The 57,671-nt window shown below is 54.2% G+C and carries 47 protein-coding genes and 1 pseudogene (1 of these 48 running past the window's edge); 25 read left to right on the top strand and 23 right to left on the bottom strand.

Annotated elements, in window-relative coordinates:
- On the top strand, positions 1-56 hold the 3' portion of the coding sequence (locus GGR27_RS00240; RefSeq protein WP_168035391.1) for an anti-sigma factor. It extends 784 nt beyond the left edge of the window; the window shows 56 of its 840 coding nt (coding positions 785-840); its start codon lies off the left edge, out of view; its stop codon occupies positions 54-56.
- Here GGR27_RS00240 and GGR27_RS00235 read toward each other — a convergent pair.
- Positions 53-529, bottom strand: a complete 477-nt coding sequence (locus GGR27_RS00235) for a DUF2452 domain-containing protein (protein ID WP_168035390.1) — start codon at positions 527-529, stop codon at positions 53-55. The genes GGR27_RS00240 and GGR27_RS00235 overlap by 4 nt on opposite strands.
- Before the next feature lie 145 nt (positions 530-674).
- Between GGR27_RS00235 and arfB the strand changes: the two genes are divergently transcribed.
- From arfB to GGR27_RS00210, 5 genes are all read left to right on the top strand, one after another.
- Positions 675-1,076, top strand: a complete 402-nt coding sequence (gene arfB, locus GGR27_RS00230) for an alternative ribosome rescue aminoacyl-tRNA hydrolase ArfB (protein ID WP_168035389.1) — start codon at positions 675-677, stop codon at positions 1,074-1,076.
- A 194-nt stretch (positions 1,077-1,270) separates the two neighbouring features.
- Positions 1,271-1,870 (top strand): dephospho-CoA kinase, encoded by a 600-nt coding sequence (coaE, locus tag GGR27_RS00225; protein ID WP_168035388.1) that lies wholly within the window; start codon positions 1,271-1,273, stop codon positions 1,868-1,870.
- A gap of 38 nt (positions 1,871-1,908) precedes the next feature.
- Positions 1,909-3,045 (top strand): LOG family protein, encoded by a 1,137-nt coding sequence (locus GGR27_RS00220; protein WP_168035387.1) that lies wholly within the window; start codon positions 1,909-1,911, stop codon positions 3,043-3,045.
- 9 nt (positions 3,046-3,054) lie between these two features.
- Positions 3,055-3,849, top strand: a complete 795-nt coding sequence (locus tag GGR27_RS00215) for a hypothetical protein (protein ID WP_168035386.1) — start codon at positions 3,055-3,057, stop codon at positions 3,847-3,849.
- Positions 3,850-3,975: 126 nt separating this feature from the next.
- Positions 3,976-6,372, top strand: a complete 2,397-nt coding sequence (locus tag GGR27_RS00210) for a choice-of-anchor B family protein (protein ID WP_168035385.1) — start codon at positions 3,976-3,978, stop codon at positions 6,370-6,372.
- A gap of 55 nt (positions 6,373-6,427) precedes the next feature.
- Here the strand turns inward: GGR27_RS00210 and mnmH are convergent, their stop codons facing one another.
- Complete coding sequence (mnmH, locus tag GGR27_RS00205) at positions 6,428-7,459, bottom strand: tRNA 2-selenouridine(34) synthase MnmH (RefSeq protein WP_168035384.1); 1,032 nt, start codon at positions 7,457-7,459, stop codon at positions 6,428-6,430.
- Between the two features lie 403 nt (positions 7,460-7,862).
- Between mnmH and GGR27_RS00200 the strand changes: the two genes are divergently transcribed.
- Positions 7,863-8,864, top strand: coding sequence for an aminodeoxychorismate synthase component I (locus GGR27_RS00200; RefSeq protein WP_168035383.1), 1,002 nt, complete (start codon positions 7,863-7,865; stop codon positions 8,862-8,864).
- A 79-nt stretch (positions 8,865-8,943) separates the two neighbouring features.
- A complete protein-coding gene (locus tag GGR27_RS00195; protein ID WP_168035382.1) occupies positions 8,944-9,552 on the top strand; it encodes an aminotransferase class IV in 609 nt (202 codons plus the stop codon).
- Positions 9,553-9,587: 35 nt separating this feature from the next.
- Here the strand turns inward: GGR27_RS00195 and GGR27_RS00190 are convergent, their stop codons facing one another.
- The gene (locus tag GGR27_RS00190; protein ID WP_168035381.1) at positions 9,588-10,202 is read right to left on the bottom strand and encodes an SRPBCC family protein; all 615 of its coding nucleotides are present in this window, start codon (positions 10,200-10,202) and stop codon (positions 9,588-9,590) included.
- A 172-nt stretch (positions 10,203-10,374) separates the two neighbouring features.
- On the opposite strand from GGR27_RS00190, the gene GGR27_RS00185 reads away from it, so the two are divergent.
- Positions 10,375-11,304 carry an alpha/beta hydrolase gene (locus GGR27_RS00185; RefSeq protein WP_168035380.1) on the top strand — a complete coding sequence of 310 codons (930 nt, stop codon included), beginning with the start codon at positions 10,375-10,377 and terminating at the stop codon, positions 11,302-11,304.
- 20 nt (positions 11,305-11,324) lie between these two features.
- On the opposite strand, the gene GGR27_RS00180 is transcribed toward GGR27_RS00185, so the two are convergent.
- Positions 11,325-12,224 carry an AraC family transcriptional regulator gene (locus tag GGR27_RS00180; RefSeq protein WP_168035379.1) on the bottom strand — a complete coding sequence of 300 codons (900 nt, stop codon included), beginning with the start codon at positions 12,222-12,224 and terminating at the stop codon, positions 11,325-11,327.
- 1,018 nt (positions 12,225-13,242) lie between these two features.
- Between GGR27_RS00180 and GGR27_RS00175 the strand changes: the two genes are divergently transcribed.
- Positions 13,243-14,004 carry a DUF4332 domain-containing protein gene (locus tag GGR27_RS00175; RefSeq protein ID WP_168035378.1) on the top strand — a complete coding sequence of 254 codons (762 nt, stop codon included), beginning with the start codon at positions 13,243-13,245 and terminating at the stop codon, positions 14,002-14,004.
- Positions 14,005-14,305: 301 nt separating this feature from the next.
- Positions 14,306-16,222: a 1,4-alpha-glucan branching protein GlgB gene (gene glgB, locus GGR27_RS00170; protein ID WP_168035377.1), complete on the top strand. Its 1,917-nt coding sequence runs from the start codon at positions 14,306-14,308 to the stop codon at positions 16,220-16,222.
- A 109-nt stretch (positions 16,223-16,331) separates the two neighbouring features.
- Here glgB and GGR27_RS00165 read toward each other — a convergent pair whose 3' ends face one another.
- Positions 16,332-18,239: a putative porin gene (locus GGR27_RS00165; RefSeq protein ID WP_168035376.1), complete on the bottom strand. Its 1,908-nt coding sequence runs from the start codon at positions 18,237-18,239 to the stop codon at positions 16,332-16,334.
- Positions 18,240-18,502: 263 nt separating this feature from the next.
- A complete protein-coding gene (locus tag GGR27_RS00160; protein ID WP_168035375.1) occupies positions 18,503-19,321 on the bottom strand; it encodes an enoyl-ACP reductase FabI in 819 nt (272 codons plus the stop codon).
- Between the two features lie 227 nt (positions 19,322-19,548).
- On the opposite strand from GGR27_RS00160, the gene GGR27_RS00155 reads away from it, so the two are divergent.
- Positions 19,549-19,686, top strand: a complete 138-nt coding sequence (locus GGR27_RS00155; protein WP_168035374.1) for a hypothetical protein — start codon at positions 19,549-19,551, stop codon at positions 19,684-19,686.
- On the opposite strand, the gene GGR27_RS00150 is transcribed toward GGR27_RS00155, so the two are convergent.
- Positions 19,679-20,758 carry a GNAT family N-acetyltransferase gene (locus tag GGR27_RS00150; protein WP_168035373.1) on the bottom strand — a complete coding sequence of 360 codons (1,080 nt, stop codon included), beginning with the start codon at positions 20,756-20,758 and terminating at the stop codon, positions 19,679-19,681. The genes GGR27_RS00155 and GGR27_RS00150 overlap by 8 nt on opposite strands.
- Before the next feature lie 145 nt (positions 20,759-20,903).
- A complete protein-coding gene (locus GGR27_RS00145; protein ID WP_245184348.1) occupies positions 20,904-22,769 on the bottom strand; it encodes a UbiD family decarboxylase in 1,866 nt (621 codons plus the stop codon).
- A gap of 248 nt (positions 22,770-23,017) precedes the next feature.
- Here GGR27_RS00145 and GGR27_RS00140 point away from each other — a divergent pair, with 248 nt between their 5' ends.
- Positions 23,018-24,793, top strand: a complete 1,776-nt coding sequence (locus tag GGR27_RS00140; RefSeq protein WP_168035372.1) for a hypothetical protein — start codon at positions 23,018-23,020, stop codon at positions 24,791-24,793.
- Positions 24,794-24,938: 145 nt separating this feature from the next.
- Entirely contained in the window at positions 24,939-25,709 is a 771-nt protein-coding gene (locus tag GGR27_RS00135) for a sterol desaturase family protein (RefSeq protein ID WP_168035371.1), read from the top strand.
- A gap of 111 nt (positions 25,710-25,820) precedes the next feature.
- Here GGR27_RS00135 and GGR27_RS00130 read toward each other — a convergent pair whose 3' ends face one another.
- Complete coding sequence (locus GGR27_RS00130; protein ID WP_168035370.1) at positions 25,821-27,617, bottom strand: acyl-CoA dehydrogenase; 1,797 nt, start codon at positions 27,615-27,617, stop codon at positions 25,821-25,823.
- A gap of 182 nt (positions 27,618-27,799) precedes the next feature.
- Here GGR27_RS00130 and GGR27_RS00125 point away from each other — a divergent pair, with 182 nt between their 5' ends.
- Both GGR27_RS00125 and GGR27_RS00120 read left to right on the top strand, forming a co-directional pair.
- Positions 27,800-28,588 carry an endonuclease III domain-containing protein gene (locus GGR27_RS00125; protein ID WP_168035369.1) on the top strand — a complete coding sequence of 263 codons (789 nt, stop codon included), beginning with the start codon at positions 27,800-27,802 and terminating at the stop codon, positions 28,586-28,588.
- A gap of 9 nt (positions 28,589-28,597) precedes the next feature.
- Positions 28,598-29,908: a TrkH family potassium uptake protein gene (locus GGR27_RS00120; RefSeq protein ID WP_168035368.1), complete on the top strand. Its 1,311-nt coding sequence runs from the start codon at positions 28,598-28,600 to the stop codon at positions 29,906-29,908.
- 130 nt (positions 29,909-30,038) lie between these two features.
- Here the strand turns inward: GGR27_RS00120 and GGR27_RS00115 are convergent, their stop codons facing one another.
- Entirely contained in the window at positions 30,039-31,757 is a 1,719-nt protein-coding gene (locus GGR27_RS00115) for a DEAD/DEAH box helicase (protein ID WP_168035367.1), read from the bottom strand.
- A 288-nt stretch (positions 31,758-32,045) separates the two neighbouring features.
- A complete protein-coding gene (locus GGR27_RS00110) occupies positions 32,046-32,657 on the bottom strand; it encodes a Uma2 family endonuclease (RefSeq protein ID WP_168035366.1) in 612 nt (203 codons plus the stop codon).
- Between the two features lie 180 nt (positions 32,658-32,837).
- Here GGR27_RS00110 and amaB point away from each other — a divergent pair, with 180 nt between their 5' ends.
- Positions 32,838-34,367 (top strand): L-piperidine-6-carboxylate dehydrogenase, encoded by a 1,530-nt coding sequence (amaB, locus tag GGR27_RS00105; RefSeq protein ID WP_168035365.1) that lies wholly within the window; start codon positions 32,838-32,840, stop codon positions 34,365-34,367.
- Positions 34,368-34,658: 291 nt separating this feature from the next.
- Here amaB and GGR27_RS00100 read toward each other — a convergent pair whose 3' ends face one another.
- From GGR27_RS00100 to GGR27_RS00080, 5 genes are all read right to left on the bottom strand, one after another.
- On the bottom strand, positions 34,659-35,534 hold the full coding sequence (locus GGR27_RS00100; RefSeq protein WP_168035364.1) for a carbon-nitrogen hydrolase: 876 nt from the start codon (positions 35,532-35,534) through the stop codon (positions 34,659-34,661).
- A 48-nt stretch (positions 35,535-35,582) separates the two neighbouring features.
- Positions 35,583-36,716, bottom strand: a complete 1,134-nt coding sequence (locus tag GGR27_RS00095; protein WP_168035363.1) for an NAD(P)/FAD-dependent oxidoreductase — start codon at positions 36,714-36,716, stop codon at positions 35,583-35,585.
- A gap of 115 nt (positions 36,717-36,831) precedes the next feature.
- Positions 36,832-37,314 (bottom strand): Lrp/AsnC family transcriptional regulator, encoded by a 483-nt coding sequence (locus GGR27_RS00090; RefSeq protein WP_168035362.1) that lies wholly within the window; start codon positions 37,312-37,314, stop codon positions 36,832-36,834.
- 97 nt (positions 37,315-37,411) lie between these two features.
- Entirely contained in the window at positions 37,412-38,839 is a 1,428-nt protein-coding gene (locus GGR27_RS00085) for a Glu/Leu/Phe/Val family dehydrogenase (RefSeq protein ID WP_168035361.1), read from the bottom strand.
- Positions 38,826-39,044 carry a CcmD family protein gene (locus GGR27_RS00080; protein WP_168035360.1) on the bottom strand — a complete coding sequence of 73 codons (219 nt, stop codon included), beginning with the start codon at positions 39,042-39,044 and terminating at the stop codon, positions 38,826-38,828. Before GGR27_RS00080 ends, GGR27_RS00085 begins: the two co-directional genes overlap by 14 nt.
- Positions 39,045-39,328: 284 nt before the next feature.
- Here GGR27_RS00080 and GGR27_RS00075 point away from each other — a divergent pair, with 284 nt between their 5' ends.
- Both GGR27_RS00075 and aroC read left to right on the top strand, forming a co-directional pair.
- On the top strand, positions 39,329-39,739 hold the full coding sequence (locus tag GGR27_RS00075; RefSeq protein WP_168035359.1) for a hypothetical protein: 411 nt from the start codon (positions 39,329-39,331) through the stop codon (positions 39,737-39,739).
- 162 nt (positions 39,740-39,901) lie between these two features.
- On the top strand, positions 39,902-40,987 hold the full coding sequence (gene aroC, locus GGR27_RS00070; RefSeq protein ID WP_168035358.1) for a chorismate synthase: 1,086 nt from the start codon (positions 39,902-39,904) through the stop codon (positions 40,985-40,987).
- Positions 40,988-41,164: 177 nt separating this feature from the next.
- On the opposite strand, the gene GGR27_RS00065 is transcribed toward aroC, so the two are convergent.
- Positions 41,165-43,225, bottom strand: a complete 2,061-nt coding sequence (locus GGR27_RS00065; RefSeq protein ID WP_168035357.1) for a M13 family metallopeptidase — start codon at positions 43,223-43,225, stop codon at positions 41,165-41,167.
- Between the two features lie 264 nt (positions 43,226-43,489).
- Between GGR27_RS00065 and GGR27_RS00060 the strand changes: the two genes are divergently transcribed.
- From GGR27_RS00060 to murA, 3 genes are all read left to right on the top strand, one after another.
- The gene (locus GGR27_RS00060; RefSeq protein ID WP_168035356.1) at positions 43,490-44,512 is read left to right on the top strand and encodes an LLM class flavin-dependent oxidoreductase; all 1,023 of its coding nucleotides are present in this window, start codon (positions 43,490-43,492) and stop codon (positions 44,510-44,512) included.
- A 45-nt stretch (positions 44,513-44,557) separates the two neighbouring features.
- The gene (locus GGR27_RS00055) at positions 44,558-45,004 is read left to right on the top strand and encodes a hypothetical protein (RefSeq protein WP_168035355.1); all 447 of its coding nucleotides are present in this window, start codon (positions 44,558-44,560) and stop codon (positions 45,002-45,004) included.
- 258 nt (positions 45,005-45,262) lie between these two features.
- Positions 45,263-46,576, top strand: a complete 1,314-nt coding sequence (gene murA, locus GGR27_RS00050) for a UDP-N-acetylglucosamine 1-carboxyvinyltransferase (protein ID WP_168036352.1) — start codon at positions 45,263-45,265, stop codon at positions 46,574-46,576.
- Positions 46,577-46,743: 167 nt separating this feature from the next.
- Here murA and GGR27_RS00045 read toward each other — a convergent pair whose 3' ends face one another.
- The 3 genes from GGR27_RS00045 to GGR27_RS00035 all read right to left on the bottom strand — a co-directional run bounded on the left by GGR27_RS00045 (position 46,744) and on the right by GGR27_RS00035 (position 51,028).
- Entirely contained in the window at positions 46,744-48,765 is a 2,022-nt protein-coding gene (locus tag GGR27_RS00045) for a TonB-dependent receptor domain-containing protein (RefSeq protein ID WP_168035354.1), read from the bottom strand.
- Positions 48,766-48,897: 132 nt separating this feature from the next.
- On the bottom strand, positions 48,898-49,713 hold the full coding sequence (locus GGR27_RS00040) for a DUF547 domain-containing protein (RefSeq protein ID WP_168035353.1): 816 nt from the start codon (positions 49,711-49,713) through the stop codon (positions 48,898-48,900).
- 112 nt (positions 49,714-49,825) lie between these two features.
- Positions 49,826-51,028 carry a BaiN/RdsA family NAD(P)/FAD-dependent oxidoreductase gene (locus GGR27_RS00035; protein ID WP_168035352.1) on the bottom strand — a complete coding sequence of 401 codons (1,203 nt, stop codon included), beginning with the start codon at positions 51,026-51,028 and terminating at the stop codon, positions 49,826-49,828.
- A gap of 2,059 nt (positions 51,029-53,087) precedes the next feature.
- Between GGR27_RS00035 and GGR27_RS00030 the strand changes: the two genes are divergently transcribed.
- Together GGR27_RS00030 and GGR27_RS00025 are read left to right on the top strand one after the other, a co-directional pair.
- Positions 53,088-53,819 (top strand): transposase, encoded by a 732-nt coding sequence (locus tag GGR27_RS00030; RefSeq protein WP_168035351.1) that lies wholly within the window; start codon positions 53,088-53,090, stop codon positions 53,817-53,819.
- A 71-nt stretch (positions 53,820-53,890) separates the two neighbouring features.
- Positions 53,891-55,123 carry a transposase gene (locus GGR27_RS00025; RefSeq protein ID WP_168035350.1) on the top strand — a complete coding sequence of 411 codons (1,233 nt, stop codon included), beginning with the start codon at positions 53,891-53,893 and terminating at the stop codon, positions 55,121-55,123.
- Here GGR27_RS00025 and GGR27_RS00020 read toward each other — a convergent pair.
- Complete coding sequence (locus tag GGR27_RS00020; RefSeq protein ID WP_320060335.1) at positions 55,095-55,520, bottom strand: GIY-YIG nuclease family protein; 426 nt, start codon at positions 55,518-55,520, stop codon at positions 55,095-55,097. The two genes, GGR27_RS00025 and GGR27_RS00020, sit on opposite strands and share 29 nt — an antisense overlap.
- A gap of 238 nt (positions 55,521-55,758) precedes the next feature.
- Between GGR27_RS00020 and GGR27_RS00015 the strand changes: the two are divergent.
- Positions 55,759-56,835: pseudogene (locus tag GGR27_RS00015) on the top strand (UPF0236 family transposase-like protein); the annotation flags it as partial.
- On the opposite strand, the gene GGR27_RS00010 reads toward GGR27_RS00015, so the two are convergent.
- Positions 56,817-57,179 carry a hypothetical protein gene (locus tag GGR27_RS00010; protein ID WP_168035347.1) on the bottom strand — a complete coding sequence of 121 codons (363 nt, stop codon included), beginning with the start codon at positions 57,177-57,179 and terminating at the stop codon, positions 56,817-56,819. The pseudogene GGR27_RS00015 and the gene GGR27_RS00010 overlap by 19 nt on opposite strands.
- 28 nt (positions 57,180-57,207) lie before the next feature.
- Entirely contained in the window at positions 57,208-57,480 is a 273-nt protein-coding gene (locus GGR27_RS00005; RefSeq protein WP_168035346.1) for a hypothetical protein, read from the bottom strand.
- Positions 57,481-57,671 lie beyond the last annotated feature (191 nt).

Raw genomic sequence — 57,671 nt, 5'->3', positions numbered from 1 at the left:
CGGGGGGCAAGCCGACGCCGGACTTGAGCCAGTTGCAGGTCATCGGCGAAATCTAGGCGGGTTCGCCATCCGCCTTATCGAGCACGTCCCAAGTGTGGTCGCCGAGCAGCTTCACCGTAGCGATGTAGGTATAAGGAGTTTTCAGGCCCCACTCCGCCGGGCTGATCATGCTCAGCACGTTTTCGCCGGATGCCTTGGTGTATAAATAGTAGGTGCGGCTGATGATGGGGTCGATGCCCATTTTCGCTTCGTAGATTCTTTCCGAGATCGACATCCGCTGTTGGATCGCGTTTGCCTGTTTGGCCAGCAGCTCGATTTGCGCCTTGATCTGGTCGAGCTGCATGTCCGTCTGCTCGTACATGGCGGTCATGGCCAGTCCCTTCACCTTCCCGACGTCCAGCGGTTTGATCGTCGCGCCACCCCGTTCGTGCGCGTAGGGCAGCAGGTGGGGATTGATCGCAACTTTGTCGCCGTCGATGGGGTTGACGATGACTTCTTTGGTCGTGGGTTTTTCTTTCTTTTCGGCCATACGGTGGGAACCGCCGGGGGGTGATATGGTTCTTTTAAAATCGTCGTGAATTCTTGGTAATAGGAATGCGCGGTCGCGGGTGCGGGGTTAATCCGAAAAGAGCAACGAGTACTAGCGTCACCCGAAAAGATAAGACTTTACGAATATGGACTGGCAAACAATCAAGCAAGAGGTTACCGTGCGTACCTCCCGATCGTCCGGGGCCGGCGGCCAGCACGTCAATAAGACGGAAACGCGCGTAGAAATACTTTTTGACCTACGGAACACGACCGCCCTCAATAGCCGCGAGAAAAAGAACATCCGTTACCACAACAAGCGGAAGATCGATAAGAACGGGCTGGTATCCATCATCGATCAGAGTGGCCGCAGCCAGCACACCAACAAAACCCGGGCGATGCGCCGGCTGAAGGAGTTGGTCTCCGACGGTAGTAAGCCAATCCCCAAGAAGCACGTCGGAAAGGCCTTTACCGCCAGCCGGGGGAAGCGACTGGATAATAAAAAACGCCGGGCGGAGATTAAGGCGGGGCGGGGGAAGATTCGGTATTAGGGGGAGTTGGTTCTCCGGTAGTCCTTTGATCTCTGGTTGGAAAAAAGAGGAAAGAGTACAGAGGTAAGACGGGTCAAAGCCTCCAACAAAAATTTGTAGCTACCTTCCCGCAAAAATTTTGCTCCTACTTCTCTACCCTGCACCGGCGACGCGCAGCTAGTCCCGTACTTTGTCGGGGCGACCGCGCATACTCTATGTCTAAAAACCTAATTCCACAGTACTGTTTGACCGGCAACATCGGCTCCGGAAAAACTACCGTCGCTCGGGAATTCGAACGGCTCGGCATTCCGGTCTACTACGCGGACGCAGCGGCTAAACGGTTGATGAACAACGATAAAGACCTGAAATCTGCCCTAGTCGCAAGTTTCGGTGAAGCGAGTTATCGGCCTGACGGACAGTTGAATAGACCGTACTTAGCAAAAGTCGCTTTTACTGATGAAAGCGCGCTCGCTAAGCTCAATGGCTTGGTTCACCCCGCCGTCCACCGCGACGCCAGCGCGTGGCAGGACGGGCAAAAAGACGTGCCCTACACACTTTACGAAGCCGCCATCACGCTGGAGTTGGGGCGCCGAGATGACTTCGCCGGCATCATCGTCGTCCACGCCCCGGTTGCGGAACGCCAGCGTCGCGTTCAACTGCGCGACGGCGTGACGGCGGAGCAATTCACGGACCGCGCCAGTAAGCAGTGGCCGGATGATAAAAAACTCGCGGCGGCCGATTATGTCGTACGAAATACCGGCAGCGACTTACTTTTTCCGCAAATCCTACATCTTCACGGCCGCCTGGCGCATTAGCGCAGACTTACTATTTGATCACTCTTTCCAAAGAATACATGTCCAGTAAATTCACCGGCACGCCCTGCCCGCTCTACCGCACCATCGACGACGAATGGTTGCTCACCGGCACCAAAGACCTCTACAACACAACCTTGATTGACGTCGACCTCACCGCGGTCAACGTAGACTGGCAGACGGTTGCCGTCGACGGCACCACCATGTTCATCGGCTGCCGAATGGACCTCGAGCACGAGATCGAGCTCCGCCGCCGCGGCGTCAGTTTTCTCCGTGCCCCCGAGGGCCTACCCTACCGACCGACCCGCCGCCACCTTTATACCTGGCAAGAATTGATGGAGGGTTTCTCCCCGTTGCTCGATCGCAGCACCGACCTCAAAATCTACCAACACTACGAAAACAGTAAGTCCTGCCCCAGCGTCACCGAGGCGCTCTGGCAACGATTACACGATTTCAGCATCGACGAAGGACTACGCAGGTTACTCGACTTCTCCGCCGACGGACTGCCCAGGCGCAGAGTCGTCGGCATCATGGGCGGACACGGCACGGCACGGACTTCCCCCGACTACGAAACCACGCTGCGCACCGCAAAGCTCCTCACCGAGCGGGGCTACTTTATCGCCAGCGGCGGCGGCCCGGGCATCATGGAGGCGGCCAACCTCGGCGCGTACCTGGCGGACAGGACGGAAGAAGACCTGCGGTGGGTGCTCGAAACACTCGCGGTGGCCCCAACCTACCGCGACGCCGGCTTTAACGAAGCGGCGCTGAAAATTCTGTCGCACTTCGAGACTGGCGCGGAAAGCTTGGCCATCCCAACGTGGTTTTACGGCCACGAACCAAGTAATCTGTTCGCCAGCTACATCGCAAAATACTTCAGCAACAGCATCCGGGAAGACACCCTGCTCGCCGTATCTCTTTACGGCATCGTTTACGCCCCGGGCAGTGCCGGCACGACCCAGGAAATCTTCATGGATGCGGCGCAAAATCATTACGTCACCTTCGGCTACGTGAGCCCCATGGTCTTTCTCGGGACGCAGCGCTACACGGTCGAAACCCAGCTCTACACCACCATCCAACAGTTAGCGGAAGGGCGCGACTACGCCGATGCGCTATACCTTACGGATGAACCCGCGGACGTGCTACGGTTTATAGAAGCGCATCCTCCCACCAAGATATAATTCATCACCATGCGTTTATTCGTCGGCTTACTCCTCCTCACCTCGTTTTCTACCTGCGCGACCTTCGACCGCCTGACGGGCCGCGAGGTGGCCCCAAACGCAGCGGAACAAGTGGCGCAAGATTCCACCGTCGTTATCATCGATGGGGCGCAGCGTGCAGCCGACCCTGGCATCGCTTCGCCAACGGACACCGTGAGAATATTGCCAGGAGATGTGGCGCGGACGCAGGTGCAAGATTCTTTGGGGAAGGAGCGGTACACCGCTAAGGGCGGCCAGATTGGCACCTACGAAAACGCCCCCGAGACGCCGCTCGCCTACGGCACGACGGCCACCACGCCAGAACCGTACGGCAGCCCCGACCCCGACAACTACCCCACCACGGGAAAAGGCGTACCTACGGCAAAAGCTAACCACGCCGTGACGCCCAACACAACCATTACCGCCACGCCGGAAACGTACCAGCACGTCACCGCCGCCACCCCGATCAGGGTCAATCCGGACATCATCGCAGCACTAACCGGACTGTGGGTGAACGATGACGACGATGAAGAAGTCGTAGAGTTCACCTCTTCCCACTACACCACTTTTTACGACGGTGAGTTGCTCGTCCAGGAGCCGATGACGCTTCACCAGCGCTGCCCGGGGGACTGCAATGACGGCGTCGAGACGAACATATCCTGTTTCACCGTCACCGGCCCGGCGGGGATCGACTGTTTTGGAATTATTCGCCTGACGGCCACCGAGCTTGAGTTGAGATTACTCGGGGTGAGCGAAGAGACGGTTACTTACCGCAAGCGCCTTTAGGATATTTATTGCGTCAATTCTTTATGCTTGGTCCGTGGCAAGTCCAAGGAACATGCCCTTGTCGCGAGCGTACGGAGCGACACGGGCGTTGTGTTACTACTTCTCATCTCCTATTAATTTCCACTGATGTTCAAATCTTTACTCTCACTACTGCTTATTGGTGGTTCGTCCCTCTTTGCCCAACTCAATACTACCCTGCGTTCCAATCTCGACTACGCGGAAAGCGTAAATGACGTCTGGGGCTACGTGGCGCCCGACGGCACGGAATACGCCATCGTCGGCCTGCAGACCGGGGTGTCGTTCGTAAGCCTGGCTGATCCGGACAACCCGGTTGAAGTCGACCGCATCCTTGGTGATTTCTCTAACTGGCGGGACATGAAAACCTACGGCGAGTACGCGTACAGCGTTGCCGATCAGTCCAACAGCAACGAGGGCATCACGGCTTTCGACCTTTCCCAACTCCCCGATAGCGTCACGTTTAAGCGGAATGCCTACGAAGTCGCCGGTACATCTACTCTTTTCTCCCGAGCACACAATGTGTACGTCGACACCCTCGATGGCGTACTACTCACGGCCGGCGGCGATCGCCGCATTGGGGACGGTGGCATCCTGGCGTTCGACCTTACGGAAACGCCGATGAGCCCCCGCCTTTTTGGCCAGGGGGCAGCCATTTACGCCCACGATGTTTTTGTGCTTAACGACACGATGTATGCCTCCGAGATATACCGGGGTAGGCTTACCCTGTACGACGTGACGGACTATACGAACGTTACCCTGCTCGGTAGCGTCAGGACGCCCTACAGTTTTGCGCACAACGCCTGGGCCAGTGATGACGGCCGGTACGTCTACACAACCGACGAAAAGCCGAACGCCTCCGTAGCCGCTTACGACGTGAGCAACAAAATGGACATTCAAAAACTGGATGAATACCGCCCCGTAAGTTCTCTAAATACCGGTACGATCCCCCACAACGTACACGTCATCGGTGATTTCCTGTCCATCAGCTACTACACCGACGGGCTCCGCGTGGTGGATGCCACCGACCCTACGAACCTCGTGGAGGTTGCCAATTACGATACTTGGTTGGGGGATGACGGAGGCTTTAACGGTGCGTGGGGTGCCTATCCTTTCCTACCCAGTGGGCTCACTCTAATTTCGGACCGTCAGAGCGGGCTCTACGTAGTTGATGTAGACTACAAACGAGCGGCGCGCCTCCGGGGCATCCTGACCGATCGATTCACCGGCGCGCCGGTGAACAACGTTCGTGTGGTGATCGACTCTACCCAGGAAAATATTAGGACCAGTAATCCCCTCGGGCGGTACGCTACCGGGCTGGGCACCGCCGGCACCTACGTCGTAACGTTCACTTCGAGCAATTACGAATCACTGACGGTAGCGGTGAATCTCGAGAATGGAGAAACGTTCACGTTGGATACCACGCTAGTACCGTTGGTCCGCAGCTACGATGCTGGGTTCACGGTCACCACAGCCGATGGTGGCGAACCCTTAGCCAATGCCCAAATTGCCATTGAGGGTACGGAAAACACCTTCTTAATTACCACCGATGAAAGCGGGATGGCTGAAGTAGCCGGTATCTTGGAAAATGAACCCTTTACCGTGTACGTGAGTGAGTGGGGTTATCAAACGCAGGCCATCCAAGCGGCCTCGTCCGCGGACCTTCAAAACGTGACCGTGGATTTAGTCGCCGGATTCATGGACGATTTCGCCACGGACGAAGGCTGGACGGTTACCTCCAACCCCGTCACTGGAGAATGGGAACGTGCCATCCCGAGCGGCACCGCCACCGACACGAGTCAGATTGCCCCCGGTGCGGATGCCGCGGACGACATCGGAGATCGCGCCTGGGTGACGGATAACCGCAATGAAGGCAGACTCAGCGCTTACGACGTAGACGAGGGCGTGGCAACGTTCGCCTCTCCTACCTTCAGACCGCTGGTGGCGAACGCTGACACCATGACCGTGCATTATCAATATTGGTTCGTAAACCTTGATGGCAGAACCGCGGCGGACGACACGCTGACCATCAGTATTAGCAACGGCGTGGATACCGTCGTCGCAAGAGCCTACGGTAACCGGGGCGGGAAGTGGCTAAAGGATAGTTTCACGGTCAACGATTTTGTAACGATTACCGATCAGATGCAACTCATCGTCTCTACGAGTGATTTCAACACGAGCAGCCACCTCGTCGAAGCGGGCTTCGATAATTTCTTCGTGACGGAAACTGCCTCCCGCCCGGTGGCAACGGATAACAATTTTACCGAAGGGGCTACGGTGGAAGTGTACCCGAATCCAGCCCGGGGAGCATTCACGATGGACTATGACCTCGGTATGCACCAAAATGCTAGTCTTCGCATTACCGACGCGAGTGGTCGAGTCGTCAGTTCCCGCACGATAGCTGGCGGCACGGTAACTTTTGGCGATGAATTACCGCGCGGGTTTTACTGGCTTGAGCTACTCTCCGGCACCCAAAGACTGTGGGTTGGCAAGGCGATGAAGGAGTAAGGTCGTCTCCGAAATTTTAACTCCCCCCCGGTCGGACGTGACCGAGGGGGATTTTTTATTCACCATAAGCCACGGAAAGTATTTGCTTCGCCACGGATGCAGCCACCGGCGACCCGGCCACGATGGTTTCGACAATATTCGCATTTCGTCGTTCTCCGTAGTACGCGTAAGCCTTGTCGTAGTACACGAGTGCCACGCGGGCGGCGGTGGCGATGTCACCATTTTCCAGGGCTTCGATGGCCAGATTGAGATTCTGACCCCCGAGCTTTTTGCGGATGCGGCTGAATGCCGCGGCGAGTTCTTCCGTGGGGTAAGCGCCGTACAGATCGACCAGCCGGTCTACTCGCCACTCGATCGGTTGTTGCAATTCGACAACGGGTGCATCCACCAGCCGTTGATAAAATTCTTCGGAAAGAAAAACGCGGCCGATGAGTCGGCTCTCATCCTCCAACCACACGGTAGCGCCCTTCGGTAAACGGTTGAGTTGCGCGAAAACTTGGTTCTCAAATTCTTCGGAACTCGGTTGCGGTAGTTCACCGATGCCACCGAAAGCGGAGCCCTTGTGGTTGGCGATGCCCTCGAGATCGATAATGTTTGCGCCCCGCAGCGCCATGGCTAGTAGCACGGGTGTTTTCCCCGAGCCCGTCGGCCCGCTGAGCACGCGAAACCGATGGGGGCATTCGGCAAAATAGGTACGGATGTACTGGCGTGCGGCCTTATAGCCGCCGCTCATCTGCGTGACTTCCAGGCCGGCTTTTTCGAGCAACCAGGAGACACTGCCGCTACGTTGTCCACCCCGCCAGCAGTGGACGACAACTTTTCCGGAAGGACAAAGCCGCCGCGCTTCTTCTACCAACCACCGCATTTTCCCGCCGGCAATCTCCAGGCCGCGCAGCAAGGCTTCATCCTGCCCCGTCCGCTTGTACAAAGTGCCGACTTCGGCCCGTTCGGCATCACTGAAGAGGGGCAAACTTTGCGCCCGGGGTAGCTTACCCTGCGTGAATTCGCCCGGGGAGCGGACGTCGAGGAGTGCGTAATCTGAATACGTAAGATCGGTAAAGTAGGCTGCGGGGGTAATGACTTTCATTTACTGATTGGCCCGGATTTCGAGCCGGCTACAGCAAGGTAATAAGAAAGGGAGTTAACTACATAATGTAGTTAAATCCCCTTCACCATTTGAGTGTCGTCAAATCTTTACGACCCATGCTGACATTGAGCTAGCTCCCGTACGACAATCCGATTGTGATAATAAGTTAATTCTTTAAACCGTAATTAACAAGCATTCGGACACCTATTTTAGGATTCAAACACGCATTTGCATTATCCGAATTTAGTTATCCATCCATTTCTCGTATCGTTCGGGTGATGCCTACGTGCTGTGCCCAGGTTAATGATCCCGACAAATTATTGGACTAGCGAAAAATCGCAACCACTTTGCAGACGCTCGGATGGGTGATAACACAATCTAGCCTTCGCTTACCTTTGCCGCCATGAGGGGAACCGACGACAAAATTAGTACCTGGGCCAGTCAGTTAAATGCGCTCGGGGCAAAGGGTACCGCCTGTTTTTTCCTCGTGGATTTTGAAATGGAACGCCCGGAAATTTGGACACTGGACGACCCTGATTGCCCCTCTTTTACTTTTCCGGATAGAGATGTAGCCGAGGCGGTGCCAGCCGGATCCACAATCCCCAGGCTCTATCCGGAGCACATTTCCCGGGAGGCATTCCGCACGGCGTTCGATACCGTACAGGCGGGTTTGCAGCGCGGAGACAGCTTTTTGACCAACTTAACTTTTCCGGTTCCGGTCCAACTCAACTGTGGACTGGAAGACGTCTACCATTACGCCCAGGCAAAGTACCGCATTCTGGTCCCGAATAATTTTGTCTGCTTTAGTCCGGAAACATTCGTTACCATCAGCTCAACGGGACACATCGAAAGCCGGCCGATGAAGGGCACGACGGTAAATACGCAGGCCGGTCGGCACCAACTTTTGCGGAGCAGTAAAGAGATTGCGGAGCACGCAACCATTGTCGACCTTATTCGCAACGACCTTAGCATCGTGGCCAGTAAAGTTCGCGTTACGGACTATCGCTACTTCCACGAGATATCTACGAGCCGCCGGGGGCTTGTCCAGACCAGTAGTAACGTTGGCGGACAACTCGCACCGGACTGGCGGGAACGCATGGGAGACATTCTGCGCCAACTACTACCGGCGGGCTCCATCAGCGGAGCGCCCAAAACGGCGACGCTCGACATCATCCGGGCCGCGGAGGGGCAAGCCCGTGGCTACTACTGCGGCATTGCCGGACATTTCGACGGGGAACAACTCGACACCTGCGTACTCATCAGGCTAATCGAGGAGCGGGCGCCCGGCATTCACTACTTTCGCTCCGGCGGAGGCATCACCGCGCGCAGTAGATGGGAGGACGAACTACACGAACTGAAGTCTAAAGTCAGGATTCCGCTGCGGAAAATATATCAAGAGCGATGAGTGCCAAAATTCTCCCGTTGGCCCTGGACGATTACTTCACTTCAGGGCCTGTTTTCCTGGATAACACTACCCTACTTAAATGAAGAAAGCCCCCGCACTCATCGAATCCATTCGCTTAATTGATGGCGAAATCCCCTTGCTTTCTCTTCACCAAAGCAGGATGGACCGCGCACGCAGGGCCATCTACGCCAAGTCGCCCGTCATCAGACTCAGCAAACTGATTGCGGAGACGGAGTTGCCCCGAAGCGGCCTCCACAAACTGCGCGTGGAGTACGACACGACCATCATCAAAGCAGAGATAATTCCGTACGAAATCAAGCCGATTAACTCCCTTAAATTGACCCGGGCGGAAGAACTTACTTACGGGCATAAGTTTGCCGAGCGCGCGGGTATCGGTAAACTATTCGAGCGGCGGGGGAAGGCCGACGACATCATTATGGCCAAAAATGGCTACTTAATGGATAGTAGCTACGCTAACCTCGCTTTTTACGACGGGCGGCACTGGTACACCCCGGCCTACCCAATGCTCAAGGGCGTTCGCAGGGAACTGTTATTGAAGAACAACGTCATTCGCCCGGCCATCATCCGCGATCGCGATTTAGCTAGTTTCAAAAAGGTACGGCTGATGAACGCCATGCTGGAATGGGAAGAGGGCCCGGAAATAGCCATCGATCACGTCTATCTATAAAGAACAGAAGATCCAGTACCCCGACTCCGAGCAGTTCACTTCCGCGCCACCCCTTCCAGCCGCTCAACCAAGTTCTCCATCGTTTTAGCCGGCCCACCGGTGAGGATCTCTTTCCGTACCCAGTTCGGTAGACCGGCGCCGGCCTCCGTCCGGCAGGTGCAAGTAATGAAGACGCGCCCGTCGGGTTGGGGGGTGATTTTCCACTCCGCTTCGTAAGTCGTGAGTCGGTCTTTACCCTTATTGGGCGGGAGCGCGTCCGGCTCAGCAAGGATGGTGCGGGTCAGCGTGCCATCGGACCAGGACTGATCGATGCGGGCCACGACTTCCTTATCCTGAAAGGGGAAAGGCAGGTCGATGTGGCTGTAGTAGAGGTAGTTGTTATCCGTGCCGCCGGGGATGCGGTAGGCCGCTTCGCAGCGGTGGACCCATGCGGGGTAGCTCGGGGCATCGTCCAGCACGGCCAGCACGGATTCGGCGCTGACGGCGGCGGTAGTTTCTACCCGCACGGACATATCGTCATTCGCTTCCGCACGGACGAAGACTTTCACGCCGTTGCCCGCGTGTTCTAGTTCCCACTCCCCTTGCCCCACCAGAACACTCTGCACCAGCGACAGCGCAAAAAAGAGAAACAGGGGGCAGGACTTAATCATGTATGCGGTAGTTTGGCGTAAGAACGGCACAATGTGGCGCGCGGTGTACACTTTGCGAAAAATTATGCTGACTATATCCAAAAGTGCAAATCCGCGACTTCGCGTGGACGGACCTAAGGTGGACTAAGGTTATCTTGGCGGATATCTTGACCTAGCCTCCCGAAGTTGACTTATGAAAAAAATATTGATCGGCCTGGCCGTCCTCCTGATCCTCCTCTATTTAGGCGTCACCTATTTTTTCAGCGGACTAATCCTACACACACCGGACCGGGACATCGCCACGGTCTACCAGATGAATAAGGAGCGTTGGGACTGGGACCTGGATTCCATCGTGCGGACGTTGCCCAACCAGGAGGAAATCAGCTTCGTCAGTCCTTACGACGGCATTACGTTGCGCGGTTGGTCCTTTACTCCCGAGGGCTTTGATTGCGGCGTGGTGTTCTCCCACGGCTACAGCATGAACCGCGCTAATATGCTCAAATACACGCCAATCTTTCGGGACTGCAACTGCGCCATGCTACTCTACGACCACCGGGGCCACGGCGCGAGCGACGAAGCGTACGGGAGCGGCGGCGACCACGAGGCGATGGACCTGATTGCCGCCTCCAAGCTCCTTCAGGAACGGACTGGTCTTTCTATGAAAGGAATCGGTTGGTACGGGGAAAGCTGGGGCGCTTCCACGGTCATCCTCGCCGCGGACCGGGCCACCGAGAAACCAGCCTGGATCATCGCCGAAAGCCCTTTCGCCGACTGGTACAGCGCCGTCATGGAACGTGGCTTGAAGGACTACGGAAATGGCCTAAAACTCCTCACCCCCGGCGCGTTTGCGTGGATCAAAATCCGCGACGACGTAGACTTCAACAAGGTCAGCATGCTGGAAGCAATGCCCCGCCTGGAAATGCCGATGCTGTTGTTCCATTCTCAGTCCGATACGCTCACCAGCCCCGAGCAATCCGACCGCCTCGCCGCGGCCGCGTCAAAAAAGGGCTCATTCGTTTACCACCCGCTCGACTGGGGCGCCTGGCACGCGCACAACATTATCTGGCGGCCAGAAGAGTACCGAAACCTGGTGCTTAATTTTGTTGGGGATTTTTGTGAATAGCGGGTGCCGCATCACGGGCGTCAGCCGCTGGGCAGGTTCCCGCCGACTGTTTTACGCAAGTCCAGGCGATACTCGGTGGGCGTCCGCTCGGTCACCTTTTTAAAACTTCTGTTGAACTGGCTCAGGGAGTTGAACCCGCAGTCGAAAGCCACTTCGGCGATCGTGCTGTGCTCGTCGCTGAGCAGTTTGCAAGCGTATACGATGCGGAAATTGGTCAGGTAGGTAACGAAGGTTTTTCCGGTGACTTTCTTGAAGTAGCGGCAGAAGGCCGGTACCGTCATCGCGGCAACGCTGGCAGCTTCGGCGACGGCCAGGTCGCGGCGGAAATTATCGGAAATAAATTGCTGCACGTTGTTGAACCGCTCGTAGCCGTGGGTCGCGATCTCGATGTGAACGCCGTCGGCGTTGAGGCTTTCGTATTCCTCGGATTCAGAAAGTTCGCGGAGTACGTCGAGCAAAAGGAGGAGGCGGCCGAGGGGATCGAGCTCCACCATTCGTTCCAGGCGGCGGCCTTCCACTTCTTTCGTCCGCCCCGTGAAGGAGATGCCGTTTTTGGCCCTCTCCAGCAAGTTATTTATCTGGCTGAATTCCGAAAGCGCGCGAAAGTCCGGAGTGGGGAAATTGGGAGAAAATTGTACGACGGTTTCGGCGCGGTTGCCGGTGTTGCGGTCCGTAAAGCCCCAGTGCGGCAGGTTAGAACCGATCAGGATGAGCTCGCCGTCGTCGAAGTAAGAGACGTGGCTACCGACGTGGCGCCGCCCGTTGCCACCGTTTACGAAGACAAGTTCGAGTTCTGGGTGATAATGATAGTTCGGGACTTTATCCCCCCGGACGGTAGGGTCAGGATAGTGCTTGAGGAGGAAAGAGGAATCCAGCGTCGGCAGGATACGTTGGAGCACGGGGCGTTGGTGGCCTTCCATGATAGTGGTTATTCTTTGCGGACGGTTTGCCGCTAATTATTGCGGGTCAGCCACGGGGAGCGTAACGCCCGTTTGTCACTCAGGTTTTTGGGCGTGGCGTGAATTCGTCGCTAACCGTCGTCGTCAAAACCTGAACGCACGGCGCGTGCGAATAGCTCATGCATAAATTAAATTGAGTAATTAAGGTGCATATTTTACCCCAAAATATGCACCGTTTACCACCGAGTTAAAACAGGACAAAAATTGCGTAGGCCACGTGAAAATATGCGGTAGTTACGGCCCGTAATTCCCCGTTCTTTGTATCAACATCGGAGGATAGCGTAAGTGACCTCCAAAACACACGCAACCGGCAACGCCAACTCGTGGAATAGAATTTGCATGATCGACTTTAAGTTTCGCCCTCTCCGACTTTCGGGGAGGGCCTTTTTTTTGGGTTGAAGTACGCGCCCAAGCTAAAGCCTCTGACCAAAATAAGCGCACTTTTTGCGCGGTCGCGGGTGCCGGGTTCTTGCGGTTGAAAAGCAACGTCGATCCGGTAGTCCAATTCCGGTAGCTAGCGCGTATGATTAGAACACGATGAGTTAGCTTGGTGAACTAGTTACGCCCACGGGAGTACCCCGCATAAGTTACGGGGATCGGCCCCCGCAAGCCCACTAAGTGGTCGCGGATGGGTTTAATTTAGGCCAGGTCGTACGAAATGGTGAACATAAATTACGGGCCAGTCGAAACAATATACGCGTCCTTTGCCACCTAGGTGCTGTTTCCGTAACGGTGTAATATTCGCTCGGTGAGCCAACAACACGCTTCCGTAAGTACCTTAGGAACCGCCGAACCAAATATTCGGGCGGTCAACGTCAAAGTCACTGCATTTACCTAATTACCCGGCACCAGCCCCGATAGCTATCGAGGAGCCCAATCTTTTGGTAGTCAGTTACTTCGAACCAACATCGTGCCCTATTTTGTGGTTGATAAGTAGATACGCGATACACAAACCATCATATTATCCAAACACACCATTATGATCAAGACGACTTACACGAAATCCAAGCAGGCGTACAAGGTTACTTTCGAACTCGCCGCCGAGCAAATCGGGGAGAAGCGAGATCTTCGCGTCCTCGGCAGTTTCAATGATTGGAGTTGGGCCGACGGCGTGGCGCTAAAGTTCAGCAAAAACAAATATACCGGCCACACTGAGCTTCCCGCCGGGCATTACCAATTCCGCTACCTAGCCGACGAGGATGAGTGGGTGAACGACCCGAGTGTCGAAGGGTACACCGAAAGCGGCTACGGCACCAAAAACTGCTGCCTCTCGCTCGATCAGGTCGAAGAGAAGACATCTGATAAAAAGGCACCACAAAAGAAAGAAGCAACCAAGAAGGATACGGTAGCCGCAAAGCCCGCAAAGGCCAGTGCCGCCAAGAAAAAGGAAACCGCCCAGGCCACCGCGAAGCCCGCAAAATCCAAGACGAAGCAGGAGGTGGCCAAGAAAGCTACGTCCGCAAAGAGTACTAAAAAGTCCGCCCCGGCTGACGACCTGAAGCGCATCGAAGGCATCGGCCCGAAGATTGCCGGACTCCTCAAAAAGGCCGACATCAGCTCTTTTGCCGATTTGGCGAAGGCCTCCGACAAGAAACTCGCCGACGTACTGCAGGAAGCAGGCGCCCGGTTCCGCCTCGCCAAACCAAAAACCTGGCAGGAGCAGGCCAAACTCGCCGCCGCCGGCAAAAACGAAGAGCTGAAAAATCTTCAGGACGAACTCAAGGGCGGCGTCCGCAAATAATCTTTCTTCGATGAAGTCACTTGCAAAAGCCTCCCGGTCAGATTGATCGGGAGGCTTTGTGCTTCGTCCCGGGCCGGTTACCTATTGAGGTACAGGATTGACCATTCGAGTACGCAGCGTTTCACCGGCGCCTATTTTTGCCGCCGTGGGGACGGCCAGTATTCTGCGTCATTCCTCCACGAATCGATTACCGAGCCTGCGGGACAAACCCATCTTCCTCCGTTAACATCGGTGCCGTGCCCACGTTGTTGTACCGGAAGACGTAGCCGCCATTCCTTCAATACCCCAGCAAAACAAACTTATGAGTACCCAAACCGCCGTTATCTCCCACAGTCTATTTTCCGACGAAGACGCTAACCTCTGGAAGGCCGGAAAGCTTTTTCGCGCTTACGACAAACTTGGGAGCCACGTCATCGAGCTTGATGGTGAGCAAGGAACTTATTTTGCCGTTTGGGGCCCCAGCGCAAAGTCGGTGAGCGTGATCGGTAATTTTAACGGCTGGGATCACGGCGCGCACCCGCTCAACGCCCGTTGGGATAGTTCGGGAATTTTCGAGGGTTTCATACCGCGCGTGAAGAGTGGTACGATCTACAAATATTCCATCGAGACGCAGAGCGGTGACCTGCTCGACAAAGGCGACCCCTTCGCTCGCCTCTGGGAAACACCCCCACTCACGGCCAGCATTGTTTGGGATACCTACTACGAGTGGGACGATGCGGACTGGATGAAGGTCAGGTCGAAGCATAACGGTATCGACAGCCCCTATTCCGTCTACGAGGTCCACCTCGGAAGCTGGAAAAAACCGAAGGGGACCGAAAGCCTGAGCTACCGCGAGCTTGCCGTCGATCTGGTCGACTACATGAAGGAGATGAATTTTACCCACGTAGAATTCTTGCCCGTGATGGAGCATCCGTATTTCCCGAGTTGGGGATACCAGATTACCGGCTACTTCGCACCCTCCAGCCGGTTCGGCGGGCCGCAGGACTTTATGTACCTGATCCAGGAACTACACAAAGCTGGCATCGGGGTAATCTTAGACTGGGTACCTAGCCATTTCCCCACCGACGCGCACGGTTTGGCTCAGTTCGACGGCACCCACCTCTACGACCATGAGGACCCGAAGCTCGGCTTCCACCCTGATTGGAAATCCGCCATCTTCAACTACGGTCGCAACGAAGTACGTTCGTTTCTGATTTCCAATGCGCTCTTTTGGCTCGACCGTTATCACATCGACGCCCTACGGGTAGACGCGGTAGCCTCCATGCTGTACCTCGACTACAGTCGTAAGGAGGGTGAGTGGATTCCCAACAAATTTGGTGGCAACAAAAATCTGGAGGCAATTAGTTTTCTCCGGGAATTCAACGAAGCCGTCTACCGGGAATATCCGGACACGATGACCATCGCGGAAGAGAGCACTGCCTTCGAGGGTGTTTCCCGCCCGACGTACGTGGGCGGCCTGGGCTTCGGTATGAAGTGGATGATGGGTTGGATGCACGATACGCTCGGCTTTTTCAAAAATGACCCCATCCACCGGAGTCACCACCACAATTCGCTCACTTTCAGTCTCGTCTACGCGTTTACCGAAAACTTCATGCTGCCCCTGAGCCACGACGAAGTGGTACACGGCAAAGGCCCGATTATCGACCGGATGCCCGGCGACGACTGGCAGCGCTTCGCCAATATGCGCACCCTCTACGGCTACATGTACACCCACCCGGGCAGCCAGTTGCTATTTATGGGCAACGAGTTCGGGCAGACAACGGAGTGGAGCATTGATAAAGGACTCAACTGGACGCTTTCCGAAACCGCCCCGCACAAAGGATTGAAAAAGTACGTCGCCGACCTTAATAAGGCCTACCGCGAAACACCTGCTCTTTACGCCCAAGCTTATGATCCGCAGGGGTTCGAGTGGATCGACGGCGGCGATAACCAAAACAGCGTTCTAACCTACCTGCGCAAGGGAAAGAAAGGCAATGAGCTAGCCATAGTTATCAATAACTTGACGCCAACGGTTCGGCACCACTACCGAGTCGGGGTTCCGAAGGCGGGCACCTATAAGCTGCTGATTAATTCCGATGCTAAGGAGTACGGCGGAACGGGTGCCCAGGAATTTAAGCCAGTGAAAGCGGTAGAATCCGAATGGAACGGGCGACCCTTTCACCTCGAAATAACCGTACCTCCCCTGGCGACCGTGGTGTTTGTCTACGCTGGTAAATGATGAGCTGAGGAATTTCTATGAAATAACTGCTAGCGCCGGATCACAAACGTGATTCGGCGTTTTCTATTCGATGGGTAAAGCTGTCACTGCAATCCCAAAGCGCGATCAGTCAATCCTGCAATCTCCAGGTGGCCCCGAGCCGTACCGCCGCGTCCGGGTAAGGATGCTCTGCGGTCAGATAGAGTAAATCGTCCGGAGCCCACTGCGTGTTGAGTTGAATGTATTTTGCGAAGAAACGGAAACGCGTGACCCGCAGACTAAAAAATGGATCGATTTGGTACTGAAATTTAGTCTCCTGCTCATCCTGTAGCTGGAATTGCTGCACGATACTGTTGTAGTAATAAGGCTTGAATCCACTTGCGTAGCGGATGTCTACACCCAAATTCACGTTGAGTACCCCGAACCATTTTCCGGCGTAGTACAGGCTGTGTTCTCCGTACAGTTGCGGCAATCGGAAGACGGTCTCGTCGGCCTGCTGAAATAAGACCCGATTATCCAGGCGCATTTTGCCGAAAGTCAGGTCGCGTTCCGCGCTTAGCTGTACGATGTTATTTACTCCGTCGTCCTGTACCGGTAAGCCATCGGTCCCGAAGTAAATGTAATTAGTTAGTACGGAGTACGCCAGGCCCGCCCTGATCTTGACGACCGGCAAGGTGTAGGCGCCCTCCAGTCGCAACTCGAGCGTCTTCCCAAAATTATTGTCGTAGATCGTCTGCCCGTTCAGCCGGAAAATATCCTGCACTAAATCGGGTGCGTACAATTGATTCAGGGCCTTAAGTTCGAGCTTTCCCGCCCTGCCGAGGTCGAGAATCCCTTCCCCACTAATTCGGTAGTCGCCAATTTGTCCGATTAAATTTAGCTGCGCGTCCACGACGAGGCTGAGGTTGTCGTTCGGGCGCAGACCAATCTGGCCGTGCGCTAACACATTGTTAATGGTCGAATCATTATCCTGCCGAATCCGGTGGTAGAGGTGCTTAATCCCCACCGAGATCACGTCGCGCTGCACCGTTTCTCGGTCTCCACTACTCCCCTTCCGGAAAGTGCTGAACGTGAGATCGTTACTGAGGATGTTGTGCTCGATCTGGTTACGCGCGCCCCGGTCATCGACGAGTAGCTCCGGGAACTGTCGGAAGAAACTATCCACCGGCGCACCCTGCTCGGAACTCACGCGGTAGCGCCGACCGTCCAGTTTAAGTTGGTGCTGGAGGGTGAACGCGCGTCGGTCTTTGCCCGTCAGCGTATCGCGCCGCCCACCGAATTGTAGCGACTGGGTCGCCATTACCTCCCGAAAACTGTAACGCATCCGGGTTTCCGCCAGGCGTGAAGTGATATTCTGTAAGTTATTGACCTCACCACCGCCGTCGTCAAGCGTGCTCCGTATGATGCCCCCGTTTTGCAATTGCTCGTAAGTATTTGCCGCGAAACTAAAAAAGCCATTGTAGCGGGCGTTCGGCGGGCGAATACTCAAACCGGTCGCCACGTGGGTGTTCCTAAGGTTTTGGTTCGGGTACTGGTCCTGTGTCCCTTGCTGAGACAGCCGGGTGTAGTCCAGCAGCAGGTTGACGCCATCGGCAAAATTGCGGGAAAATTTGGCGGTCGTCCAGGTATCTTCCTGTTGGCTTTCGCGGACGTGCCCCAGGTAAGTAAACGGTCGCTCTAGTCGGTAATACTGAAGGCGTTCCCCGTCGAGCTGGTAGAGATCGAATTGCCGTAGACCGATTTCCGTTCCGGTCCGTAAGGTAGGTTCGTAGCGCAGTCGGTAGGCCGCGCCGCCAAGTTGGCCGGTGGTACCGTAATCGAAGGGCACTTTCCGGCCGGGTTCGTAGCGTTGCAGGCCACTCAGCAGACTATCACGGTAGCTGGTTTCTTGGTTGGGGTTATTGACTCGGTACTGGAAAATGCCGAAGGTATCCGGTAGGTCTTCGCGCTGCTCCTGCGGCCCGGCGCGACGGTCCTGGCTGGCGTCGTAGTCGGGGTCGCCGATTTGGGGCCGGCCACTATCCGAGGGGTCTAGCACTTGGGCGCGGACGCAGGTGCAAAGGAGGGTGGCTAGGAGAAAGAAGGTTAGTCGTAGCGTTGGCAGGACTTTGGTTTTTTAGAATTAGGCGGTAGGCGGTAGGCGGTAGGCGGATTTTAATTTACTAATACTTAAACTTAGTGGTTTTGCTGGGTCACTTCGTTGAATATAAACTCGCAGTAAATCAGCGATCTTGAGGGTATAATCTACCGCCTACCGCCTACATTCCTACCGCCTAAAAGATCTTAATAAAAAGACACCACTCACTCCTCATCCGCTGTCTGCTCAATCAATTTAGGACTCATGCCCATGTTGGAGAAACCACCGTCGTGAAACAGATTTTGCATGGTCACGAAGCGCGTGTAGTCGCTGAACAACGTGGCGCAATAGTTGGCGCAATCGCGCGCGGGGGCATTTCCGAGGGGAGACATTTTGTCCGCGTAACCAAAAAACTCTTTGAACCCCTTTACGCCCTTGCCGGCCGTCGTCATGGTCGGTGACTGGCTGACGGTGTTTACCCGAACGCCGTTCTTTTCACCGAAATGGTAACCGAAGGAACGGGCGAAGCTTTCCAGCAAAGCCTTACTCTCGGCCATCTCACTGTAGTCCGGAAAGGTGCGTTGCGAAGCAATGTAAGTTAGGCCAAGGATGGACCCGTGATCCGCCATATGATCCCCCTTGAAGAGTACCTGACACATCTTGTGAAAGCTTACCGCACTGATGTCGAACGTCTTCAACATCCACTCGTGTTTGATGTCCGTATAGGGGCGCCCCTTGCGCACGTTGAGCGACATCCCGATGGCGTGGCAGACGAAGTCCAGCTTACCGCCCAGGATCTCTTCCGACTTCTGAAAAAGGTTTTCCATGTCCTCGATGCTCGTGGCGTCGGCGGGGATGACCTCACAGCCGTGCTTTTCGGCTAACTCGCTGATCGTCCCGAAACGCATCGCTACCGGGGCGTTGGTCAGCGTGAACTTGGCCCCCATCTCCGCGCAAACATCAGCAATTTGCCACGCGATGGATTGATCGTCGAGCGCGCCAAAGATTACGCCGCGTTTTCCGGCCAGAAGTTGAGGAGTCATAGTGGTAGATATTTTACTGGTGTGGCGTGAAGGTAATGAGTGGCGGTGGCTTTAAGCAATTACGGGGTTGCCAAGTTCACCGGCGGCTCCCGGCGGATTCGCCAGAACTACGTACACTTGGTTAGCAGCATCTGCGCAGCGCAATGTTGAAGTTAGCTGATGCAGCAGCTTATTGCCGTCATCCCAACAAATTTCTTTAGCTTGAAGCAACTTAACAGTATTCGATCATGGCAAAGCAAAGAACAGCAAAGAAGAAGCAAGCAAAGATTAACGAAGCCGCCGCGGTGAAAAAGGTATTCACCATCGTCGGGGTGATCGTCCTCCTTTTACTAGTGTTTATCTACTTCTTCTTCGTGGCTACGTAGCCGCCTCGTCCGCCGCGGCGAGGCAGCAGTCCCGAATTTCATCGATGGAGCGGGTGGCGAGGTGCACGATTTCCATCGGGACGGGACGGGGGTAGCGCGCCACACCAGTCGGCCCCACGGGCTGTAGTTTTATGTCCGTCAGGGACGATAGGCCCGGATTGAAGACCGTGTACTCCTCCGCCATGTGATCATAACTGATCAGGGTTCTACGACCGGAAGGAATCCCGTCGTCCAGCTGGCAGACGAACGGTGCATCCACCAACCCACCACCGTGGCCGGGGTAGTAGAACCTGGCGGTAAAACTGGGGTATTCCTTTAGCCGGCTCCCGATCCCCGCCCGTCGCAGGCTCGTCACGAGGCGGTACATGGCAGCTTCCTGCAGGTGCAGAGGGTCTAAGGGAACGGAGGGGTCATTGTCCGTTAGCGTCGCCCACTGCCCCGTTTGACAGTGGCGGTATTCCATCGGCCCCAGGCGTAATTTGTAATTGAAGATTGGAAAATCTACGGAGACGTAGCCCGGGTGGTAATATTCGTATCCGTTAGCAATCGCCCACTGGACTTCGAGCAGCATCGTGTAGATACCCAGACTGTTCTCCCGGTAGTCAGGGTCGTAGATACCCGTCTTGGAATAGAGGCACTTCTCCCCCACGTCGAAATAACTAAAGGCCACCAGGCGCTCGTTGATGTACACCAATACCTGTTGCGTATTAATGAAACGTTTTTCGGGATAGTAACCGGCGTGAAACTCTAAATCAGTCCGCGAGCGATCCGGATTCTTGGCGATGTACTTCCTATTCACCTCCCGCATCTCGCGGGTGATGGGCGTGGCGGGGCCAATTTCAAAACGGAACAGTTCTCCGTTCTGCCGCAGCAACCGCCGCTGCTTGCGTTTGAATTTGAATTCCGTGAGGGGCATTCGGATTTGCACGCAGCCGAACAACTCGTCCGCTTCGGTACGAATGAAATCGCAGGTGTACAATTGCTGGCCCACGGGTCGCCAGCCCGCAGTCAGAAACTCATCGAGTTTCGGCCCGGGAAGACGATCTTGAAGGTTTAATAATAATGTTGGCACGCGTGGTCAATCAGTAAGTGGGGCAACAATCGATTCGGCACAAAAGAAGCCGAATCACCGTGCTTAATTCTCTGGACAAAGGTACAAAATCAAGCCGCAATTAGGCTTTACGTGGTTGTTAACCGTAAGACAAATTAACCACCTTTTACCCCATGACGCCTTCCTTTTCCAGCACATCCACCCGCGCGGTGACGGCTGGATCTTCCACCAGGCCCGGAGCGTGCCAGGGCTTGACGCGGGCATCGATCAGGATAGGACCGCGGCAACCCCAGTGTTTGTGCTCCACGAAAGTATCCAGACCGTAGACGTCGTGACTCGGGTTGCTCCGGGTAAACGTCGCCCAGATAAAGTTGGCAAAATCAGCTGACAAAAACTCGGCATCGTCACAGACGACAATCATTGCTATTCCGTCACTCAACACGGTACCCGCGTCCGCGCCCAAATTTGCCTTGGCGAGACTTTCCATATCGGCGTAACTCCCCTTCCCCTCGTTCTTTGGCCCCCGCACGGCGAGGATGCCCGGCGCAACGAAACGTGGGTCGCTAAATGCTTCCGGCAAAGTAAAGTAGGTGGGTAACTGGTCCGTCAGGTCCCGTACCTTTTGACCCCGACAGGCCCAGATCAATTTTGAGCCGGCGTTCCAGCCTTCGCTGGAGTAGTCGAGCGTATCGATCGTCGTCCGCGTCTGAAAGTGAAGGTCGCGCTCGGGGTTAAACCTTTCCAGCAAGTACTGGAAGAAAGCGGGCTGGTTATCAGCGTCTAAGTTAGGTTCATTGGTTCCATCGGCGATGAGGCAGAACTTCGCGAGGGACGTTTGTCCACTACCGATGATCCGGTTTGCCTGCGTGATGATTTCCTCCGGCACGAGCATCTGCTCGTCCTCCCGGAACGGCATGTACCGCTCCGAGCCAATGGCCAGCAACAACGGGTGAACGCCCGCCTCATCGACGGCATTGATTTGCTTGATGCCCGGAAATTCTCCCGGCGTCAAATCTTCCACGATCTGGTGAATGAGGTAGCCGAACTGCGAATCTTCCGCCGGCGGGCGACCGACGACGGTAAACTGCCAAATCGGATCCTTACGGTGCCAGACCGTCTCGACGTCCATCACCGGAAACGGGTGTTCGAGGGAATAATAACCGAGGTGATCGCCGAACGGGCCTTCCGGCATCATGCCTTGTTTGCGAATCGTGCCGGTGATGACAAAATCCGCGTCGGCGGAGAGGATCCAGTCGCGATCCCAGGCGTAGCCGAACCGGCGCCCGGCCAGCATTCCGGCAAACGTCATCTCGCTCAGCCCCTCCGGCAGCGGCATGATGGCGCTGAAGGCGTGGCTCGGCGGCCCACCCACGAAGATGGAGCAACGGAAAGGCTCGTCGGACTTTAAGTATTCGGTGTGGTGGACACCGATCCCCCGGTGCAGCTGGTAGTGCAAACCAATCTCTTTGTTGGTCTCGTAATCGTTGCCGGTGAGTTGAATTCGGTACATACCGAGGTTGGTCTGCATCGGATTTTTACTGCCCGGCGGCAGGGTGCAAACCTGGGGGGCGGTTACGAAAGCGCCGCCGTCCATGGGCCAGGATTTTACCAGCGGCAACTGATCGATCGTCGTCTGACCGTACTTAATGGCCGGGCGGAAGTGCTTGCGCGGCAGCGCGCTGACGGCGGTGAAGGGCGCTCCGGCGTACCGGAAGGGCGACTTGGCGAGGTTAGCCGGGTCGGCCTTAATCTCGACCACCTTTTTGACCTTCGGCATCGTTTTGCGGAAAAGAAAGTCCGTCCGCTCCTTCGTGCCGTACACGTTCGACAAGGCCTGAAACGGACTTCCCTTTACGTTCTCGAACAGGATAGCCGGCCCACCCTTGGCGAAAACCCGACGGTGAATTTCGGCCATTTCAAGGTCGGGGTCGATCTCGCGACTGATGCGGAGTAGTTGTCCGTGTTTTTCTAAGTCGTGGGCGGCATCGCGGAGGCTGGCGTACATATAGCTGGGGTCTGGGGTCTGGCCCATAGAATAGCTGGTGCCGTTGAAGGTTGTCGCGAGACTGTCACAAGGATGCGCGGTCGCTGGTGCCGGGCGGTTGAGTGGTGCAAAACGACTCCGGCCAGTCCCGTTAATCTGCCCGATACGGGAAAATGTACGTGACCGAATTGTTATGTGCCCGCGATTGACCGCCCCACCGAACATGCAAAATAGTGAACGCTTAAAACACTAGGTAAAGCTAACAACACATACTTTTTACATAATTCGTTTATACCATGACAACCAAACATTTACTTTCTTCCCTGGCGCTGCTGGCGGGCACCGGCCTGAGCGCACAGAGCGACAACTTTGTGGACACCGAGATCGTCCTGACGCCCAACTACTTCATCGTCGTCCTATTTGGCGTGATGCTGGCCATCGGCTTCCAGTTCCTCCTCACGGCACTTTCAATTGCCATTGGCGTGTCGGCCATCCCGAACCTCAAGGAGTCCTACGTAGAATCCAGGTACGGAGCCAGCAGCACGGACGATTCCGACTGGAACGAAACGAACTCCACGAACACCGGGGTAATGATTTCTTCCGCCCTCGGCATCTGGAACGTCGTCACGGCAGCCGTTTCTCTCTTCGGCGCCACTGCCCTAGCCCTCACGTTGACGCCGGCCGTCAACAACGTTATTGCCATTACTCTGGGGCTGACCATCTGGGCGGTCTTTTACCTCCTCATGTTCTACCTCGAGGGCAAGATGGCGGGTACGCTGATCGGCTCCCTCATTAACACCGCCGTGGCCGGTCTTCGCGCCGGTGCCGATACGGTTAAGGGGCTGTTCACACCCAGTGCCGCTAGCCAGGTGGAATCCGTAGCCGACAACACGATCGAGAAATTTCGCTCGGAGATGACGTCCGCCTTCAACGCCGACGGTATTTCCGATGCCATCAACCAGTTCACCAGTACGGTTGGAAAGAAGGTCGATAAGGTTGGTAATAAATTAGATAAGGCAAGTGACAAAGTTGTCGGAAAGATTGGCGACGTACCATCTTACGACAAGTTGAAAGCTGATTTGCAACAGACGTTAAGCCAAGCTTCCAAAGACAGCGGCTCCAACCCAGCTAAGTGGACCGCCATTCAATCCGCGATCCAGACAGTAGTAGACGGAGGTGGCGACGACGCCGATAGTGGCAGCAAAGACGACGGCGGAAAATCGGATCGGATCAAGCAGTTGAAGCAGCTCGTTAGCCAGTTCCAAAAAGACAACCAGGGAGAATCCGAAGGCGGCATGAGCACCGACGAGATGTACGAAAAGTACACCGGAAAACTAACCGATTACCTCAACGGCGCAACGCCGGAGAGCTTCGACGCCAAGAAACTCGGTCCCAAGATTCAGGAATTGCTCGATGATCCACAAGGAACTTCGTCCGACGCCATCGAAAAGGTGAAAGGGATGGACAAGGAAAGCATCATCAAAATTCTGAGCAACAACACGTCCTTGGAGAAAAAGCAGTTGGAAGGTTACGCCAATCAGCTGACGCAGGTTCTCGGCAAGTTACCGACCAGCGTGCAGGAAGCTTTGGATAATGATACGCTGAAGATGGTTCAGGATAAAGTGATGTCTTTCGTCAATGGCGTGCAGGATCAAGTTGGTGGCTCCGGTAGCGGTGAGGCGTCCGCTAGTTCCGGCATTGATTTTAACGGCCTGAAGAACCAGTTCATGTCGATTATTAATAATCCAGCCGATTCTTTCGATACGGTCAATCACCGGATTAAGAATTACCGACGGGATGACCTGGTCAACACACTGGTTGCCAACACCAGTCTAAGCCACGCTGATATTGATAAGGCCGTAGCCCAAGTAGAGGGAGCGCAGAACACCGTCAAGGACCAGCTGCAAGCCGCCGCCGACGCCGCCAACGGCGCCAAAAACCAGGCCGCCCGCCGTGCCGTCATCGAGGCGGACGGTGCCCGCAAAGCTGCCGTAGCCGCCGCTTGGTGGTTGTTTACCGCGATTATAGTTTCTGGTGCTGCCGCTATCGTCGGTTCCCTTACGGGTATCTAGTTGCCAGTAGCACGTTAAGCTACCCTTTATCATAACAATTAAGCGCCCCCCGTCATTTAGCTGACGGGGGGCGTTTTTGCTTGCTCGCCCAGACGACTTCACTAACCCCCGGCGGGTACCTTTGCGCCCGCCAAACGATCCTAGTATGCAGCATGAACCGGGCCACTGGCTCTTTTGGGTGATCGCTCTATTCGCCATCATCTTCGTCCGTTACCTGCTTTTTAGCGGGGGCTACGACTGGTTATTCACCAGGAAGCTACGTGACCGGCTGCGGGGGCGGGTGTTTCCTCGCAAGACTTCGACAACCAGACTGAGACGATTGGAGATTCTGCGGTCGGCGGGCGTCTCGTTCATTTTTGCGGCTTTCGGAATCGGACTGCTCTGGGCGTGGGCGGAAGGTTACACGCAGTTGTACACAGAATTTTTTAGCGCGGCGGATTGGGTGTGGCTCGCACTGGGGCCGGTAGTCTTTTTATTAGCTCAGGAGACTTACTACTACTGGGTTCACCGCTGGATGCATAAGCCCGGTGTTTACGAACACGTCCACAAATGGCACCACGAAAGCATCGAGACGACGGCCTGGACGGCGTTTAGCTTTCACCCCATCGAAGCTGCTTTACAGGCAGTGTTTATCCCCATCGCTGCGTTCTTGATCCCCATGCACGTTTTCGCTTTTCTCACCCTACTGGCGGTGATGACGCTTTCGGCGACGATTAACCACGCGGGGGTGGAAATCTTCCCGGCGAGCTGGGCACGGATACCATTTCTGCGCGGGCTCGTTGGTGCTACGCACCACGACGTACACCACAAGCGGGCGAAGTATCACTACGGGCTCTACTTCACCTTTTGGGACAAGTGGATGGGCACGGAAGTGCCGGGGTTCGGGGAAGAATTTCGGCGGGTGACGGAACGGTAGAAAGTGAAAAACGGGGCGCGAGGATTTTGGTGATCTAGTACAATAACTACTAAGGCTAGTCTCGCGACTAGCCTTAGTAGTTATTGTACTAGATATCATTCGGGTGGGTACTCAGACGAGCAAAGCCTGGTCCATGTCTACCGTGATCCGGTCGGTGGCCAGCAAGGTACGCCGGTGGCCGGCCGTGCGGGTAAAGATGTAGTTGAAGAAGTATTCCGCCACGAGAACCTTGGCTTTGTAAAAATTTTTGTCATCGTCGCCTTCCGCGGTGGGTAGCGCTCCGGCGGCGATGGTCGCGTCGCGGAGCAACATCCAACCGATGATGTGGAGACTGAAGTAGTCGAGGAAGATGGTGGCGTCGGCGAGGAAGACTTTCGGGTCTTCGGTCTTGGCGAGGTTAAAGAGGTGACCCATCACGCCCTGCATTTTTTCCAAACTTTGCGCCAGCGTCAGCGCCAGCGGCTTGGTTTGCTCCACGGCCATCGCCTGTTTGACCGTTCCCTGAACTTCTTCGGTCAAATATTTAAGCGCCTGACCGTTCTTCATCAGCAGTTTGCGGCCGAGCAGGTCCATGCCGTGGATGGTCGTCGTGCCTTCGTAGATCGAGTTAACGCGGATGTCGCGGAAGATCTGTTCGAGGGGAAAATCGTCCGTGTAGCCCGCACCGCCGAGTACCTGCATACCGGTGCTCACGGCCTCGTTGCCGTACTCGCTGGGGAAGGATTTGGCAATGGGCGTGAGTAATTCCAGTAGTAGGTGCGCGCGCTCACGCTCAGCGGCGTCGGGACTTGCTTTGCTGACGTCTTCCCAGAAACTGCACTGAAGGAGTAAACTTACGCTACCCTCTACGACAGCTTTTTGGAAAAGCAGCATCCGCCGCACGTCGGCGTGCTCGGCGATGATGACTTGTGGTGCATTGACGTCCTTGTTTCCCGGGTGACGACCCTGCGGACGCTCCTTGGCGTACTGCAAACTAGCGTAATACGCTGCCGATGCGGAACCGGTCGCCATGAGGCCGGTACCGATCCGCGCCTCGTTCATCATGCGGAACATATTGTTGAGGCCACGAAATTCTTCTCCAACCAAATGACCTTTCGTTACGCCCTGCTCGCCGTACATGAGGTGGGCGGCAACGTAGCCCTTCTGGCCCATCTTGCCGTAGATGCCGGCGGTGGTGACATGGTTGTCTACCATTCCACCGTCGGCTGGAAGGTGCTTGGGCACGACGAAGAGCGACACGCCCTTCATCCCCTTTTCGCCATCTTTTTTACGCGCGAGGAGTAGGTGGACTACGTTGTCCACCGAGTTGTGGTCGCCACCGGAGATGTAGATTTTTTGTCCGCGTATGGAGTAGCTTCCGTCTTCCAGCACTTCGTAGGTCGTCGTGATGTCGGAAAGGGAAGAGCCCGCCTGCGGCTCGGTCAGGGCCATCGTGCCCTGCCACTGGCCGAGGGCCATCTTTTCCAGGTAAGTAGCTTTGAGTTCTTCGCTGCCGAACTCCAAAATCAAATTCGCCGCGCCCGTGGTGAGAAAGCTGTAGGCGGCCAGGTTACCGTTAGCGGCCTGGAAGATTAGCCCGCCGGCGTTCAGGATGGTAGTTGGCATTTGCTGACCGTTCAGGTCGTAAGGCCAGGCGGCGGAGATCCAGCCGGCTTCGCCCATCGCGCGCATCCCCTCCCCTACTTCGGGCAGTACGTGCACTTCACCGTCTTTGTAGTAAGCTTTATTTTTGTCCATCTCCCGGTAGGAAGGCCATAGATACTGGTCGGCGAGCTCCTTGGCGGCGGAAAGGGCCATGGCGGTGGTGTCGGCGTCGAAGTCGACGTACTGGTCGAAGCTGCGGAGCTTGGCGAGGTCGAGGACTTCGTTGAGGACAAAATTTAGATTTCGGGTGGAGACGTAGTGCATGGTTACTTTTTGCGAAAATTCGCTCCAAGGTAGGAAAATTGTGCCGCGCTCGGTTCTTGCCCCACCAAAATTAGCCTGCGTTAGTCTTTGTGTACGCTTTGCCGCCGGTTATAAATCCAATCCACCCTGCTTTACCCTTTTCCTGGCACCGGCGACAGCGTCCACTACAAAATTTTGAACGAATGCGCAAGAACGTAGCTTCTAACATTATGCCCAAGCCCGACACCGATACTGATGAAGAACGCCGCGAACGCGCCCTCGTGGTCGACGAAATTTTGGCCAATCATTACGGTGCTCCGTTTATCCCTTTCTCCAACCGCGGCCCGCTCACCGAAATGGTGAAAGCGCTACTGAGCCACCGCACCAAAAACGCCGTGACGCGGGCGGGATTTGATAATCTCCGTACGAAATTCCCCACTTGGCAGGAGGTGATCGACGCCCCCACGGCGGCGGTGGAAGCAGCCATCCGCGTAGTAACCTTTCCGGAAGTAAAGGCGCCGCGTATTCAGGAAGCATTGCGCCAAGTGGCCGCACGCAACGACGGCGAACTATCGCTCGACGGCATCCACGAAGTCAGTGTTACGGACGCCCGCGCCTGGTTGGAGGAGATTCCCGGCGTCGGGGCGAAAACCAGTGCGGCGGTGCTCAGCTTTTCCTACTTACGAATGAAAGCGCTCGTCGTCGATACGCACCACCACCGGGTTGCCTTGCGCCTGGGTGTCGTCCCGCCGAAGTCAAGTTTAGAAAAAACGGCGCGACTATTACAAAGCTACCTGCCGGATGACTGGGATGGGCAGCGCGTCTACGACAGCCACCAGGGTTACATGCGGCACGGGCAGCGGGTGTGTTCGTTTCGAGCCCCAAAATGTAGTGAATGCGTGGTGCAACGGTATTGTGCTTACTTTGCCACGGCAGTCGAGTCGTCGGCTACCAAACCTGACGAAGGCAGCACGGGTTCAAGCCACCAATAAACCCAGCCCATGAAAGAATTTCTGCTCCGTCTGCATCCCCTGCAGCTACTGATTTACGGCTATATTTTTTTGCTGTTGCTCGGTTTTTTGCTACTGCAGGCTCCTTTTTGCCAGACGCTTAGTACTGGTTCCCTCGACAATTTTTTTGTTGCGACCTCCGCGCTATCGACCACGGGCCTGTCGACGCTCGACGTATCCCAGGCTTATACCTTTTGGGGACAGTTGGTCATCCTGATGCTCATTCAGATTGGCGGGCTGGGTTACATGTCACTCGGATCCTTCTTCGTTCTGAGTCGAAAGCGGCAACTTTCCGTGATGCAGTCGGACCTGCTGACGTATGATTTCAGTCTACCACAGGGCTTTGACGTGGGCCACTTCATCAAGAGTATGGTACTGTTCACGCTCGTTATTGAGGCCGTCGGTGCCTTACTGCTGGCCTGGGTATTTCACGCCGCCGGTGAAGATAACGTAGTGTGGAACGGCGTTTTTCACAGCATTTCAGCCTTCTGTACGGCCGGCTTCAGTTTGTTTTCGGATGGCTTCGTTCCGTTTCAAAATAACTTTAGCCTGAACTTACTCATCAGCGTGTTGGCGATTTCCGGCGCGCTTGGATTTATTGTATTTACGGACTTCTACGAAAGCATCACCAACAAAAAGGCGCACATCACTTATACGAGTAGGATCATTCTGCGCTTTACGTTCGTGGGGATCCTCCTGGGCGCGCTGGTGCTTTACCTCAGCGACCCAAACATCGAAACACTGCCGCCAGAAACGGGTCTGATGACGGCGCTGTTCCAGAGTATGTCCGCCTTCACTACCGTCGGCTTCAATACCTACGACATTGGTGCGATTGTCCCTGCCCCCATGTTCACCGTTATTCTGCTGATGGTCATCGGTGCCAGCCCTTCCGGTACGGGTGGAGGGATGAAATCGACCACCTTCACCGCCTTATTTGCGCAACTACGGGGAACGTTCCGGGGGGATTCTCAGGCTAGGTTTATGGGCCGCGTTATTCCGCCCGCCAAGGTCGGCTTAGCCACCTCAAACTTCTTCTTCTACATGCTTACGCTAGCCGTCGGCACCTACCTCCTCCTACTCGTGCAGGAGGAAGATCCTTACCTAGTGCTATTTGAAGTCGTTTCCGCGCTCGGTACCGTCGGACTATCCGCTGGCCTGACCGGGACGCTAACCGTAATGGGGAAGATTATTTTGATCATCCTAATGTTCCTCGGTCGGATCGGCCCACTCTCTTTTGGGATGGCAGTCTTCTCTTCAAATACTGATACGGAGGACGGGGAAGTTGAGGATTTGGCCATCTAGCCACGTCAGTGCATGGGCCACTGGTCAAGCAGGTGATGGATTTCAAAACAGAAGCAGCGCCGACAACCAGGGGAGGCGCGGCGCTGCTAAGGTATTCCGTGTTTATGTCGTTACATTCAGAGTAAGGCGCTTACCCCTTACGGTGCTTCTTCTTAGCACTGAAGCTAGGCCGTGGCTTAAAATTACCGGGCTTATACTGCTTCTTCTTACCGCCACCACCGTACGACCGGCTCGGTCCGTCCACGTTCGTACCGCCTTCGAACACCTTGACGTCTAACCGAACGCCTTTGTCCTCCGCGCCTTCGAATGCCGCCACCACTTTGCGAGCAGCTTTGCTGTCCACGCCGATGTAGGTGATGTTGTTCTGGATATCGATCTTGCCAAAGTTAATCTTCTTACCGGGCAAACGGCGATTCATCATACCGATGATCTGTGGCACGGTGTAGCCCTGTTTGCGGCCCACGGCAACGCACAGCGTGGTGTAGTCCGTGTCCCCCTTGTCGAGGCGTTTTTCCTTAGCGTTATCTTCCTTCACGTCGCCCTGGCCCTGCAGCTGCTTGCTGAGCTCACCGAGGCCGTAGCCCAGGATCTTTTGGATCAGCTCTTCGCGCTCGATTCCTGCGAAGGATTCGATTACTTCCGGTAGGTAAGCCGCCACTTTGCTGTCGAGCGTTGCCGCCTTGATCTTTTCGGCGAAGCGCAGCGCACGCAACTTGTAAACTTCCTCCTGGTTGGGGACGGGCTGTTGAGTAAAGGTGATGTTGGAGTACTTCTCGATCGCGCGGATGTTGCGCGTTTCGCGGCCGGTGATGATGCTCATCGCGATGCCTTCCTTGCCAGCGCGGCCCGTACGGCCGGAACGGTGGACGTAGACTTCCGGTGCATCCGGGAGGTTATAGTTGATGACGTGGGTGAGGTCCTGAACGTCGAGGCCACGGGCGGCGACGTCGGTCGCGACGAGCAACTGGATACGGCGCTTGCGGAAACGCTTCATGACGTCGTCGCGCTGAGCTTGGCTCATGTCACCGTGCAATGCATCGGCGGCGTGGCCGGCGAAACGTAAATCTTCGGCGACACCATTTACCTCGCGACGGGTACGGCAGAAAATGACGGCGTACATGTCGGGGTCGAGTTCGATGAGCAGGCGCAGAAGAGCAAAACGGCTGCTACCTTTCACCTTAAAGTACTGGTGGTCGGTTTTTGACTCACCGGCGTCTTCGTGGCCAACGCTGATTTCGGCGGGGTCGGTCATGTAATCCCGGCTGATCTTTTTGGCCTCCTTCGGCATCGTGGCGGAGAAAAGCAGGGTCTGCTTGTCGTCCGGCGTAGCGCCCAAAATGCTATTTAGTTCTTCCTGGAAACCCATATTGAGCATCTCGTCGGCTTCGTCGAGGACGACGCGTTTGAGGTTCTCAAGTTTCAATTTTTTGCGGTTGATGAGGTCGAGCGTCCGGCCGGGCGTACCGACGATGATCTGGGAGCCGGAGCGAATTTCACGGATCTGGTGGGTGATCGGTGCGCCACCGTAAACGGCGGTTACCTTGACGTCCTTACGGTACTTTGCGTAGCCGGAAATGTCGCGGGCGATTTGCAGGCAGAGCTCGCGGGTCGGGCAGAGGATCAGTGCCTGAACGGCGTCGAGGTCTGTGTCGATGTCGTTGACGACGGGTAATCCGAATCCGGCCGTTTTACCGGTTCCGGTGCGGGCGAGGGCGACGAGGTCGCGGCTGCCGTCGGCAAGAATCAAGGGAATGGCTTCCGCCTGGACGGGGGTGGGGGTGATGAAGCCGAGGTCGGCAACGGCGCGTTTGAGTTCGTCGCGGAGGTCGGATTCCTGGTAGGTGGTCATGTGGCCAGTTTTAGTTCCCCTGCTATTTTTTTGCGTCCCGACTAAGTCGGGACAGGTGCAGGGGATTTGTGGAACGGGCGCATGGTTTACCACTTTGCTATCGGGGGACGTAGTTAGCTATAAGATACGTCAACGTAAACCGGGGAGGCCCTGAAATTTGACGCAAAGGTACAATTTTATTTGGTGGGGTTGATTTGATAAAGCCACGGGCAAAACTTCCGATCGTTAAATCACCTACTGGTCACACTATCTACCATTCGAAATATCTACTTAGCTGACAGAGGAATTTCAACCTGGAATCAGCTTACTCACTTGCATTTCTCCGCAGAAAGGACTTTTGAATGTATCCCCCAACGCATACCTTCTTACGTCGCTGTGGACACCCGCGGCGACGTCCGGCTCCAGATAGACCTCTACCCTATCCTGTTGAAGGTTGACGATCCAGTATTCTTTGATTCCGGCTAAGGCGTATAGTCTCGCCTTCGTCGTTCGGTCGAAGTTTAGCGTACTGTCGGATACTTCGATTAAGAGATCCACATCATCAGCAAGAGGTTTCCCAGGATGAGCGCTGTACCGTTGTCGACTTACCAGCGCAAAATCTGGCTCCGGCGCGGAGTTATTCAGCAGGTTTATTGAATTCTGAGCCCGGCACCGGTGCGTTTTCCGATAGAGGGGGTTAAAAAGATCAATCAAGTCATCGATACAATCTTCGTGTCTTTGTCCGATGGGCATAGCTTCAATTAGGTATCCAAAAATCAGTTCGACACTATCCTCTTCCGTCAAAATCCCCGCCTCAATGGCCGCATTATAGCGATCCAGCGTATAACGGAAAGTGGTCCGGCCGCTGGCCCCAAAGTCTATCTCCTGATAGACGACATCTTGCGTTGGCGTTGCTGTCATAGTTTAAAGTTAACGAATTTTCACTTTCGTCGGTTGTGCTGCCGTCCGATCAACTTTGCACCTGCGACCGCGCCCCAAATCCCGAGCAACCCTGCGACTTTCATCCTCAGGCATTGCGGTACGGTAGTGCACCCCGAAAAAACGTAACTTCGCGCCACCCAACCAACACATAACAAGATCATGAACAAAGATTTCCTCAAAGAACTCGGCCTCCACGAAGACAACTCCGGCACCAGCACGGGCCAGCAAGGGCACCACAACGAAGCCAAACACATCGTTTCTTTCAGCCCCGTCGACGGCAGAGAAATCGGCCGCGTCAGCGAAACGACGCGCGAGCAGTACGATGCCGTGATCGCCCAGGCACAGGTAGCCTTCAAACACTGGCGCACCGTGCCCGCCCCCCAGCGCGGCGAGATCGTTCGGCAATACGGCGAAGCGCTACGCAAGCACAAAGACGCGCTTGGCCAACTCGTCAGCTACGAGATGGGCAAAAGCCTGACGGAAGGCCTCGGTGAGGTACAAGAGATGATCGATATTTGTGATTTCGCCGTCGGCCTGAGCCGCCAGCTCTACGGACTCACGATGCACTCCGAACGCCCGCTGCACCGAATGTACGAACAGTGGCACCCAATGGGTATCGTCGGCATTATTTCCGCCTTCAACTTCCCCGTTGCGGTGTGGAGTTGGAACAGCATGATCGCCATCGTTTGCGGCGACGTAACGGTTTGGAAGCCTTCCGAAAAGACACCGATGTGTGGTGTTGCTTGCCAAAATATTTGGGCGCAGGTAGCAGCTGCCAACGACCTTCCCGAAGGCATCTCCAGCCTCATCAACGGCAATTACCAAGTCGGCGAATGGATGACGGAGGACAAGCGCGTACCACTGATCTCCGCCACCGGCTCTACCCGGATGGGTAAAATCGTCGCCAAAACCGTCGGTGCCCGCCTCGGCAACTCTTTACTAGAACTCGGCGGCAACAACGCCATGATCATCACCGAAACAGCCGACATGAACCTCGTCCTCACCGGTGCCCTCTTCGGAGCCGTCGGCACCTGTGGTCAACGCTGTACCTCCACCCGTCGCCTGATCGTGCACGAATCCCGTTACGCCGAAGTACGCGACAAATTGAAAGCCGCCTACGGTCAACTCCGCATTGGTGACCCGCTCGACAAGAACAACCACGTTGGTCCGCTCATCGATAAGGATTCCGTTGCTACGTACCAATCAGCGATTGAAAAAATCAAAGCGGAAGGAGGGAAGACCATCGTCGAAGGTGGCGTGCTGGAGGGAGACAACTACGTCAGTGGTTGCTACGTGAAGCCTGCCTTTTTCGAAGTCACCAAGGAGAGCAAAATGCCGCTCCACGAGACCTTCGCACCCATTCTCTACATCATGCCTTACTCCACATTAGAGGAAGCAATCGAGATTCAAAACAACGTCCCCCAGGGGTTGAGCTCCGCCATCATGACGACAAGCATGCGTGAAAGTGAGCTCTTCCTGAGCACGGCCGGCTCCGATTGCGGTATCGCGAACGTCAACATCGGAACTTCCGGTGCCGAAATCGGCGGTGCATTCGGCGGTGAAAAAGAAACGGGCGGCGGACGCGAATCCGGCTCGGATAGCTGGAAAGCTTACATGCGCCGGCAGACGAATACGATTAATTATTCTACGGAGTTGCCTTTGGCGCAGGGAATTACGTTTGATCTTTAAGGGAGAGTATAGAGGAAAGAAGTAAGAATAAGGACGTTGGAGTGAGGTAATATCTCGATGCTTCATCGTCCTTTCACTTTTCTCTATACTCTTTATTCCTATTAATTCGTAACCGCTGTTTTACACCTCCGATGAACTTTTGGTGGGACTTCGCTACGCTACGTCCCACCAAAAAATACATCTGAGGAGAAAACAGCTAGGCTAGACTTCATTTTCTCCTCGAATGCATCTTTCAGAATTCTCAGCGAAGCGAGAATTTCTGAAAGTTCATCAGAGGTGTAAAATAACGGGTCAATCAATGTACCGCCTAGTAAGCTGCCCGTAAGCATCAATCCGCCGGTCCCGAAAAAACGGCCAAATACGGCGCACGTCCGCCGTTCGTTTCTTATCGATTTCGACGACTGCTTCCGTAATTTCATCTTCACCAGCTTGGTAAAGAAATTCTCCCTGCGGGCCACAGACGAAGCTCGAACCCCAGAACTGAATCCCATCCGTAACGCCACTCGGGTCTTTTTCGAAACCGGTCCGGTTTACCGAGATGACTGGTAAGCCATTGGCCACGGCGTGCCCGCGCTGGCTGATGATCCAGGCGTCGCGCTGACGGCCGCGCTCGGGGGCATCGTCGGTCAGTTCGTAGCCGATGGCGGTCGGGTAAATGAGGACTTCGGCACCGGCCAGGGCCATGAGGCGGGCGGCTTCGGGGTACCACTGGTCCCAACAGACGAGGACGCCAAGTTTGCCGATGCTTGTTTGGATGGGTTGGAATCCAAGATCGCCCGGGGTGAAGTAGAATTTCTCGTAGTAAGCCGGGTCGTCGGGGATGTGCATTTTTCGGTACTTCCCGGCGATGGTACCATCGCGCTCCATCACGACGGCCGTATTGTGGCTAAGCCCGGGCGCGCGGTGCTCGAAGAGGGAGATAACAATAACTACGTCCAATTCCTTTGCCAGATTGCCGAAAAAATCGGTGCTCGGACCGGGGATGGTTTCCGCTTGGTCGAATACGTCGACGTTCTCCGTTTGGCAGAAGTAGAGACCGGTGTGGAGCTCTTGCAGGACGACTAGTTCCGCCCCCAAGTCCTTGCACCTGCGCGCCGCGCCCGCACTATGCTCTAAGTTAGTTTGGCGGTCCGCACCGTTTGCCTGCTGGACGATTCCTACTTTCATTACTAATTGTCTTTTATAATGATCTAACCCCCTACGAGCTGAGGTCAACTACACCAGCTTGGTTATGGCCCAAAGGGCAAGTTTGTTTTTGGCGACAAGTTTAATCGCACCATCCAGTAACCACGGCCGGTCGGCGGTTAACAGTTGGCCCCAGTATTTTAGTTTGAAGCCAAGACCTAACCTTTTCTGTACTCTTCGATCGTATTCCTTCAGAAATGCCGCGTCGAGACGACTCTCCTGGAATCCAGAGCGCACAACATCCGCAGCTATTTCCGCACTGATCATTGCGTTGCCGATTCCCTCGCCCGAGGCGGGGTCCACTAGCCCGGCAGCGTCCCCTAATAATACGAAGCCATGCCCCGAACGGGGCACGACGCGCGAGCCAAGGGGCAAACCAAAACCTTCGTTTTTCGAAACTTGCTCCGCTCCGGCAAAATGAGTCGCGGCGAGGGGTGATTCGCGCACGATACGATCAAGGGCCGTGCGTAAGTCGATTTTGCTCTCCGATACGTGGCGGGAAAGCATACCGAAACCAACGTTATACAAATCACCACCGAGGGGGAAAATCCAGAAGTAACCGGGTAGGAAGTCCGTGAGTAAGTACGCCGCTAATCGATCTTCGTCCAGGCCGGAGACACCCCGGTAGTAAGCACGAACGGCGGCAGCGTGGTGACCGCGATCCATACTCGTCTCCGTACAGGCCCGGGCCACGACGGAATGAGCGCCGTCCGCGCCAACGACCATCGGTGCGGTCAGGGTGGCCCCTCCCGGTAGTTCGACGGTCGTTTGGCCTTTCTCCCACAAAATCTTCTTGACGCGCGTACCAAAGAAAGTGGTGAGCCGGGGATTGGTCAGGGCGGCCTTAACGAGGTAATCATCAAAGTTTAGCCGGGTACAGGTGTAGCCTTCCGTGACGTAACTAGCACCGGCGGATATTCCGGAGGGAGATTGTACGGTAATACCGTTAATTCGATTCAAGCTGGGTAAGCCACGCCAAAAGTCAGGATCGAGGCGGCGACCGACACTAACGGCCGTCCCGGGGATGGCATCCCCGCAGATTTTGTCGCGGGGAAATTCATCCTTATCGATGAGCGCGATCCGCAACGAACTGTCCCGCAGCGCACGAACGAAAGTGCTGCCGCCGGGGCCGGCCCCGATCACGATGATGTCGAACTCCTGCATACTTTATGGTTAAGCATGGTTCTAATCCGTGCTTGAGTACCGACTAGCCCAATCCAATTATCCGTGTTTTCGCGACGAACTTAGGACAAAATTACGTACTGGCACCGCAGTCGAACTACACCTCCGCTTCGTAATCGTAAGGGAGCCTTTTCGAATTTTTGACCGTGCTCAAAGTCATCAAAGTTTTGAGTCGCTCGATCTCATCGATCTGCTGCAGCGTCTTGAACAGCAGGCGCTCGTAGGTAGGAATATCTTTACAGACGATCTTGATTAAGAAATCCGCCTCGCCGGTGATGATGTAGCACTCCGTGATCTCGTCGATGTTGTTGACCTGCTCCAGGAAGTTCTCCCGCGCGGCGTCCTTGCGCCAATCGAGGCTCACGAGGACGAACGTCTTGACCATCAGACCAATCGCGGCCGGGTTGACGTGAGCGTGGTAGCTCTGCACGACTTCATTTTGCTCCAATTTCTTGACGCGTTCGAGCGTGGGGGCGGGGCTGAGGCCAATGCGTTTGGAAAGCTCCAGGTTGGTGATTTTACTGCTGTCCTGCAGGATTTGCAGGATGTTGAGGTCGATCTTATCTAGTTTGTCTGACATAGGCGGAAATAAAAATTGTTGGAGCGGCAAATATAGCCGCACCAACAATTATTTCAAAATTTACGAAAGTAAAGTATAATATTTTCCGTTCGGCGGACTATGGCCAAATTCCGAGGGCAATGTAGTCGCTCGATATTTTGCTGATCGCCAGGGCGAAAGCAGCCGTCCGTAGGTCTTTGATACCGTCGTTGTTCGTGTACATCGCGTACACACCCTGGAAGCCGGTGATCATCGTTTCTTCGAGGCCGGAACGGATCAAGTCGATTTCGTCGGCACCGTGGGTGATCATATCCTTATCCCGCTGGCTAATCTTCTTGCCGGTGGTGTCCTCGATCTGCTTCACGATGTTCGTGTAAACGCGCTCGTCGAAACGCTTCTGCAAACGGCCAAAACGCATGTGACTGAGGTTTTTGAGCCACTCGAAATAACTCACCGTCACGCCACCGGCGTTAAGGTAGATATCCGGAATAACAACGACACCGCGCTCCGCGAGGATAGCTGCTCCGTCAGCCGTCACCGGGCCGTTGGCGGCTTCGGCGATGATTTTAGCCCTGACGCTACCGGCGTTCTCGGCGTCGATCTGGTTCTCCAGCGCTGCCGGGACGAGGATGTCACACTCGAACTCCATGACGGCGCGGCGCTTCTCCTTACCGTATATCTGCACGCCGGGGAAACTGAGGATGCTTCCGTGGTGCTCGCGGTGGCGGAGCAGGGCGTGAATGTCGATGCCCTCTTTATTGTAGATCGCACCTTCAACTTCACTGACGCCGATGATTTTGACGCCACCTTCGTCCTGGCTGATGGTCGCCGTGTGGGAACCTACGTTACCGAGGCCCTGAATGACCATCGTTTTACCCTCGATGCCCATGGTGAGCCCCAGTTTCTCCATCAGATCGGGCTGGTTACAAGCTTCGCGGATGCCGTAGAAAACTCCGCGGCCGGTGGCTTCGGTACGTCCACGGACACCGTTCTGGTTGACGGGCTTGCCCGTTACGCAACCGGCGGCGTTGATGTCGTCCGGGTGGAAGGCGCGGTAAGTATCGTAGATCCAGGCCATTTCGCGGGGGCCGGTTCCGTAGTCGGGCGCGGGCACGTCGACGGCCGGGCCGATGAACTTGCGCTTGATGAGCTCGGTCGTGTAGCGGCGGGTGATGTTTTCGAGGTCTTTTTCACTGTACTCCCAGGGGTTGATCTTAACGCCACCCTTCGCGCCACCGAAGGGAACGTCGACGATGGCACACTTGTAGGACATCAGCGTAGCGAGCGCGACGACTTCGTCCTGACTGACGTGGTTGGAGTACCGAATACCGCCCTTGGTCGGGCTACGGTGGTGGGAGTGTTGCGCCCGGTAGGCTTCAATCACCTTCACCTCGCCGTTTATTTTGACGGGGAAATGGACCTGATAAACGCTGTTACAGATCTTGATTTGGGTCAACAAACCGGCGTCGAGCCCGGTGTGGGGCGCGGCCATGTCGAAATAGCGGTTGACGCTATCTAAAAACGAAACTTCTTTAGGCATGATCATTAATTTGGTCTTCTAAAACGGAAAGTTTGCGGTCGAGCGACCACAGATAAAATACAATACCCAGGAACACGACGACGATGACGGCCACGACTACGTACAATTTATTGATACTGCGCAAGAAGTCGGCGGGTGGTTCGGCCGCGGATTGCGCAAAGGCGCTAAGCGAGCAAAAAGTAAGTAGCAATGCGGTAGTCAGGCGTGGCATGTGCCGGGCGTTTTGGTTAGGGTGGCAAAGGTAGAATGCTTCCCCGTGCGAAAGGTAAGGCTTTCGGTCAAACGTTTTTCAAATCTCGTCCCCCCATCAACCTCCTTTCTGATTAGGGCGAGGACGCGGGTGCCGGGTAAATCCAATAAGAAGCAAAGTTTTTCGGGTCACGCCCGGGCGTTCGTCGAGTTGTTTCGCTGGCTCATCGATCAACATCTTTGCACCCGCGGCCGCGCCCCTTTATTTGTGGTACTCAATTATTCGCCAGCTTAATTAATTACCCCATGAAACTAGTAACCCTCCAACACGAAAACAACCTCATTGAAGTCCGCAACAACTTTTTGACGGGCGTCGAAACGGTGTACTTTAACGGCACCCGGGTATGTCGTGAATTTAATTGGTTCACCGGGGCGCACCGGTTTCGAGTGCGCAACGACGACACCGGCCGGGTGGACTTGTACGAAGTCAATTTCCACACGAGCTTCCGTAAATGGTACGGCGTGGCCGTCGACATCGTCAAAAACGGAGATTATATCCACAACGAATCCGGCCACGGCTCGAAGACCATTACAACCGTAGTTATTCGCAGTAATGAGCAAAACACACCATTACGCGCTGATTATGATCGCCAATGTTGGTACGGTGAGGCACGCAAGGCCGAGCGGGCGGTTTACCTGGAGGGGGATTTGGTTTAGGCAGTAGGCTATAGGAAAATTAGGCGGTAGGCGGTAGTATCTGAGCCTACCGCCTACCGCCTACCGCCTACTGCCTACCAGCCTACCGCCTACCAGCCTACCAGCCTACCGCCTAATCTCCCTACCGCCTTACCTTCGCCGCCCACCCAACTCCCCCACCCCATGGCCGGCAGCACCTACGGAACCGCTTTCAAAATTACCACCTTCGGCGAATCCCACGGCGTTGGCCTCGGAGTCATCATCGACGGCTGCCCCGCTGGCATCGACTTCGACGAAGAATTCATTCAGGGCGAATTGGCACGGCGCAAACCCGGGCAGAGTAAGATCGTCACCCAGCGCAAAGAAGAAGACGGCGTCCAGGTGCTCTCCGGCGTATTCGAAGGAAAGACAACCGGCACGCCCATCGGCATGGTCATTTACAACAAGGACCAGCGGAGCCGCGATTACGGACACATCTTCGATAAATTCCGCCCAAGCCACGCTGATTATACCTTCCACGCCAAGTACGGCATGCGCGATTACCGGGGCGGCGGCCGGTCCAGCGCCCGCGAAACGGCCGCCCGCGTTGCCGCCGGTGCCGTCGCTCAACTCTACCTACGCACGCTCGGCGTCGACATCAAAACGTACGTGAGCCAAGTCGGTAGCATCGCCGTCGGAAAAACGCACGAAGAGCTTGACTTGAGTCTCATCGAGTCCAACCCCGTCCGCTGCCCCGATCCGGAAACGGCGGCGTTGATGGAAAAAGAGATTCTGTCCGTCCGCAAGGACGGTGATACGATCGGCGGCCTCGTCACCTGTGTCATCAAAGGTGTCCCCGCCGGCTGGGGCGAACCCGTTTTCGATAAGCTGCACGCCGAACTCGGCAAAGCCATCCTGAGCATCAACGCCTGCAAAGGTTTTGAATACGGCTCCGGTTTCGCGGGCGTTACGCTACGTGGGAGCCAACACAACGATGCTTTCTACACCGACGAGAACGGCACCGTGAAAACCCGTACCAACCGCAGTGGCGGTATCCAGGGTGGCATCTCCAACGGGGAAAACATTTACTTCCGCGCGGCCTTCAAATCCGTCGCAACCATTATCATCGACCAGGACTCCGTCAACGAAGCCGGGGAGGACGTGACGGTTTCCGGGAAGGGGCGGCACGACCCCTGCGTACTACCGCGGGCGGTGGCTATTGTGGATAATATGGCGGCTTTAGTTTTGGCGGATATGTCACTGCGGCAACGTTCAGCGCGATTAAGCTAATGCGGATGCGTTACCCGAGCATCAAATCAGCCTGGCCCCGCAACAAGCGGAGCTCGCCGGGGAGACATAAAATAGCAAGTGGAAGAAGAAGCGAGCCAGCGTACCCAGTGGCACAACCCGCTCGACTTCTTCCTCCACTCAAAATGTCGGCGGTCCACCGCCAAAAATTCAAGAAGCTTACCAGATACGCACCCGCTCCTCGGGAGCTAACCACATTCCGTCCCCTTCCTGAATGTCGAACGCCTCGTAAAAAGCATCGATGTTCACCAAAGGCTGCGTAGCCCGCACTTTTCCGGGAGAGTGTGGGTCAGTTTTCACTTGATTGCGCAGCGCCTCGTCGCGTTGCAACGTCCGCCAGACGGTCGTCCAGCTCATAAAGAATCGCTGTTCCGGGGTGTAGCCGTCGATGTTTTCGGGGCGGCCGTTTTCCGCGTAGAAAAGCTGGAGGCCGTCGTAGGCGCCGAGCACACCGCCGAGGTCGCCGATGTTCTCCCCCAGCGTGAACTCGCCGTTGATCGTAACGCTGTCCATCACTTCGATGGCGCTGTACTGATCGGCGAGCGCTTTACCGCGGGCGGTAAAATTCTCGAGGTCTTCGTCCTGCCACCAGTTGATCAGGTTGCCGTCGCCGTCGAAGCGGGAGCCCTGGTCGTCGAAAGCGTGGCTGATCTCGTGGCCGATGACGGCACCGATGCCGCCGTAATTAACCGCCTCGTCGGCCGTGTAATTGTAGAACGGTGGCTGCAGGATGGCGGCCGGGAAAACGATCTCGTTGTTGAGCGGATTGAAGTAGGCGTTTACCGTTTGCGGCGCCATGCCCCACTCGCTTTTGTCGACGGGCTGGCCGATTTCGGAGAGGTTCTTCTCGGTGTTCCACTTGTCGACCGCCTTGCGGTTTTCGAAGTAAGATTTGTCGGCGCTGACCAGCATGTTGGAGTAATCTTCCCACTCGTCCGGGTAAGCGATCTTGACGGTAAACTTATCGAGCTTTTCGATGGCCTTTTGCTTCGTCGGCTCCGTCATCCAGTCGAGTGCTTCGATCCGGTTCTGGAAAGCGGTGATGATGTTGGCGATCATGAGTTCGGCCTTGGCTTTTGCCTCCGGCGGGAACTTGGCGTCTACGTAGAGTTGACCGAGGGCTTCCCCGACGGAGCCGCTCACGAGGCCCAAAGCGCGCTCGTCCATCGGCCGTTGCTGCTTGGCGCCGTTGAGGTACTTGGAGTAGAATTCGAAATTCGCCTCGTCGATTTCGGTGGTTAGCCGGCTGGTGTTCGCGTTAATTGTGGACCAACGCACGAGCGTTTTTATGTCCTCGATGGAAGTATTTTGCAAGAATTCGTTCAGTGCGGCCGTGTACTTGAGCTCCGTCACCATGACCGTGTCCACGTCTTCCAGATCGAACGCCGCCATCAGTGCCTCCACGTCGAGGGCCGGCAACATCTCCTGGAATTCGGCAATGCTGCGGGGGTTGTTGTAGTTGTTCGGGTTACGCTGCTGCAGCTTATCGAGTTGGGGTTCGGCGAGTTGCTTTTCGAGGTCCAGAATGCGGCGGGCGGAAGCATCCGCTACCGAGGCCTCATCACCCAGCATTTGCAGCATTCGCGACACGTGCTTGACGTATTCCGCCCGGATCTCCTGGCTTTTGGTATCCTCGTCCAAATAGAAATCCCGGTCCGGCAAACCGAAACCGCCGGCGCCAACGTAAGCTGCGTTCACGCTGCTGTTGTTCAGGTCGGGAAATCCACTCAGGCCGAGCAGGGGAATGCTGATGGAGGTTTCCAGGTTCTGCATGATCAATTGCAGATCGGCGACGGTTTTCACGTCGTCCAGTTGCGCCAGATCCTGCTTGAGCGGTTCCAGGCCGAGCGCGTTGCGCTTCGTAGTATCCAGGTAGGCTTCGTAAAGGGCGATCGCCTTAGCCTGGTCGGTGTCGGCCGCGTATTTTCCGGACGTTTGTGCGTCGGCGATGATGGCCAGCACGTCGGCGTCGGTCGCTTTGCGCAGTACGCCGAAGCCGCCCCAGGAAGTGCGGTCTTCCGGAATCTCCGTGTTCTTGACCCAGTTGCCGTTGACGAACCCGTAGAAATCCTCCCGGGGGTTAACGGTGGTGTCCATGTTTTCCAGGATGATGCCCGGAATCATGGCGGTCTCGGTGGTAGCGGTAGTGTCCTTCGCGCAGCCGTTTAAAAGCAGTGACGCGGCGGCCAGGCAGCCGAGGAAGCGTAATTGATGAAGCATGTTTGGTTTGTTGTCTTAGCAAGAAAGGATAAAAGTAAGGCTTAAATTACTCGTACTCCGGAGGATCAACTATCGCCAGTCTTTAGTAAAGGTGAAGTCAGTATAATTTGGTGCGCGGTCCCGATAGCTATCGGGAGTGCAATGAAATTCAGCTGAGCAAGCGTAGTTGGGTGAGCGCCCCGTGCACTCATTACGGGATTCAACCTAAACCAAGGCTAAGATTGTTGTGCCTACATTAATTGAGCGTCCACCCTCCCCCACCCCATGCAAATAGGAATTGATAGTTTCGTAGCCACCCAAAATAACCAGGACGACGCCACCGCCGTCGCCAACCTACTCGACCGCATCGTAGCCGCCGACGAAGCCGGCCTGGACTTGTTTGCTCTCGGCGAACACCACCGCAGCGACTTCCTTGATTCCGCCGCCCACATGTACCTGGCCGCCGCTGCCGCCCGGACGAAGAATATCCTGTTGGGTTCCGCCGTCACGGTCGTTAGTGCCGCGGACCCGGTGCGAGTGTTCCAAAACTTTGCCACCCTCGACCTGATTAGCAACGGCCGCGCGGAAATAGTGGCTGGCCGGGGTTCCTTCGTGGAGTCCTTTCCCCTGTTCGGTTACAACCTCAGCGACTACCAGGAACTATTCAAGGAAAAACTGGAACTGCTCTTAAAAATACGGGACGAAGAAGTCGTCACCTGGCGGGGGAAATTTCGGGCACCACTGAACGAACAGGCCGTCTATCCCCGCCCGAAGCAACAGAAATTACCCATCTGGCTGGGCGCCGGGGGCACGCCGGCGAGCTTCGTGCGGGCCGGTACGCTGGGCCTGCCGCTGATGGTGGCCGTGATTGGCGGACAGACGCACCGCTTCGCCCCCCTCGTCGATTCTTACCGGGAAGCATTCCTCCGCTCCGGCCATCCGGAAACAGAAATGCGGGTGGGCTTGCACTCCCTTGGTTTCGTAGCCAAGACTTCCGAAGCCGCCCACCAGGGTTTCTACCCCGGTTATAAACAGATGTTTGATAAGATCGGCAAGGAACGCGGCGGCGCACCCATCACCGAAGCGGGGTATTTTGCGCAGGCCGGCCCGCTGGGTGCGCTCGTGGTCGGTAGCCCGGAAGAGGTGGCGGAAAAAATCGTGCGCCACTCCGCAGCACTGGGTGGGATCGACCGGTTTACCTTTCAGATGGATATGGTGATGAATTCCCCCGACGGTGGCGGGCACGAGGGGCAGTTGGAGGCGATCCGGTTGATTGGCGGGGAGGTCATGCTGCTGGTTAATCAATAACTTAGCATAATGGATACTTACCGACACTCATTAAATTAGCCCGAAATGTCCTTTCGTCATTTGATAATTTCGACGGTTTCCCTCGTTGCGCTGTGCGTTTTAACTGCCTGTTCCGTTCCGGTCAATTATTACCTGCGCAACCCCCAGAATTACCCCGTTAAAGTTACGATTAGCACTTACGAGCGATTGGGGGATACGACACACTACCGGGTACTAGAAGGAAAAATTACTGGTAACATCACCTACAATGCCTACCAGGAAATGCCCACTGAGGCTACGCAGTATTTACTTGATGGAAAGGAATACACCTTTTCGGCCAGGCCGGGTTATACCTACTTCCTCCAGGCCGGTAGCAATTTTGCTATGCGGGGGGTGCGGAGAATCATGGTGGGCGAACGCGATGGACCTACGGAGCTCTTAGACGAGCGTAATAGTTTGTTTAAGCAGCGCGTATACGGCAAACGGTACGTAATGTCGTACGAGATCAGGTGATGAAGGCGGCTATCTTCCGTACGTCGATGTAGACTTCGAAAAACACGATTTTCCGTTACTGACCATCCCGTCAAACACTGGCAATGTGGTAACGAATAGTAGCCCAATCCCCACGGCTCCTCGATCATCCCCCGGCACCCGCGCCAGCGCCCCCTTCTTTGCTGCATCACCAAACGAAATAAGGTCATGCTTAACCAAATTCAGCAGCAACAAAGACAAAGCGCCAATCAATTAACCGCAAACACTACCTTCGCGCCCATGACGGACAACGGAAGATTCATTGTGGAAGGCGGCCACCAACTCGCCGGCGAGATCGTCCCCCAGGGGGCAAAAAACGAGGCGCTGCAAATCATCAGCGCGACGCTCATGACCGACCAGCCGGTTTTACTGACCAACCTGCCCGACATCCGGGACGTCAATAAACTTCTCGACCTACTCACCGGCCTCGGCGCCGAAGTCGAGCGCATCGACCGCCACACCTGCCGCGTCACCGCCAAAAACATCGACGTCGCCTACATGCAGAGCGCCGATTACGTCCGCGACGCGCAACACATCCGAGGCTCGGTGATGCTGATTGCGCCCCTACTGAACCGCTACGGAAGAGCCACGCTACCCAAACCGGGCGGCGACAAAATCGGCCGCCGAAGGCTCGATACCCACCTCCTCGGCCTGCAAACCCTCGGCGCGGATTTTAAGTACGACGCGGAACGCTTCATCTACTCCTTCACAACCGACGGACTCAAGGGTGCCTACATCCACATGGATGAGATTAGCGTCACCGGCACGGCGAACGTCGTGATGGCCGCCGCCCTGGCCGAGGGAGAATCGACGATCTACAATGCCGCCTGCGAACCCTACCTGCAGCAACTCTGCAAAATGCTCAACCGCATGGGTGCCAAGATCGAGGGCATCGGTTCTAACCTACTCAAAATTCAGGGCGTCGAAACCCTCGGCGGAACGGAACACCGGATGCTGCCCGACATGATCGAGATCGGTTCCTTCATCGGTCTGGCCGCCATGACGGGTTCGGATATCACGATTAAGGACGTCAGCGTCGAGAACCTCGGTATCATCCCGCGCACCTTCGAGCGGATGGGTATTCAGCTCAACATCAACGGCGACGACATCCACGTCCCCGCCCAGGACCACTACGAAATCCAGTCCTTCATCGACGGTGGTCTGATGACAATCTACGACGCGCCCTGGCCCGGTTTCACGCCCGACCTGATGAGTATTTGTTTGGTGACGGCCATTCAGGCGCGAGGCTCGGTGTTGATTCACCAAAAGATGTTCGAGTCACGCCTGTTCTTCGTGGATAAGTTGATCGACATGGGTGCGCAAATTATTCTTTGTGATCCGCACCGGGCGACGGTCATCGGTCTCGATAAACGGGCTCCTTTACGCGGCATCTCAATGTCGTCGCCGGATATTCGCGCGGGTGTTTCCCTACTCATCGCGGCGCTTTCGGCGGAGGGAACCAGCCAGATTGACAACATTCACCAGATCGACCGGGGGTACCAGGATATTGATGGGCGGCTGCGGGCTTTGGGGGCGAAAATTATTCGGGAATAATTTGGTCTGTGGCCTGTGGTCTAGAGTCTGCGGTAGTATCCAAATTGATGGGCGGTTGCGGGCTAGAATTATTCGAGTATAATTTGTTCTGTGGTCTGTGGTCTGTGGTCTAAAGTCTGTGGTAGTATCCAACCAGAGACTTTAGACCACAGACCCTGGACCACAGACTAAAGACCCAAGACCGTCACCCCCACCTGCCAGGTCCGCCCCGCTGCGGGTTGGAAATAACGACCACCGAACTGAGGGTTGAGGTCGTTACCGAAGCTCATTTTTTGGTCGAGTAGATTTGCCCCGCTCATAAAGACCGTTAGCTTACCGAAGTCGTAACTCACGCTCACCCGCACCAAGTGAAACGCATCGGCGAAAACGTCGTTGGCATCATTAAGCGGGATTGCGTCGACGTAGTTGTGGAGCACCGAAATTTCGAGGCGCTGATCGTACCTGAGCACGACCTGGAGGTTGGTCGTGTGGGGCGCGGCGCCGGGAATAGTCTGGCCGCTAAAATCACTATCGCCCCGCCGGAGTTCGTCGTAGGTGAAGTCGTAATAGGTGTAGGAACCGAGTAGGTTGAGTTGGTATTTATTCCGCCCGAAGCTGGTGGCGTACTGCGCGAGTAGTTCGAGCCCGTTTTGGGTAGTTTTTCCGGCGTTGCGAAAAAGCTGGGTACCCCGTTCGTCGGAAAAGGTGGTGATGGCCTCCTGTAGTCGGAAGTGAAAGGCGGTGGCATTTGCGGAGAAGCCCCGGTAGCTAATCCGGTAGCCGATCTCGTAGTTAGTACCGACTTCCGGCCGCAGACCGGTATTGATGCTGCCTTCGTTAGTACGAAATTCGTCTAGTGTCGGCGGGCTGAAGCCGTCGGTGCGGCTGGCGTAGAGGTAGTGTAAGTCACCGATGCTGCGGCCAACGGCCAGGCGGACGCTCAGGGGACGGTCAGTGACAAAGTTAGTTTCTCCCCGGTCGTCGTTCACCGAAAAGGTGCGGTCGATGTCGTAAGCCAGGCGGCTGGAGGACAGGCCGAGCGTGACGTCCCACGCACCGGGTTGGTAGCGGAGTTGGGAGAATAACAGAGCTTCGTTAGAGATAATTTCGTCGCTAAAGTTGAGGTCACCGGGGCGGGTACCGTCGGGGTTTTCAAAGTTATTGGCGAAGCGTAACTGCCGGCGGTTTTCCAGTCCGAACGTGAGGTCGAGTTCGTCGGTGAGGAGGCGGCGCGCGGCGATGCGGCCACCGGCGGCAAGATTGGTTTCGCGTTTGTAGTCGAAGTTGAAAGGGTGGTCGAAGTAGAAGCCAGAAGTGTACAGGGCAGTCTCGAATTTCCAGCGGCCGTAGTAGCGCTCGTCGGTCAGTCCGAGTAGGAGGTTATGGTAGTTGATGGAGGCGTTTTTGTCGGCGCTTCCGGGCCTGGCCTGCCGGGGATTCTCGGCGTACTGGTCGGCGTTGAGGCCACCGGGCAGTTGGTAGCTCAGGTCGGTGTACAGGGCGTGGAATTTAGTCGTTGTCCGGCCTGGATTCAGGGTCTGGCTGTACTGAGCGGTAAAGCGATTCATGTCCGAATGGTCGCGGTAACCGTCGATTTGTTGGTAGCCGAGGCGGAGTTGCTTGTCGGCATTTTTACCGGTCAGGTTCAGGTCGCCCCGCAGGTAACCGTAGCTACCGCCGGTCAGGCTTGCTCCTATTCCAACCTTCTCTGCACTCCCGATAGCTATCGGGACCGCGCCCTCATCAATGTCCGTATTTAATAGAATTGTCCCCGCCGTACCCGGACCATAAAATCCGCCACTTGGCCCGCGCAGCACCTCTACCCGATCGATGTTCGAGGCGTCGAGAAAGTTGAGCGGTACGTCGCCCCCCGGTTCTCCGTAGGGAATTCCGTTCCAGTACACTTGGGTATTTCTGACGCCGAAAGGTGCGCGCAAACTGGCCCCGCGAATGGCGATCCGGTAGCTCGCCGTGGCGCGTTCCTCAAAGCGGACACCGGGCATGACGTTGAGGCCAGGCAGCAGCGAAGAACGGTCGTAGCGCCGCAATTCTTCCCGTGGAATAAGGAGACTCGCGGCGGGTAGTTGATCGCGATTTTTCGCCCCGAACGCGGTTACGGTAGCGGCCGGCAGCACGAGACTGTCGGGGATTTGGGCGCGGACGCTGGTGCAGAGGGGTAGCAGGATTAAGAGCAGTGTTGATGGGTGCATTCGCGAAATTGAGGCTGAGCGTTTTATAGGCGGTGGGCGGTGGGCGGTGGGCGGTGGGCGGTAGGTAACTAGAGAAGACATAGTTAGTTGTAGAGTACAGCCTACCGCCTACCGCCTACGAGCCTAATACTTCTACTCTTCCGCCCAAATACCCGTCTTCAAGGTCCAATCGTAATCGGTGTATTGCCGGCTCACATCCTTGTCTGATTCAGTGAGGACACCGTAGTTGATCAGGAATTCGTCGATCCCACCCTGGTCGCGAAAGTCACCACGGAACCAGGAGAAGAGTGGACTCGTGTAAAGCACCCGGTCGCCCCCCTCAGTTTTGATTTCCGAATGTTTGGCGAGGTACTTGGTTACGCGGTTGTCGATCTGCTCGTTGTAGGTTTCCGGTCGGTAGATCTCCACCGGGGGGCAGTCGGCCGCGCCGCAATTGAGTGCGAAATGGACGCGGGAGTCCCCACCCTTAATTTTGAAAGTACGCTCGAATTTATTGGGGAAAAACTGCGGCAAGAATCCTAACCCAAGTCGATTCTCTCCACCGCGGATAATGCCGTGTTCCATTTCATTGGGTGAAAACAGGTGGCCAGCAACCGTGAACCGGGGGGTGGAAAAGAAGGCGCCCCGATCGTCAAACAGCGCCGGATCCTCCGTAAGTAAGTACTGTACCATTCCATTGTACGTGTTCACCCAGAAGGCCAGTTGCTGCTCCCGGTTACTAAGGTCGGCGGCGAGGACGTTGGGATCGTACGTTTCCAATTGAGTAACCACGGAACTGGCGTCTCCGCCGTCCTTTAGCGTTTGCAAAAATCGCTGGCTCAAGTCGTTGGCCGCGACGAATTCATCCCCCGCCGGTGGATAATTTTCACTGGCTTGGTAGCGGCCACAGGAGCTCAGCAGAATCAGCAGGGTGCAGAGGGTTGCGGCGTAGTGAATGTAACGTTGCATAACTTAGTTATTTGACCATCAGAACACCGCCGCGCCGGGTATTGTGTGACGTGCCCCCGCCTAAGCGTGTCGGCTACCGACGCGCCCGGCAAGATAGCGGGGCGGACCGCCACTACGGATTCGTATCCGTCGGCAATTCATTCAGGTGATTAGCTAGTGCAACACCCATGCTGAAGCAGCCCTGCAGCAGGTACCCTCCGGTGGGGGCGAACCAGTCCAGCATTTCGCCAATGGCGTAACTATTTGGCAGTTTCCTTAGTTTGAAATTGCCATCTACTTCGTCCAGGGCGATGCCACCCAGCGTTGAGATCGCCTCGTCTAATTCACCGGGGGACTGCAGCACGATGGGAACGGACTTGATCGTTACCGCTAGCAATTCAGGATCGAGGAACGTTCGTTTGTCCGTGAACAGTTTCAGGAGGGCAACTGAAGTGCGGCTGAGATTCAGGTCGTTGCGCAACACTTTCGAGACGTCCGACGATCTCGCTTTTCCGTACTTATGCCTGATTTGGGCAACCGTCATGGTTGGTTTTAGGTCTAAGAAAACGGTGGCGGTACTTTCGAACGACAACGTTGTCTGAACCTCTTGGCTCAGAGCATAAAGGGCGTTCCCCTCCAGGCCGAACGTGGTGATGACTACTTCTCCCGTAGCCGTCGAGTCATTGTGGCACAGGGAGATGTTTTTCAACGGTTTTCCTGCGTGCGCCGCCATAAATTGCTTACTCCAGTCTACGGCAAATGCGCAATTAGCTGCCCGGAATGGTTGCACGTTTACCCCGCGTTCCTTGAACAACCGACTCCACGCTCCATCAGAGCCCGTCACCTTCCAGCTCGCCCCTCCCATAGCGAAGACGGTAATGTCGGCGCTGATGACTTCGCTTCCGCGAAAGCGCAGCGCTCCCCGTTCATCCCACCCAGTCCATTCCGTTGCTAACTGAAACTTTACTTTGGTGGCTGATAGGAAGTCCGTAATCGTATTGAGCACTTCAAAAGGCTTAAGGTCAGAATCGGGAAACACCCGGTCGCTCGATCCGGCGAAAGTATTGATTCCGTGACGTGCAAGCCAGTCTCTCAGGTCCTGATTAGTGAACTGACGAATGGCAGCGTCCATAAAGCCACTGGGGTGGTACTGATTAAGGAGCGCAGGGATCGACGAATTGTACGTCAGGTTCAGTCCGCCTTCTCCGGCAACCAGAAACTTACGCCCTACCGTTTTCTTTTTCTCGCAGATAGTCACGTGAAACTTGTTCTCATCCAGGTGTGCTGCCAACAGGAGCGCGGCGGGACCGCCACCGATGATCAGCACGTTTTTCATTCGCGGTGGGTGGATGTCTTGTAAAATAGTAAGTTACGGGTTTGGTATCCTTTAAGCCGAGACTGGCATTCAAGTTCGCCTTATTACTGTGTGAATATTAAAAGCTGGTTTTCATTGATTGGTCCGCACTAACCTAACTTGCTGAGTTGCTACCGATGGCCGCAAATTTGGACCTTGGTAGCTGTTCCACTTTCGCATGAGCCAACCGCTATCGAAGAGCATGGCGCAACAACGGCTAAAATCCGGTAGCGGCCCCAACTTACGATATGTCCTAATCCCGCAAGATCACCGTCACGATTTCAAGCGGAACAAATTTACCACCGAATTGACTAATTTATACGGTCAGGTATAGCGTTGTCTGTGTCTAATTAGCTGATAATCGAAGGTAGCTATCTCCGTCCAAAATTAACGGTATGCCGATCAGCCATCAGTCTATTAGGAGCGAACGCCAGTGGAGAGCCGCTACGGGTCTAACTCAGCAGTAGTTCGAGCAGCTCGCCTCCGCCTTTGCAAAAACGTATGAAGACGACGCCAGGTTCTACTCGATTGTACTAGCTGTTTGCGCAAGGCTTTAGAACTTTTAGTTAACTCTTTGATTATTAAGCCAAACAACTCTGTACTATTCTATTTCAGTAATTGTAGACGCCATTAACAACTCCAGTGGTGATTTGATTAAGTATTATTTTTAAATTAGAGTAGTATAACATTAAGTAATGTATTTACGAACTATTTTATAATTGAATTGATAAGGTAGGATTTGACAATGACTTGATCCCAATTCAGGAGATCAATAGTTTGATCGTTAACAGCAATATTTTTGGGTTCGAAAGTTTTATCACCATTATCACGAGTTAATTCTTCAGTAAACACTAAATTCCATGATGAATTTTTCAATTGACCATGTTTATATACGTAAAAACTTGGACAATATATTCCCGAACAGGAATTATGAATTAGAAAAAAGACTTCATCACTTTGTCTCACAGAGCTTGCCGTGTCAATAACCCCCGTCCACCTATTAGTGAAACTATGAATTAGGTCTTCCTTACTTGCGAAGGATTCAATTGAGGTGACTATCCTTGAATCAGTACTACTCATCTTCTGGTTTATATTGCATGAAAATAGAAGGATGGCAATACACGCGTAGAGATATACTTTAATCATAGTATCAAATTGTAAGTTTACGAAAGCTCTATTACTATTTACTAAATTATCTGAATAGCGAAATCACAGTTAAATAAGAATTGTGACAGTCAAAGTTTTATCACGTAGCCATTTTTACAAAATATAATTGAAAATATGAGCAGTTTTCTCCCTCCTGAAAATCGTCACATCTATAAATTCCAATTGAATCGGTAAATATGAATAAGCCAGGGAATTTAGGATTATAAATTTTGGCACTATCTATTGGAATTCGAGACTGACTTTCAAAAACAACATCTAAAGATGATAATTCTCAATCGTAACTAGGTAACAGGATTACTGAAATAAAACTTGCGAGTATTCATATCTTCTAGTATTTTAGAATTACTGGGTTTCAATTTTTTTTTGTTGTGCACCAAAGACTGTGTACACAGAAATCAAGAGACTTAGGTTACACTTTATCACTTGCTCAAATATAGGTTTTTTTTCTCGTCCCCGCCGCTAAGTTCTGTAGGTCGTAGACCGGAAGAACTTAGCGGCGGGGACGAGAACGGACAATTAACTGTCACTTACTTTGCGGGACCTGGCTTTGCGATCTCGCTGCCGCTGCGGGAAGTCGCGGTCTGACAGTAGACAATAGTAACGACTACTCTCCACCTGATCGTCCAACTCGTAGTAGCCCAGATTAACCCGTCGGTAGTACACCTGCTGTGTTCACGCCCATTAAGCTAATGGTAAATCAAACACCTACACCGCCATTCTGCCTTCTAGCAGCATGCAACTCCCAATAACAAAAGCGATCAACGATCTTAGATCTTTCATTACGCTAAACCCAGCTAAGCGCTTAAAGTATCTCCACTTCCCATCCTCCTCCTTTACCAGGAAGAGTCCACTCACCTTTAAAACTACCGTCACGATGATCCTGGGATTACTCAGGAAAAGTCTCGACCTCGAGTTATATGATTACTTCGATCGGCTCCGTACCGCACCCGTTACCAAGTCCGCTCTGGTACAGCGAAGACAACTCGTAAAACCTGTTTTCTTCCGTGATCTCTTTCTGAGTATTACCGATTCCTTTTACCATCGTTTCTCCCACAAAACCTGGAAAAACTATCGCGTAATGGCCGTAGATGGAAGCGGACACAGGCTTCCTCAAGATAACAACGTCGGCGAGGAGTTTGGCTGGCACGGTAATCAACACAACCAGGTACCGTCAACCAGAACGCTTTACGCCTACGACGTACTTAACAAAATAATCTATGACGTGGAACTTCACCCGCGAACGACTTCGGAGGTGAAGATCAACTATGCCTGGATTAAAGACTATCCTGATGACTTCTTAGCCGTCTACGATCGGGGTTTTGCCAGCTTTGCGCTTCCCATTTTGCACGTACGCCACGGATCGAACTGCCTGGTTCGCATGAAAATATCGGGCAGTAAAATTATAGAAGACTTTGTCCAAAGTGCTGATAAACAGCGCATCGTACGGGTATCGCCTCATTACCGAGCTCGTAAAACCGCCGAAGAACAGGGTGAGATCATCAGTGCAGAAGAATATGCAGACGTACGGTTAATCAAGATTATCCTGGACGATGGAACTTTGGAGGTTTTAATGACTACCCTACTGCAATGGTCTGAATCGATTTAATCTAACCCAAATCATGTGTTTCATCAAAAAGGCGGCGAGCCGTATCTTGGAAGTAACTACACTTTTAAGCTATGACTCGCCTAACGAAGGTTACTGCCCTCGCTGCCTCAATATTACAACAAATGCCTCAGATCGGTAAGTGGCAACGTAAATTTTTGCTCCTCCTCTTTCCTTTATGGCTCAGTATTCGTGGGCGACATAACTTCGCTAACCTAGCCCGGTATTCAGTCTATGGAGAAGGTGCTTTTCGCCATAATTTTGCAAAGCCTTTCGACTGGCTTACATTCAACCGCCTCTTGTGTCTGCGTTCTTTAGGTCCTGATCGTATCCTGGCTTTTGACCCTAGCTACCTGCCTAAGAGTGGTCATTATACGGAAGGCGTAGCTAAGTTTTGGAGTGGCTCCGCCCGCCAAGTAAGGCCCGGTTTGGAGATCAGTAGTATTGCCGCCGTTGATTTAGCCGATAGTACGGCCCTCCATCTGGAAGCTTTTCAAACGTTACCGCGGGGTGAAGGGCAAACTTTATTAGATTATTACGCCGAAGGTATCCTGAGTCGTCAAAGGCAACTCAAACTCATCTCCTCCTACCTGGTAGCGGACGCTTATTTTTCAAAGCAACCTTTTGTTGACAAGTTGACCAAAGCTGGCTTCAAGTTGGTGAGTCGTCTGCGCTGTGATGCGCGCATGCGCTACTTGTACCAGGGTACACCGACGGGTAAGCGTGGTCGACCCCAAAAGTATGATGGCAGGGTTAATCCCCGCGAGTTGCGCCAGGACGTTTTTCAACTTTGTGGCAAGGATGAGGATCAGCGGTGGATAGCCTACAGCGCCGTAGTTAATATCCCATCCTGGAAGCGCTCGGCACGGGTAGTTATCATCCATCAGCTAGATGAGAAAGGCCGGATAACTGGTCATCGTACGTTGGTGAGTAGCGACACGGAACTAGCGGGCACGCGCTTACTAATCATGTATCCAGCGCGTTTTCATCAAGAATTTTTATTCAGAGATGCTAAGCAAGACTTAGGCTTAGGCTTAGGCTTAGAACACGGTCAAGCCTACACTGCTGACAAGATCGACTTTCACATCAATGCTTCGCTGACGGTAGGATCTTTAGCCAAAATAAGCCATCATATCGAGCAAGAAGAACACCGGAGCACGCCGTTTTCTATCGCGGACATTAAAACCGAGTACGTCAATGAACATCAGGCCTTGCGAATAATATCCATGTTTGGGATAAGCCTAAACTCGCCTTTAATTGCCCAAGCGATGCCCAAAATTAGGAACTACGGTAAAAGAAGGGCTTAAACTGAATTAGACCATTGAAGTTAAAAGGAGGTTTTAATAAACCGATCGCTAGTTCTTCAATATAGAACCTATGCTTGAATTTCTTTTCATCTATTAAAACATAAGTAAAGCCAACATTTTTAAATATACTCTCATATGCCTCGTTATTCTCTGCATCTTTATAGATATATTCCATGCCAGCTCGAAACTGACATTTCGTATTTCTTTTTGCTATCACCTCAGATGATTTGTCTTTCTTATATTCTTCTACTTTAAATGTCAATATTTCTTTAAAATATCTTGATCTATCTAAAATTTTAGGCATTATATGATCCTTCAATCTTTTTCCTAAGTCTGTGCTCTTGCCAACATATAATGGGAAAAATTTCGTGTCGACTAACTTATTGACGGGTGTAATTCAGATTGTCGTTTTGGCTATTATTCCTTATTTTACGGAAAAACACGATGCTTAGCCGTAAAAAATTCTTAGAACTTGCCGCAAGTAAATATACTGAGATCAATCAACTACAGCAAGCGCCCGACATGATGGCTTACGAACGTGGTCTACGGGATTTGATGAACGAACTTGGCCGGTCCATTGCCGACCGACAGTTCGACGATGAGTCTAAAGATCGGCGTAAAAAAAAGTCCTCACCACCACCTTTGGCAAAATAAGCGTGGCAAAAAATCATCACTGGTCTCCGCCTAAAAATGGATTGGCCATTTCCCCGTTGTTACAGAGTCACTACCTACGCTTTGAGGCCGAAGTCGTTCCCGCCACGGCGGCTAAGCTACTGAACGAAGCTTTGGGTCAACCCTTAGCCAACAAGAGTCAAGGACGCCGTTTGCTCGAACAGTACGGTCGCCACGAGGCGATCATGCGCGCATTAACGACTCCGCTGTCCAGGGCAGAGCAACAGCCAGTTTTACGAGTGGTGAAGGGTGCGGGCCCGCCCCAAGAGGATGTCATTTATGCCATGTTCGACGGAGTGATGTTGCCCTACGATGATGGGTATCACGAAACGAAGGTAGGACGCGTTTTTCTGGGTCGTCATATCGTGTCTAACGAGGTCAAGTGCGCCGAAGCGATCAATCACCGACGGCGGGTAGAGAACTCAGAGTATGTAGCCTGCGAAGGCCATTATTCTGAGTTTACCAAACAGTTTACGCCGCTGGTAAAAGCTACACAGCAGCGAGAAAAGCCCGGGGTGCCTACGGTCGTGATCACTGACGAAGCGCTCTGGATGGTCGATTATGTCGCTCGTAAGCTTCCCAAAGCCACCCACATTCTAGACTTTTTTCATGCCTTCGAGCACCTGGCTGAGTTTGCGGCTGTCTGCTGGTCGAAAGTACAGAATCGACAAGCTGTCCTGGAGCGTTGGAAGGGCGAACTTCGCAACGGCAAGGTGACTGATATTCTTGGTGAAGTGTTGACGTATCTGCGGGACGATCGTCCTAAAGTTGTTGAAATGGCGACTAGTTTGGCTACCTATCTGCGCAATAATCTAACGCGCATGGCCTATGCTGACTATCGCGCTAAGGGTTACCTGATCGGAAGTGGAGCCATCGAATCGGCTGCCCGAAGTGTAGTACAGCAGCGGTGCAAGCAGACCGGACAAAGGTGGGGTCAGAATGGTGCTAAGGCCGTGCTAAATGTCCGGGCCATGTACCAAAGCGGTAAACATAATCGGATGGATAAAATCATTTTAGAAAACTATAATAAGGCGGCGTAGCCGACCCGACAATCTGAATTACACCCCTTATTGACAGAGTCATTCATGAGGTTGTCTTCGTATTTTTTATAATAACTGAACCCACCACTTTTATTATTAGTTTTGATATATTTGCTTGGATCATTCTCGTATTTATCTTTTGATATTTTCGGACCTTGAAATTTAGCCATTATATCAATTGGCGGTAGCCACTTTTCATTTAGCCACCAAAAACAATAAACTCCAGATTCTTTATTCAATTTACTAATACTATTGTACGACTTATTTAGACACTCGGTATTCTCAAATCTAATTAATTTCTCAAAGTCTTGTGGGATCTTAATGATCAAAGTATTCTTCAACATAGATATATATTTTGTGACATTTAAACAATTATATTGCGACAATATAGATGTCACTATTCCAGACCTGTATTTCAAATATTTCTCCAGACTCCGCATCAAGCCAAGTATCATTTTGCGTTTTAACGAGATCAGCGTCTAAATTCGGTTTAACTATATTCTCAATAAAATACTCAGTATAGTGTAACTTCTGACAATATAGATACCCTTTTCCTTTCTTATACATCGGATTTCCTGCTTTAAACTCCATAAAGTCTATATACTTTCCTAGAGAGTTTGGTGCACCAATAAACAATATTTTCACATCTTGGTATAAAGGTTGTAATTTTAAAAAGTCAATCTTTTTATCCGCAATAATACTTTGTTTTATTTTTTCTCCTGATTTATTAATTTTTTCGGAATAAGTAATCAGACAAATTTAGCTTAACTTTTGTAAATTGCCAAATGAATGTACGATTACTGACGCTAACGGATGAAGAACATGCTGCCCTGATG

Source organism: Neolewinella antarctica (assembly GCF_011927835.1).
Classification (GTDB): domain Bacteria; phylum Bacteroidota; class Bacteroidia; order Chitinophagales; family Saprospiraceae; genus Neolewinella; species Neolewinella antarctica.
This window is presented reverse-complemented; position numbering and strand designations above follow the sequence as displayed.

What these genes read in the sequence shown, in the direction of transcription:
- GGR27_RS00190 (WP_168035381.1), bottom strand. Translation starts at nt 10,202, where the DNA reads ATGATTAAGTCCTGCCCCCTGTTTCTCTTTTTTGCGCTGTCGCTGGTG.
- GGR27_RS00140 (WP_168035372.1), top strand. Translation starts at nt 23,018, where the DNA reads ATGACAACCAAACATTTACTTTCTTCCCTGGCGCTGCTGGCGGGCACC.
- GGR27_RS00115 (WP_168035367.1), bottom strand. Translation starts at nt 31,757, where the DNA reads ATGACCACCTACCAGGAATCCGACCTCCGCGACGAACTCAAACGCGCC.
- arfB (WP_168035389.1), top strand. Translation starts at nt 675, where the DNA reads ATGGACTGGCAAACAATCAAGCAAGAGGTTACCGTGCGTACCTCCCGA.
- GGR27_RS00080 (WP_168035360.1), bottom strand. Translation starts at nt 39,044, where the DNA reads ATGCCACGCCTGACTACCGCATTGCTACTTACTTTTTGCTCGCTTAGC.
- GGR27_RS00235 (WP_168035390.1), bottom strand. Translation starts at nt 529, where the DNA reads ATGGCCGAAAAGAAAGAAAAACCCACGACCAAAGAAGTCATCGTCAAC.
- glgB (WP_168035377.1), top strand. Translation starts at nt 14,306, where the DNA reads ATGAGTACCCAAACCGCCGTTATCTCCCACAGTCTATTTTCCGACGAA.
- GGR27_RS00060 (WP_168035356.1), top strand. Translation starts at nt 43,490, where the DNA reads ATGCAAATAGGAATTGATAGTTTCGTAGCCACCCAAAATAACCAGGAC.
- GGR27_RS00210 (WP_168035385.1), top strand. Translation starts at nt 3,976, where the DNA reads ATGTTCAAATCTTTACTCTCACTACTGCTTATTGGTGGTTCGTCCCTC.
- amaB (WP_168035365.1), top strand. Translation starts at nt 32,838, where the DNA reads ATGAACAAAGATTTCCTCAAAGAACTCGGCCTCCACGAAGACAACTCC.
- aroC (WP_168035358.1), top strand. Translation starts at nt 39,902, where the DNA reads ATGGCCGGCAGCACCTACGGAACCGCTTTCAAAATTACCACCTTCGGC.
- GGR27_RS00155 (WP_168035374.1), top strand. Translation starts at nt 19,549, where the DNA reads ATGGCAAAGCAAAGAACAGCAAAGAAGAAGCAAGCAAAGATTAACGAA.
- GGR27_RS00065 (WP_168035357.1), bottom strand. Translation starts at nt 43,225, where the DNA reads ATGCTTCATCAATTACGCTTCCTCGGCTGCCTGGCCGCCGCGTCACTG.
- GGR27_RS00075 (WP_168035359.1), top strand. Translation starts at nt 39,329, where the DNA reads ATGAAACTAGTAACCCTCCAACACGAAAACAACCTCATTGAAGTCCGC.
- GGR27_RS00135 (WP_168035371.1), top strand. Translation starts at nt 24,939, where the DNA reads ATGCAGCATGAACCGGGCCACTGGCTCTTTTGGGTGATCGCTCTATTC.
- GGR27_RS00175 (WP_168035378.1), top strand. Translation starts at nt 13,243, where the DNA reads ATGATCAAGACGACTTACACGAAATCCAAGCAGGCGTACAAGGTTACT.
- GGR27_RS00055 (WP_168035355.1), top strand. Translation starts at nt 44,558, where the DNA reads ATGTCCTTTCGTCATTTGATAATTTCGACGGTTTCCCTCGTTGCGCTG.
- GGR27_RS00160 (WP_168035375.1), bottom strand. Translation starts at nt 19,321, where the DNA reads ATGACTCCTCAACTTCTGGCCGGAAAACGCGGCGTAATCTTTGGCGCG.
- GGR27_RS00090 (WP_168035362.1), bottom strand. Translation starts at nt 37,314, where the DNA reads ATGTCAGACAAACTAGATAAGATCGACCTCAACATCCTGCAAATCCTG.
- GGR27_RS00045 (WP_168035354.1), bottom strand. Translation starts at nt 48,765, where the DNA reads ATGCACCCATCAACACTGCTCTTAATCCTGCTACCCCTCTGCACCAGC.
- GGR27_RS00145 (WP_245184348.1), bottom strand. Translation starts at nt 22,769, where the DNA reads ATGGGCCAGACCCCAGACCCCAGCTATATGTACGCCAGCCTCCGCGAT.
- GGR27_RS00120 (WP_168035368.1), top strand. Translation starts at nt 28,598, where the DNA reads ATGAAAGAATTTCTGCTCCGTCTGCATCCCCTGCAGCTACTGATTTAC.
- GGR27_RS00185 (WP_168035380.1), top strand. Translation starts at nt 10,375, where the DNA reads ATGAAAAAAATATTGATCGGCCTGGCCGTCCTCCTGATCCTCCTCTAT.
- GGR27_RS00200 (WP_168035383.1), top strand. Translation starts at nt 7,863, where the DNA reads ATGAGGGGAACCGACGACAAAATTAGTACCTGGGCCAGTCAGTTAAAT.
- GGR27_RS00195 (WP_168035382.1), top strand. Translation starts at nt 8,944, where the DNA reads ATGAAGAAAGCCCCCGCACTCATCGAATCCATTCGCTTAATTGATGGC.
- murA (WP_168036352.1), top strand. Translation starts at nt 45,263, where the DNA reads ATGACGGACAACGGAAGATTCATTGTGGAAGGCGGCCACCAACTCGCC.
- GGR27_RS00130 (WP_168035370.1), bottom strand. Translation starts at nt 27,617, where the DNA reads ATGCACTACGTCTCCACCCGAAATCTAAATTTTGTCCTCAACGAAGTC.
- GGR27_RS00220 (WP_168035387.1), top strand. Translation starts at nt 1,909, where the DNA reads ATGTCCAGTAAATTCACCGGCACGCCCTGCCCGCTCTACCGCACCATC.
- GGR27_RS00215 (WP_168035386.1), top strand. Translation starts at nt 3,055, where the DNA reads ATGCGTTTATTCGTCGGCTTACTCCTCCTCACCTCGTTTTCTACCTGC.
- GGR27_RS00085 (WP_168035361.1), bottom strand. Translation starts at nt 38,839, where the DNA reads ATGATCATGCCTAAAGAAGTTTCGTTTTTAGATAGCGTCAACCGCTAT.
- GGR27_RS00040 (WP_168035353.1), bottom strand. Translation starts at nt 49,713, where the DNA reads ATGCAACGTTACATTCACTACGCCGCAACCCTCTGCACCCTGCTGATT.
- coaE (WP_168035388.1), top strand. Translation starts at nt 1,271, where the DNA reads ATGTCTAAAAACCTAATTCCACAGTACTGTTTGACCGGCAACATCGGC.
- GGR27_RS00125 (WP_168035369.1), top strand. Translation starts at nt 27,800, where the DNA reads ATGCGCAAGAACGTAGCTTCTAACATTATGCCCAAGCCCGACACCGAT.
- GGR27_RS00180 (WP_168035379.1), bottom strand. Translation starts at nt 12,224, where the DNA reads ATGGAAGGCCACCAACGCCCCGTGCTCCAACGTATCCTGCCGACGCTG.
- GGR27_RS00110 (WP_168035366.1), bottom strand. Translation starts at nt 32,657, where the DNA reads ATGACAGCAACGCCAACGCAAGATGTCGTCTATCAGGAGATAGACTTT.
- GGR27_RS00010 (WP_168035347.1), bottom strand. Translation starts at nt 57,179, where the DNA reads ATGTTGAAGAATACTTTGATCATTAAGATCCCACAAGACTTTGAGAAA.
- GGR27_RS00095 (WP_168035363.1), bottom strand. Translation starts at nt 36,716, where the DNA reads ATGCAGGAGTTCGACATCATCGTGATCGGGGCCGGCCCCGGCGGCAGC.
- GGR27_RS00100 (WP_168035364.1), bottom strand. Translation starts at nt 35,534, where the DNA reads ATGAAAGTAGGAATCGTCCAGCAGGCAAACGGTGCGGACCGCCAAACT.
- GGR27_RS00025 (WP_168035350.1), top strand. Translation starts at nt 53,891, where the DNA reads ATGACTCGCCTAACGAAGGTTACTGCCCTCGCTGCCTCAATATTACAA.
- mnmH (WP_168035384.1), bottom strand. Translation starts at nt 7,459, where the DNA reads ATGAAAGTCATTACCCCCGCAGCCTACTTTACCGATCTTACGTATTCA.
- GGR27_RS00035 (WP_168035352.1), bottom strand. Translation starts at nt 51,028, where the DNA reads ATGAAAAACGTGCTGATCATCGGTGGCGGTCCCGCCGCGCTCCTGTTG.
- GGR27_RS00030 (WP_168035351.1), top strand. Translation starts at nt 53,088, where the DNA reads ATGATCCTGGGATTACTCAGGAAAAGTCTCGACCTCGAGTTATATGAT.